Genomic DNA, 57,671 nt, shown 5'->3' on the forward strand with positions numbered 1-57,671 from the left:
CATCAGCATTGTTTTGCCAGTCCCTCGCTCCGCTAATCGGGTTGCACACCAAATTCGGTCAGACGCGCTTTGTCCATTTGGTGGGTTACGATGGCTATTGCCACCGGGTTATCATTGATCAGCCAGACAAACGAGTCTTTAGCTGATACCGGAATAACGGTCATAGATAAAGCTCTCCATTGCGGTTTTCGGGAGCTACAGGGGGAAGATATGCTCCCTGTTTTCTCAGACAGTGAAGCTGATTTCTACAGAGCGGGCACTGCGATCGCCCTCACCATGGTAAACAGCTTCAATATTGTTACCGTCCGGATCCAGAACAAAAGCGGCATAGTATCCGGGATGGTAGGTTCGTTCGGCGGGGGCGCCGTTATCATGTCCGCCATGATTTAGTGCTGCGCGGTAAAATGCGTCCACCGATTCACGGTCTGTGGCCTGAAAGGCCAGATGGTGTCGTCCTGTAGGCACCCCTCCAGCCCCCGAACTTTTTACCGATGAAATGACCAGTTCGTCAGCCCAGATATAATCGTCATCTGTGATAACCAGGGGGATCTTAAGTTCCGCCAGCACAGCAGTGTAAAATGCTTTGCTTGCGTCAAAGTTGTTTACCACGAGCTGGATATGGTCGATAAGTCTGCCACGATGAAGCGTATAGTTTTCCACGGCTCATTTCCTTATTCACACTCTGTCAGTCAGGCCTGTATCTGTGAAATTGAACAAAGGTACAACCCTACGTATAACTTATATTGCTGAAAAAATACGTTAATATTTGTGCTCTGTACCCGACAGGTATCAGAAAATCATTCCAGATTGAGTCTTTGGACAGGAATTACTATTCTGCTATTCGCTTAAGATCAGGCTCTCAATTGCCAGTTGTAAAATAAATAGCAGAGATGAGATGAGAGCAAGCCATTTTAGGGGGCGCAGTTTACGTTCAGGTATAGAGAGCGTATGGAGTATGGCATGACGCTTCATTTTATTGAGTGGCATGCTACCTCCTTGAAAAAGAGCCGCCTGCGCAGGCGGCTAAGCAATGAAAACAAGAGTTATTCCACAAACCAGGTCACTGTGAGCAAGGCCAGTTGTCATGGGGCTAACATAACGGTTGGGACGGTAGGAAAAAAGGCCACGGGTGGCCAAAAGTTTTCCATTTCGAGTCGACAGCTTCCTCCAGGAGTGCTGTTCGTTTGTTAGCCAGAACAGCTTAACGGATAAAAGCAGTATCTCCATGTTAAATGAGTGGTTGTTTAGCGTTTATTTAAACAATGCCGATCAAATAATACGTACTCAAATAATAAACCGAGCAGGACTATCCAGTCCTGCTAAATGACAGGCGTTCATGAGAACTGGAGAAATAATTCCTTCTGATGTGCCACAATGCAATCACACCCCGGTCAGGGGATTCCCGGGTTTAAGTAGCGTGATTAACCGGCACTGTATCTGAAAGTTATCACTTAACGAATAACGGCGTTCTTTTTTCAGCGTACTGAAGAACGATTTGAACACCGCATTATCCCAGCAGTTACTACGTCGGCTCATACTGGAGGCCAGGTTATTGGTCCAATAGAACCGCCGCCAGTCGCCACTGTCGTACTGGCTGCCCTGGTCTGAGTGCACGATAACCTCGTCGTCAGGTTTATGTCGCCAGACTGCAATCAGCAGCGCATCCAGTGCCAGCGAGTGGTTCACTTGCTTAATTATGCCTGATACATTGCATTGACAGCTCCGTCTGTAACGTTACACTAAACCGTTGTAGTTGATAATTCCTGAGAAGATGGCGATGCCGGGTATGAGTGTCTTCCGCCATTCATCGATTGCCGCAAAGGAGATGTATGGCGAATATTCGTGATGTCGCAAAGCATGCTGGCGTTTCCGTCAGTACGGTATCCAATGTGCTCAACGGTCGGACCGATCAAATGCGGGCTGAAACCCTGGCGCGTATCCAGCAGAGCATGCAGACGCTGAATTACTTTCCAAACCGGGTGGCGCAACAGCTCAAGACCGGTCAGGCCAAAATGATTGGTCTGCTGGTGCCGTCCATTGTGAATCCCAGCTTTGCTGCCCTGGCCCGTGAAGTCGATCTGGCCGCCAAAAAGCGCCAACTGCGGGTGCTGATTGGAAATACCTACCGACAAATTGAAGAAGAAGAAGCCTTTCTGGACGACATGTTTTCCCACGGCGTCCGGGGGATTATCGTTGCCGCCTGCGATATTGAAAAAGCGCATTTTGCGCAAGCGGCAGAGCAGGGCATGGTGATGGTGAACTATGATGGCCGTATGCCTGTGCGTGCTCAGTCGGGTCATTTTGCGCTGGACAGTGTATCAATGGATAACATTGAGGCCGGGCGAATGGCAGCAGAACACCTGATTGCACAGGGGTGCCGTCGCCTCGCGTTTGCCACGGTGGAAGGGATGACCCCCAGCCGTGCGCACAAAATTGAGGGCTTTCTCCGCGCGGTGCAAGACCACGGGCTTTATCGGGAAGGGATGATCGTTGAAGGCCAGGCCATGGCGGCCTATGGCGACACAGAAATGACAGAACTCGGGCGGGCGCTGGCGTTAAAAATCAGCCAGCAGCCGGTGTTCCCGGATGGTATTGTCGCGATCAACGATGCGTTGGGCATTGGGCTGATGGCTGGTCTGCATCAGGCCGGGATCCATGTGCCGGAACAGATCTCTATTGTGGGCATCGACAATATTCCGCTCTCCGGACTGGTTTTCCCTGGCCTGACGTCCATCATGCCGCCGCTTCGGGAGATGGCAGAAGTGATGGTGGAGCGGTTGATCGAGCGGACTGAAAATCCGGCCATTCCGCCAGCGGAGTTTCTGTTCCCTCCGTCGCTGGTTTCCCGACAATCGGTACAGTAGCGGCGAGGCACGAGAAGAACGATACGTTCTTCTCGCTCTGTCATACCAGCGTTGGGGCTACGGTCAGCAGAATATTGGCGAAGCGGCGGGTTTCGCCGGAGGCGATGACCAGGAGCGTGTCAGACGATTTGGCCAGCGAATAAAACGCGTTACGTTCAACATGTTCAACTTCGATCGCCTCAGAAAGCATGCCACGGTATTCACGCTCGACCGTATTATCAAAATCCGCCGGGCTTGCCATTAACGTGGCTTTTTCCACATTAATATAGCCAAGGATTTTCTCCAGAATGACGACACTCCCGATCATCCCTGGAGTGAAATTAAGCCAGATAATCCGTGCCTGCGCAGAAGTATTGGTTAGAAAAGAGTAATTGGCATCGGTGATTAAAATATTCGCCTTGTGTCCGCACTGTGCCAGCGCCTGTAATAAATCAGGATGAATAATATCTGACTTGATCATATGTCATACCTTTTAAAACTGGCGGGCATTATCGCCCGCCGCATTTTTATGCCCGGTAAATACCGCCGTTAATATCGATGGTGGCACCGGAAACGAAGCCATCATATTCAGAAGCGAGGAAACAGATGACCCTTGCCACATCTTCCGGGGTGCCCGCGCGTCCCAGAGGAATGGCCTGGATTGTCTGCTCGGCAGAGGCCTGTGTGGTATGCTGATTATGAAAACGCGTGCCGAGAATCAGTCCCGGCGCAACGGCATTGACGCGGATGCCGTGTTCACCGAGCTCCGCGGCAAGCGAGCGAGTCCAGGTTAGCACCGCGCCTTTGGTGGTGGAGTAGACCAGAGAACCTGCATGGCCGCCAGAGCGCCCGGCCAGGGAGGCCAGGTTAACAATACTGGCGCCGTCTGGCGCGGCCTTCAACCACGGTAATGCCTGCTGAGTGACATTCAGCATCGTCGTCATATTGACGTCGATCACCGTGCGCCAGAAATGTGGCTCAATCTCACCCAGCCATTTGCGGGCAATAATGCCGCCAACGTTATTGATCAGAATATCGATACCGCCGAGGAATTCCGCTGCCTGTACCACACAGCGGGCTGCGTCTTCTTCATCGGTTAAATCGGCGAAACCACAGGCCGCGCGACAGCCTTGCTGTTCGGCGAGCGCCATTAATTCCCGTGGGCCTTCTTCGCCACTGAAATAATGAATATAAATATCGCATCCCGCCTCAATCAGTTTTTTCGCGCTCTCTTTACCAATGCCTTGTTCTGCACCTGTAATAAACGCTTTTTTACCCGTTAATAATCCCATTTCATACTCCCATTATTCATATTTAAACGGCATCAGGTAATGACGTGACATCGTTTTACCGTTTTTTGTGCGTGGATATCCCTGCCACCTGAGCGTGGCAAATACAGGACTTCATTATCAGTAGCCGGCCAGTCCGGGCAGCCAGGTGGTTAATGGTGGCGCCATGGCGACAATAATGATGCCGACAAAAACCACCGCCAGATATTTCGCCATCGGTTTGATGACGTGCTTCATCTCCACGCCACAAATGGCGCAGGTGGTATAGAGACCCAGGCCGATCGGCGGTGAGAACAGACCAAAGCCCATCGCCATGATCATCACAATGCCAAAGTGCAGCGGGTTAAAGCCAAGCTGAATGGCTATTGGCACCAGAATCGGGGCGAAAATGATCAGCGCAGGCGCACCTTCGAGAACCGCGCCAAAGATGATCAGAATAACAATGGTCAATATCAGGAACAGCCAGGCCCCTTGCTCCATGCCAATGCCAACCAGCAGTTCAGCGATCTGTTGTGGGATCATTTGAATGGTCAGGGCATAAGAAAGGCTGGTCGCACAGGCCACGATGAACAGCAGGACGCCGGACATTGCCGCAATATCAACGAACATTTTCACTGTGGCTTTCAGCGTCAGCTCACCAAACGCCAGGCGACCCACCACAATGGCGTAGATCACTGCGAAGGCGGAAATTTCCGTGGAGGTGGCGATCCCCATCATGACCCCGCGGCCAATCATGAAGATCATGACCAGACCGACAGCGGCACCGAGGTAAAGCTGAGTCCGCGGACGTAATACCGGATAGGCTTCGCTGACGTTAATTTTCCCGCCGAAACGGTTGGCGGCGACCATTAACAGCACCAACAGGCAAGCTGCAGGGATGAGGCCTGCTATAAACAACGCGCCGATGGAAATATTGGCGACAAAGCCCATCACGATCAGGTTCACGCAGGGTGGAATGGTTTCCGCCATTACCGCGGAGGCGGCAAATACCCCGGCGGCTTCTTCGCTGTCCTGCTTCGCGCGACGTACCGCAGGCATTAACACTCCGCCGACGGCTGCCACATCCGCCAGTTTGGAACCGGAGATGCCTGAGAAAAAGGCCATCGACAGTACGGTGGTCATGTTCAGACCGCCGCGAAAGCGTCCCATACCACGCACAATCAGTTCGACCAGACGCGTGGACATGCCGTTGATTTCCATTGCCGCACCGGCGAGCAAGAAGAACGGAATCGCCAACAGAACAAAGTGGTCAACGCCCGCAGCTACCTGCTGTGAGAAAAAGACAAACGGCAGGGAAGGGTCGCAGATAAAAAAGACCATTGCCGACATGCCGAGCGTGAAGGCGATTGGCACACCGGCCAGAATGCCAAGCACGAAGCAAATCAGCATCAGGCCCGCCGCCGCGCTGGCCGGATCGGCCATCAGCGACAATTTCAGATAACCCAGCGTCGCCAGCACAATGATCCCTGCGCCGCTAAGCAACACCACTTTTGTGCGTTCATGCAGCGCATGTTCCAGCGCAGCCACCATCATCACCACGGAACCGATTAATACCGGAATCACGTAAATGGTCTGCGGCAGGCCCGTCTCGGTGGTTTGCAGTCGCGCGGCCTGCACCAGATCATAACTGGAAACGACCAGTCCAACGGAGACCAGAAACAGGATCCAGCGGCTGGCATGAACAACGTAAGGGCGAACGCTTTCAGGCAGGAAGCGTAAGAACAGATCGACGCCAATGTGTCCGCCTCGGCCGGTTGAGGTGGCGACGCCAAAAAAGACCAGCGCAATCATCAACGCTCGCGCCACCTCTTCCGCCCAGTGGATTGGTGAATGCAGGGCGTAGCGCCAGATCACCGAAGCAAATACCACCAGCACGTTGATAAACAGCACCAGCGCTCCGGCCCAGGACGTTAACGTGGTCAGAAATCGACTCAGCCGCCCCAACAGCGTCAACAAAGACTTTTCATCCTTTGTTTTCATCGGGATATCAGCCATGATGAACTCCTTTCATGGTTTGTGTGGGCAACATCACCGGCCCGCTACACTTAGCAGGCCGACGATGATCGGCTTATGGTTTGTCGCTCGGCGCGGCGGCGCTGATCTCGTCCACCATCGGTTTCAGATCCGGGTATTTATCCAGGAAGGCTTTCCAGACAGGCTGTACGGCCTGTGCGAAGAACGCGCGATCGGTTTCCCGGAAAGTGACGCCTTTCGCCTCCAGGTTTTTAATCGCTTCCAGTTCTTTCTGGCTGGCCTGCTGGCGTTCGTATTCCGTGGCCTCTTTCGCTGCGGCCAGCACGTCGGCACGTAATGACTCTGGGATCTGCTCGAAGCTCTTCTTGTTCATGGCAATCATCAGCGGGTTATAGCTATGGCGGGTCAGCGTGCCATTTTTGATGATTTCATAATATTTGCTGGCATAGATGGTGGGCGCATCATGCTCGACACCATCGATCACGCCCATTTGCAGGCTGGAATAGACTTCCCCGCCCGGCATGGGAATGGCCACCGCCCCCATGTGATTCAGCGTGGCGATAAAGTTAGGCACCGGCAGTACGCGGATTTTCAGATTCTTTAAATCCTCCGGCTTTTCAATTGCCTTTTTGGTGTACACGTTGCGCGCGCCAAGGTTATAGCCATAGCCCAGCACCATTACGTTTGCTTTATCCATCATCAGTTTAGAAAGCTGCTCACCGGCTTTGCCGTCCAGCGCTTTCCCGACCTGGTCATAGTCTTTAAACAGATACCCCAGATCCAGCACACCGACTTCCGGCACCAGCGTGGCCCAGATTGAGGTCCCTGAAATCATCATGTTAATGGCGCCGATACGGACCTGCTGTGTTGCATCGGCTTCTTTTCCCAGCATAGCGTTGGCAAAGTAATTAAGCTTAATCTGTCCTTTTAACTTCTCGTTTTTATTAAGGTTTTCCTGGAAGCGGTTGAACCAAATATAGTGCGCAGAGGAGTCATCTCCTGGCAGAGACGAGTAAACACGAAAATTGATGGCTGCCTGTGCTGAAGCGCTCAGCACACTGCCTGCAATCAGGGCGCTACTGAGGCAAGCGAGTGCCAGAAAACGTCTGGCTGAACGAAACGGGGTTGTTTTCATCATGATTATCCTTTCTCACAGTGTAGAGGTCGTGATAACGCCATCTGGCAAGGTGGACGCAGCCAGTTGGTTTAACGAAAAAGTCGCTGATTCTGTTTTCTGTAACGTTTTAGTGTAACGTTACAGACGCTATCCGACTCACTGTGCAAATGCAATATGCTTCCTTTCATCAAGATGAGTGATATGTGAATTTTGTGGCGGGTATCGCTAATTTCCGGGCGCGTGTTACAAAACCGAAACGGGGTGTTCGCTGTTTAGTCACTGTTTAGTGAGGCAGGCTCCAGAAACCGGTACGTCGTTGGTGCCCGGGAGCGCAGACAGCAGTCTGTGTAAACCGATTCGCGTCTGTCAGGTGATAACTTTTACGCATAGCTGCTTAGAAAATGGCATTTTTTACATAAGCATCAAGGTGATAGTGTCAATTGAAATGACAGAGAAAGCGCGGTGCAGATGATGAAACATACCATTGGGATTCTGGGCGGCATGGGGCCCGCAGCAACGGCGGACATGCTGGAAAAATTTGTTGAATTGCGCAGCGCCAACTGCGATCAGCAACATATCCCGCTCATCGTTAGCTCAATTCCGGACATTCCCGATCGTACAGCCTGTCTGCTTTCTGGCGGCCCCTCCCCCTTGCACTATCTGGAGCGTTATCTGCATATGCTGGAAGATGCAGGGGCTGAGTGTATCGTCATACCCTGTAACACCGCACACTACTGGTTTGATGATTTACGGGCAGTGGCAAAGGCGGAAATGATCAGCATTCTGGATGCCACGCTGAGTGAAATTCCTCCCGGCGTGACTCGCGTCGGCCTGCTGGCAACAAACGCCACGCTTGCGACAGGGTTATACCAGAAAAAAATGACTGCGCAGGGGCTCTCACTGGTTCAGCCGGAAGAGGCGGGGCAGGCGCAGGTGATGCAGGCAATTTACGCATTGAAAAGCGGAGATAAAGCCACCGCGCAAAGGTTGCTGTTTCCACAAATTGAGCGACTGATTTCCCATGGCGCGCAGATCATTATTATGGGCTGCACTGAGATCCCGTTAATTGTGGCCGGGCATGAGAGCAATTTTGGGTGCCGGTTTATTGACTCAACCGCGTCTCTGGTACACGCCGCCATTCGCTGGTATGAGTCATGGCCAGATACGCAGATGGATGAGCCTGTGCAGCAGGTTGCCTGCGTTTAAATTGCGCTCAGGGGACAGTATGCAGATGGTGCAGTTCTTTCCAGAACCGCTCCGCCAGGGGCGTCATCCGCGTATCCATCCGGTAAGCATACGCCTGAATAGGAATAATCAGCTCGTCCTGGTTCAGCACAATGAGCTGTCGATTACGAATCTCCTGACGAATCGCATACTCCGGGAGCCAGGCGATTCCACAACCGTCCAGCGCAACCTGTTTAAGCAATTCGCTCATCGAAGAGACAAAAAATGTACTGAAACTCAGCTCGGTATAGCGGGTTAACGTTCGGTTGATAAGCCGCCCCATATAGGAGTTCTGGCTATAGTTGAGCAACGGGAACGCGGGTTGGTCGAGTGTGTATCGCGGTTTTCCGTTTTCATCGCTTGCACAGACGGGAAACAGTTGTGACTCAAACAGGTGAATATTGGCAAACGGAGGCTGGAGCAGGTTTTCGTCATAATAAGAGAAGATAAAGTCGCTTTGCCCCTCCCGCAACATATCGACCGCCTGATCGACATCGATCGCCTCAACCGACCAGGTAAACTGGGTTGGCATCTGGCTGACGATACCGGGTAACAGCCCTAGTGAAAGGGAGTGCGCAGCGGCAATCTTAATTTTACGCAGTGTGAAATCGCTGCCGCCACGGAGTTCAGCCAGGTTACTTTCCAGCTGTTGTAGCAGATGACGTATCTGAGAGTGAAAGATTTTTCCCTGCTCGGAGAGTTGCAGCGGCGAGACCTGACGATTGAACAATTCAACCCCGACCGCGTTTTCCAGGGCGCGAATACGACGGCTGAAGGCGGGTTGCGAGACATTTCGAATAATCGCGGCCTGGGAGAAGTTTCGGCACTTTTCCAGCGTCAGAAAGTCATAAAGCCATTTCGTTTCAATGTTATACAAACCTGCACCACTCACATCCATTTATCATCACCTGTCAGCCGTCTGTCTGCGCCATTTTACGGGCATTCACACGGCTGACAACCGATTGCGCTTACTCGAAAGACCCCTTCACGCAGGCTTTCCCGTCAACCACCATGCGTTTGCCGTGAGCATAAACCTGCTCAATACACAATTCCGGCGTCATTACCAGCAGGTCGGCATCCTTACCGGGGGCGATTTCGCCTTTAGTGGATAGGTTAAGAAAGGTAGCCACACTGGTCGTCAGCGGACGCAGTGCGTCGGTCAGGGTAAATCCGTAATCGTTGATTAGCGATTGTACAGTTTCAAGCAAGCTCTCGAAGCCCGCCACGCCAATTCCGGTGAGTTTTCCGGCATCATCAAACAACGGCTGACTACCATTACCATCAGAACTGACCGTTATCCGGGCAAGCGGTACACCGGCTTTGACTGCGCGAGCAACCCCCTCAGCCGGTGCAACCGGATCGGGGATACCGCTGGTGATGTCGATGGTGCCGCCCTTGAGCGCAAAGGCCAGTGCTTCTTCGAACAACGCCTCATTGCGGTTTACGTGGGTGGGAAGCAGCTTACTCATCGGCACATCGCTATTTTCGAGAATGTCGTACAGCGGTTTGAGCCCCTTTTTACTGTCGCCCATATGGAACACGCTCACACCCGGTTTGCCGCCCAGCAGGCCACCCACACGAGACTCCGCTGCCATGTTTGCCAGTTGATAATCGCCAGGCGCGGCAGAGCGGTGGTCAGAGACGGCGCATTTTACGCCGATAACGCGATCGATCAGCGCCACATCTTTTTCGACGGAACCGGTGATCGTCGGTGAAGGGACATGATAAGCGCCCGTTAGCATCCAGGCGGTGATCCCTTCTTCATTCAGCGCCCGGGTTTTTGCCAGCAGTGATTCCGGATGACGGGTTACGGAGTCGGTGCCGAGCAAACCAATGACGGTCGTGACCCCGGCTTCGGTCAGTCTGCTCAGTCTGACTTCTGGCGTGCGGGTCGTGGGGCCCGCTTCGCCACCGCCGCCAATCAGGTGTACATGCTGATCGATAAAGCCAGGACACAGGATCCGTCCCTGGAGATTGATAACCTTACAATCCGGCACAATGTGAGGCGAGATATCGCGTGCAACGGCAATAATCTTGCCGTTGGCGAGAAACACGTCGCAAATCCCCTGATCTTCAGGGGTATAAAGATGCGCACCTTGCAGTAACGTAAAATCTGCGAAGGATAAATCAGGCATGATAATTCCCTTTTTAAACAATAAGCTGCATAACCCAGATCGACAGTAATGCGTTGATGGCACATACCGCAATGATGTGGGGGTAATATTTGGCGTTCACTTCGGCGGTACCGAGGCAGCGACCCACGTTTTGTACCGGGTTACCCATCAGGTATATCGCCGGGAGCAGAACCGTGACGTCGTGCCCATTTAATGCTCCCGCAGTGAGCAGACTGGCGGAAACGCCTACCGCGCCGCCCATACTCATCAGCGACGCTAACAGCACGGTGGCGGCTTCACCAGGAAGTCCCCAAAGTGCCATGACGGGCTGACAAATGTGTCCAACCCAGTCAAGTAAACCGGTGATTTTCAGCGCCTGAATAATGACGAACGCCATCACCACGTTTGGCAGCAAGTTAGTGGTGGCAATTGTAAAGCCGCGGCGGGCACCGTCGATAAACATGTCCATGACATTTTTGCGTACCTGAGTGGTCATGCTTGTGCTCCTTGCGTTGGGTTACGGCGTTCTTCAAAGTTGATCCAGATACGTAGCAGGTTGGCGCCGACAAATTTAAACACCAGAATCACGGCCAGCGGGACGATAACAGACGTTCCCAGAAACGCGAAGACGGCAACGCCAGAGGAAAAATAGTTGGTAATAATCGCGCTGCCGCTGGTCTGGTATGCGGCAAAAATGACTTTATCGCGCTCGGTGATTTCACCATCCTGCGCCAGTTCTTTCGTCATACCTGCAGCCGCATCGGTATTTTGTAAGTTAGCGATAAGCGCCAGCGAGCAGATGCCCGGAATGCCCAACAGCGGCTTCAGGATCGGCGTCATCAGTTGTTGCGCCGCACGCAATCCGCCAAGACCGTCGGTGATAGAAATAATGCCCAGTGACAAAATGACTGACGGCGCAAGTTCGAGCGCGAAAAGAAAACCATCTTTTGCGCCCGTACCGCCCGCGCCCCGGAAGGTGACGGTCGTTTGTGCCGCGCCATTCGCGATCTGACCAAACGAACCGTTCAGCACGCTAAAATCAAAAACACGCCACCAACCTTCCGTTCCGGAAAATACGCCGGAAAAGAAAATGATGGTCAGAAAAAATGCCAGATATCCCTTAAGTCCGACCTTTTCTGTTGCAAGCGGCAGCGCCGCCTGTTCCCCTTGTTGCGCCATAGCGAACCCCGTTATTTTTTTGATAATGTGTGTTTGTTGCGACAGGCCAGAAGTGGCCCGAACTCAATGACCTTACCAGTCATAGGGATATGGGGAAAATGCCAGAATGTTTCGCGCTATGCGTTTCTTGCATAGGGTGACAGAAATATCAGGATTAAAACGACCCGCCAATTTCTGCCTCGTTTTAACATTGCCAGATAATTTCTTTTCCATTTTTGTAAGGATAGTGGATTCAACGGCATGGTTTTAAACATTCAGAACATCGCTTCATGATGTGCAATAGCCTCAGTCATCACGATCGCATATGAGTGAGTATCCAGTGAAATATATACAGCCAGGGTGGGGGAAGTGATGAGAACAGTGAAGTACTCCGCACGACAAAGGTTAATGTAGAGGATAATCTACCGTATCGTTTACGCTATTATTAATGACATAGCGTGTTTAGAACATCACGATCTTTGGGGGAATTATGAGTGGAATGCGTTCCCGCACGGCAATTATCGTGGACGACCATCCTCTGGCGCGTATGGCTATTCGTGGTGTACTGGAGAAAGATCGCGTTACGGTTCTCGGAGAGTATGAGGACGGGGCGATTGCGCTGAAGAGTTTGCTAAAAACGACTGCGGATATTGTGGTTATTGACGTTGAGATCCCCGGCGTCAATGGGGTAGAGCTGGTGGAGAAACTCAGAGCGAATCACTATCACGGCGTGTTAGTGGTCGTCTCAGCGAAAAACGATCGTTACTTCAGCAAGCGCTGTGCACAGGCGGGAGCGAACGCGTTTATCAGTAAAAAGCAGAACATGGATAATATCCTGGCGGCCATTAATGCCGCACAGAATGGGTATACCTATTTTCCATTTTTCTCCGAAGAAGCCTCCGAAATCCTCACCGATGCGCAGCGTCTGGAATCCCTTTCGACACAAGAGATGAAAGTCATGGGGCATGTGCTTAACGGTCTGGACAATTCGCAAATTGGTGAGGCGATGCATATTAGTGGTAAAACCGTCAGTACTTATAAAACGCGGCTCATGGAAAAACTCGGCTGTAAATCATTAATCGAACTGCTCTCGTTTGCTCATCAGAATAAGCTGACATGATGATAAATAAATGGCTGATGGCGGTGCTCATTATTTTATCCATCGGCGGGCGTGCTGTTTACGCACAACTAAGACTTCCCGTTGAGCTGGAACTATCAGGATTCAATTATATATCGCCTGTACCGGTTTATTTGAGTGAGGATGACAAACGCTGGTTACAGCAGAAAAAAAGTCTCAGAGTCGCCGTTTATGAGCCCGTTCAGCCGCCGCTTGTTATGACAACGCTGACTGGACGTTATCGGGGAATGAATGCTGATTATCTGGCATTGATTCAACATTCCCTTAATACACGAATAAGTGTGATGGCGTATCCGGATCAGGCTGACGCTGTTGAGGCGTTAAAAAAGGGAGAGGTCGATATGGTATTGACCGGGCTGGAGAGTCAATCCTGGCGTGAAGCAAGTGTTCAGGTTTCTCTGCCACTGATTCATTCCTGGCCCAATTTAGTCACCTCTCTTGGCAACGTTATGGCGCCATTGCAGAGCGCACAACGTACGGGGGTAGCGATTGTTAATCACTATCCAGATGTCGATTTTATCCGCCAGTCCTTTCCCGATGCCGAGATCGATAACTATGGCAGTTACCAGGAAGCGCTGAATTCTGTTAATAATGGGCGCAATGCCTGGTTTTTCGGCGATTCACTCACGACCAGCACCTGGCTTTCCCAGGAGTTCAGTCTTGCGCTGACAACGGTGAAGTATTGGCCTGCGCCACAGAGAAAGAGCTACTTTTTATTTTTGCCCGCACAGCAACGGCTGCGGGAAATTGTGAACAATACCCTTAGCGCAATTGATGAAAACATCCATGGGCAAATTGCCCAGTCGATGATTGATAAAGGCAATCTCTCCTTCCTGATTGAACCTCTGGACCTGACGCCACGCGAAAAGCAGTGGTTAAATAATCACAAAACACTCCGTGTGATTATCAATCCCTGGTTTGCCCCTTACACGATGGTTGATGGAAGCCAGCAAACGCGGGGTATTGTTGGCGATGTCCTTAATTTGATTGGCTTACAAACGGGTATTCAGTTTGAGACGGTGGTCGTCAAATCGAATAAAGAGATGATCGCTGAAATGAAAAAAGGTAACTGGCATATTGTGCAGGCCGCAACCTATGATCTCAGCCGAGAAAATTATCTCTCTTTTACGCATCCATTTATCACCACACAGTTCGTGGCCGTGATCAGAAAAGAGGAAAGTAAAGAGCATGCGCTGCGGCCCGGTAACCATGTTGCAATCAGCGCCGATCACACTTTACTGGCCACACTGAAGGCGAAGTATTCAGGCATTGTGTGGGAAGAGGTGGAAAATTCCAGCGTGGCATTGAATCTGGTCGCAACAGGAAAAGTGGATGCCGCCATTTCGAATCAGCTGACCGCGCGATATCTGAGCGAGCATTACTATCCCGATCAGCTTTCCTGGATACCGCTTACCGGAGAAGAACCCGCGGCAATTAGTTTCGCGGTGCCCCGCTCTGAGCCGGAGTTACGGCAAATTCTGGATAAAGCGTTAGATGATATTCCGCAAAAAGAGGTCCTGCAGATCGTCAGTAAATGGATTCGTCTGCCGGATGTCAAAATAGATACCTGGGAATTATATAACAGGCCTTTTTATCTGGTGGCTACCTTAGCGTCGTTACTGGTACTCAGCACCTTGTTATGGGCAGTCTATCTGGTGCGGGAAGTTCGTATCAGAAAACGTTCTCAACGCTTACTGCAAGAGGAACGAAACCGGGCTCTCAGGGCCAATGAAGAGAAGCGGGAATTTCTTTCTCACATGAGCCATGAGATACGAACCCCGGTAAGTGCCATTATGGGATTTCTTGAACTCCTGCAATTTTCTCCTGCGAAGTTTAGCCCGGAAGATAAAGCATCAGTGGACCAGGCGGCTCAGGCCTCACGTTCGTTATTAAAACTTATTGGCGAGATCCTCGATCTGGAGAAGATCGAATCGGGCTTATTAGAGACCGTTCCCCAGTGGAAATATCCGGACAGCCTGATACAAGACAACATTGCATTATTCAGCGCGCTGGCGGCGCAAAAAGGGATCGCGCTACGTTACGATTCTCGTTTAGAGGCACGCGAGGCGATGCGACTGGATCCCCAATTACTGGGGCAGGTTCTCACCAATATTATCGGTAACGCGGTGAAATTTACCGAACGTGGTGATGTGCGAATTTCTGCGGTCAAGCATGAGCAAACGCTGGTGATCTCGGTGCGTGATTCTGGGCCGGGAATGAGCGAAGAAGAACAACGTCGTTTATTCACCGCCTTTAGCCAGGGAATAGCGGGAGAACATCACCGCGGTTCGGGGCTCGGATTAGCCATTAGTCGGGGATTAATGAGGCAAATGGGAGGGACAATCGAACTGCAAAGTGAGGTGAATCGGGGGACGACCGTTACGTTGAGCCTGCCAGTCCAGACGTCGTTTGATATCACGCCTACCGTTGCGGACGTTGACGCGCCTCTGCCAGTATTGCAAGGAACAACACTCCGGGTATTAATCGCGGATGACCTTCCTTTCAGCCGATTACTTTTGAAACGTCAGCTTATGACGCTGGGTATCATCGCTGATGAAGCCGACAATGGCGAGATTGCATTGCATTATCTTCAGCAAGGAAATTATGACTTGTTGATTACCGATCTCAATATGCCAGTGATGGATGGTATTGAGCTTGCCCGCCAGATCAGAAAAAGTAATACAACGCTTGTTATCTGGGGGCTCACGGCAACGGCGCAGGAACACGAGCGCGAACGTTGTCTGTCGGCGGGCATGAATGCTTGTCTTTTCAAACCCATCACGTTGTCACAACTCTCTCATTTACTCTCCGGTGTCAGTGATACCCACGACACGGCATTTGATCTCGAAAGACTGGCGATGCTGGCGCAAGGGAATCGGGCATTGATGCTTCGCGCATTAAAAGATGCGCAGGAAGAAAATCGCTGTGATTTAACGGCGGCTTATAACGCCAGTGAGTCTGGTGATTATCGTCTGGTTAAACATCATATTCATCGCATTAACGGGACTGCTCAGTTATTGGGGGTTGAGACTTTAATGAAGGCTTCACAGTCTCTGGAGGATAAACTCCCGGACGCAATGACTGTCACCGAACTGCCTGCTGAGCTTGAGTATATCCAGACACTACTGGACGAGCTGGAGCAGGCAATCGAGAAATTCACACCTTAATTTTCCTTCCTACATGTGTAGGCGGTGCCTGACAGAATAATAAGGCATCGCTGATGTTGCTCCTGTGTTAACCAGGTAAAATAAGCCCTGTTCCAACAGAATAAAATTAGTTAATTAAACCTGGTATATTTCCTAAGAAAAATCCATGTTTTGGTTTATTACAAGTTTCAACTATCAAACACGCCCGGATCATTAAACCAAACCTATCCATATAGCTAGTGTTTAATTCTGTTTTTTGTTGCATATTCTGGGTTTTTGTTTTGATAAAAATAGCCAGGTGTGGATCGTTGTTCTTTTGAAAGTAAAAAGATAGTAGAAACGATCGTTTTTATGTTTTCTTACGAAATCCACGACTTTTGTGATGTCATGCTGAATTATTTTCTGTAAATTTTACAGCGAAACATGTGGCGACTTACAGACGTTAAAACAGCAAGCAGGAAGTGTCGAAAAGGGAAGTTCTATGAAATTGTCAGACTCCGTTTTTTCTGATGATTATTTTTTTATTGTCGGCATAAGTGCGTTGTTAACGCCGGAGTTAATTGATGAAAATTACACTATAGTCGATGTCGATGAGTCGCTCCTTCAACGGAGTACAGAGTATTTGTTTCCTGGCAGGAAGATCATTGCATTTATCACCAATGATCTCGACTACTACGCGTTATGCCATTTGAGAGATATAACTTTCATTGATAAGAGACGCCGGATAAATGAAATCCTCTCATGCCTGTTTGTCAATGACTCCAGGTATGCTTATCGGGTGAAATACACGCTTTCATTCCGGGAAAGTGAAGTTCTTGATTGTATACAAAAAGGAATGGAGGCGAATGAGATTGGTGAGTTATTGGGCATGTCGATGAAGACATTCTATGCACACCGTCGCAGTCTGATATTTAAACTTCAACTCGGTAATCGTGTATCTCTGTATCGAAATATCGCGCGAATAAGAATGTGCAAACCCTGTGTTCATGAGCCTGACCTTACATAAATTATTGCGTTAATGTCGGGAAACGAGAATATGCAGAGGAGGTGAGTGCAGAAATAATTGTTTTTAACATCAACGCTTTTAATTAAATATTAACTTAACTATCAGGATTTTACGATATGAAAAAATTAGCACTGATTTCTGCGATTTTATCGCTGTCTGCTCTACAGGCGACATATGCAGCCGATGGCGTAATTAACTTTAACGGAACCATTACGGGAACGGCGTGTGTGGTGGATCCTTCCGCGATTTCACAACCCGTTGAGCTTGGAACCGTTTCAACGGCGGCATTTTCTGGTGGAAGTGGTGCAACAGCTGCCGCTAAGCGCTTCAACATTGTGCTGAAATCCTGTCCGGCAAGTGTAACCAGCGCCAGTGTTCGATTTGACGGTACCACCAATACGACTAACCCTTCGATTCTGGCGTTGACCACAGGTCAGACTGCGACAAATGTTGGCGTCGCTATTTATGAACAGGACAGCGCGACATTGATCCCGGTCGGTACTTCTTCGGCTAGCGTGGCATTGCAGGAAGACATCGACAATACGTTGACCTATTTCGCGAAATATATGGCCACAGGCGTTGTCGGAGCAGGGTCGGCCAAGTCGTCAACCTCTTTCACCGTAACTTATCAGTAAAAGCAGGGCCACTCGTGGCCCTGAGTAATTAAGCAGGAATTCTCATGTTTCAGCAATTATATAACACGGTTGCTATAGGGATGATATTTATCTCAACAGCGGCAATTAGTGGTGTTGAAATAGGCGGTACTCGTCTTATTTATAATGGTAATGCCAGTCAGGCTGCAATCAGTGTTAAAAATCCGGACAATAAACCGTATTTAATTCAGTCATGGGTGAGTAAAAGTGAAAATGGTGATGAGAGTGGTAGCGAATTCACTACTACACCACCTTTGTTTAAATTAAATCCAAATGCGCAGAACTCTGTTCGCGTCATGTTGGCTGAAAATAACTTACCAACCGACAGAGAAAGCGTTTACTGGCTGAATATCAAAGCGATTCCCTCATCCTCACCGGATGCGAAAAATGAATTGTTGATCGCGGTAAAAAGCAAAATGAAGCTGTTTTATCGTCCCACCGGGTTAAAAGGCGATCCGTCATTGGCATACCAGCAGTTAATTTTTTCACGTGAGGGTGGGAAATTAACTGTAAATAATCCAACGCCTTATAGCGTGTCGCTCAATGAAATAAAGGTGAACGGCAAGACGATCACTAAGCCTCCAATGGTATTACCATTTCAAACCGTCACGCTACCCCTATCGGGGATAAACGGCGGTGACGTATCGTGGCGTGCGATTAATGATTTTGGAGGCGTCACGACTGAACAAAAAGTTAAAATGTAGGTTAAATGCTTATGCTCCAGTTCAATACGGTTTCAGGTTTTGCAACGTTAACGAAATTATCAGTCATGGTCTATCTGTTTACACAAGCATCAACCGTGTTGGCTGAGGATTATTTTTCACCCGATCTCATTGAAACCCGAGGGAATATTCCACGTGATATTGATATCTCCCGTTTCAGCAAAACTGACGGACAGGTTCCCGGTATTTATCACGTTGATGTCTATCTGAACGGAAATTATATTGAATCTCGTGATATCAGCTTTCTGGGTAAAGAGAGTGAATTGGCACCATCCTTAACCTACGCCGATTTCGTAAAATGGGGTGTGAAGCGTAACGCACAGCCTGACTGGATGAGTATGGAGGATTCCGCGACCATCGATAATATTGGTGCGTTACTCCCCGGGAGCCAACTCAATTTTCAGTTTGATGGGATGCGTCTGGATATTTCGGTGCCACAAGAATATATGCAGCGCGATCCACGCGGCTCCGTTGCACCGGAACAGTGGGACGATGGACTGAATATGCTGTTCCTGAATTATAACTTCTCTGCTGCCAACAGCCATGGCAAGGGAGATTCGCGTAATGACAGCTATCTAAACCTTCGTAGTGGGGTTAACGTCGGTCCCTGGCGGTTGCGTAATTACTCGACATATAACAATAACGAAGGGGACGGGCGCTGGAATACCCTCAGTACGTCACTGGAGCGTGATATTAAAGTGCTGAAAAGCCAGTTCAGTATGGGGGATGGTTATACGCAGTCTGGTGTATTCGACAGTGTTCACTTCCGTGGCGCGCAAATTTATTCGGATGACACCATGTTGCCGGAAAGCGTTCGGGGGTTTGCGCCTGTAGTCCGTGGCATTGCGCAAAGTAACGCACAAGTCACCATTCGTCAGGGCGGGAATATCATCTGGCAGTCTTATGTTCCGCCAGGCCCGTTTGTGATTGATGATCTCTATCCTACGGCCGCCAGCGGTGATCTTACCGTGGTGGTGCGTGAGGCAGATGGTTCGGTGCATCAGTTTATTCAGCCATTTTCGGCTGTGCCGATCATGCAGCGGGAGGGCCAGTTTAAATATGCTCTGGCAGTGGGAAAATATCGAGCATCAAACAGTACAGATAAAGAACCGGATTTTCTTCAGGCCACAATGAGCTATGGGTTGCCGTGGGACACCACGATATATGGTGGCACGCTGGCGTCGGGGGATTACCAGGCCGGAGCTATTGGTATCGGCAAAGGATTGGGCGATTTCGGTTCGTTCTCTTTTGACACCACCTTTGCTCATACGCAGATGCCAGGCAAAACGGAAGGCGGTATTTCGCTTCGCGCGCAGTATGCCAAAGATTTTTCATCAACGGGCACCTCGCTGAGTCTGATGGGATATCGGTATTCCTCTTCCGGCTTTCATGATTTTCAGGAAGCGAATGGTGATATCAATAAATACCGGATGGCGAGCGATAACGTTCTGGAAGGCAATGACTGGCGTTATCAGCGTAACAAACGCAGTAAGGCGCAAGTGACATTGAACCAGCAGCTTGGCGATTTCGGGAATATCAACCTTTCGGCCTGGCACCAGGACTATTGGGGCGGTGATACCGAGCGTAACGTCAGCCTGGGTTACAACACCAGTATTAACAATATTAATTATGGCCTGAACTATAGCTATTCCCGTGGTCCCTGGCACAACGACAACGATCATATCGTCTCTTTTACGATGCAGATTCCGTTCTCACGTTTCTTGCCAAACAGTTGGATGACGCTATCGACAAACGCGAATAAAAAAGGCGACGCCACTTCACAGGTTGGGCTGTCCGGTTCCGCGCTGGAAGACAGAAATCTGAGCTGGAACGTACAGCAGGGATACAACAGTAAGGGGGCAGATGTGACGGGCAGTGCGTCGGCGAATTATAAGGGCCGTCATGGTGAATATCAGCTTGGTTATAACTACTCTCGCGATAATCGTCAGGTCTCGGTTGGCGCAATGGGGGGACTGGTGGTTCATCCGTATGGCGTCTCCGCGACTCAACCTCTTGGCGAGACAATGGCGTTGGTGAAGGCCGAGAATGCCGCTGATGTGAAAGTGGCGAATAACAGCGGCATTTACACAGACAGTAAAGGTTTTGCCGTTGTGCCGTACGTTGCGCCATATCGACAGAACAGTCTGACGCTAAATACCGACAGGTTGAACAACAATACGGATGTGTTGAATGACACGCAGACCGTCGTACCAACAAAAGGCGCGCTGACGCTGGCCGATTTCCCGACCGTTACCGGCTACCGAATCCTGCTGCAATTGACGGGCAAAACGATTCCGTTTGGGGCGACGGCAACAATTAACCATCGCGACAATACGCCAGAAGGGATTGTTGACGATCGTCAGCGAGTCTGGTTTAGCGGCGCACCGGAAAAAGGCTCCGTGGTGGTGAACTGGGCTGGGGAAAGTTGTCTGGCAAATTATCAGATTGCGCAGGCTTCTGACAAAACGCATAACGTCACCGCGGAGTGCAGGTAAGTGGAGAGTAAGATGAATCGAATTATAGTGAGTTTATTGTGGGTGGCTCTGGGACTGTTTTCACGGACTGCGCTGGCGTGGGATTGTTCGACGGTCACGCCATCAACAACCTTATCGCCGCAGAATATCACTATCTCCAGGGATTTGCCGGTGGGGGCCGTTATTGGTACGCAGATAATGACGCCGACAGTGAATGCGTTCAGTTGTTTTGATTCAGCGGACGGGGTTATTTCCAATCAAACATTTGGCGTAAAGGCGATAGGTACCTTCGATTCGATGGTCAATGGGGTACGGGTCTATAAAACCAACGTTGACGGTATTGGCTATGCGATTTCCGGCTCGACGGCAAAGTGTGCCGGAGGGAATGCCGCCGTAACGGGGGCGAATACGATTCGGGGCGATATTAACACCGCCAGGCTTTGTCAAAATACCACGGGAATGATAAGTCCCGGATTGAATGGTGCGGTCACGGTGACATTTTATAAAACGGCTACGGAGACCGGTTCTGGTACGATATCGGCAAGAATGGTGGGGTCGTTGATATTGCTGAATAACTCGCTGCTCTGGCAATCCCCAGAAGCCGCAGTCAATATCAATGCGTTCACGGTGACCACGCCAGCCTGCAAACTGACCACGGCATCCATCCCTGTCGATATGAAAGAGGTTGATAAAAACGCCTTTAATGGCAAAGGAACGACGCCGGGAGAGACATATACCCAGTCATTCAATTTGCCGATGACCTGCAATGCCGGAACCGCCGTCAGCGTCAGGATGGAAGGCGATATTAATGACGCAACGAAAGGCGTCATCAATACGACCAGCGGGAGTAACGCCGCCACAGGGGTCGGGATCCAACTGCTTTATAACAACCAGCCAATGAGGTTGGGCTCCGATGTGGCGGCTGGGACATCGAGCACAGGGGGCGGTTTCACGGTCCCGCTTAAGGCGCGTTACTACCAGACGGGCGATCACATCACCACAGGGACGGCGAATGGCGTACTGTCTTTTACGATGACATACCAGTAGTTGCCGAATAACTAACATATGGATGAATAGCAGAACAGATTAACCTCAACCTGTTCTGCTGTTCATCACGACATATTTAATGCGGCTACGTTGGTGATGTCGTGGGGGATAGAGAAAGCCGCCAACGGCAGGTCTGTTCTGTCTTCGCCATTACAAAATCATCTGTGCCAGTAAAAAGCCAAATGGTACCGAGAAGATAATCGATAAACATCCCGGCAGGAAGAAGGGGTGATTAACGATCTTTGAGCCATTCCAGCGCGAACTGAGAAATGAACCCGTATCATCAGTGGCTATCGCAAACGCGGTTGTCGGGTAAATATTCGTGATATAAAGTGCGCTGACCGCGACAAAGCTGGCTAATATTGCCTCCGGGCTAATTCCGATGGAGGCGGCGATAGGCATCAGCAATGCGCTGGTTGCCCCCTGGCTAAACAGCATGGCGCTGGTACAGAAAAATACCGCCGCCAGTAAGAACGGCCAGGCGCGTAATATGTCGCTGGCTTCCATTTTGATCTCATCGATATGGGCACCAATCAGCGTGCTGCTCAGCCAGACAATCCCTAATACCACCACCAGTGATTCCGCGCCGGATTTAAATATCGGTGAGTTCTTCAGCTCTTTCATGTCCAGCTTGCAGGTGAAAATAATGATCGTGGACACGACAAACATCGTAATAATGATTAAGTCGCGGGAATTAATGGTATGCCCAATCAGGGATTTAAACAGCAGCATACAGACCACGAAGACCACTCCCACCAGGAATATGGCGACTGAGGATTTTGCTCCGGCGGGAATAGGGCGGCTGGCCTGTTTATTCAGCACAATTTTATTTTCCTGCATGATTTTTTGACACACAGGATCGTCGGCCAGTTTGGCACCTTGTCTGCTGGCAATGAACGCCGCGATCAGCATGGCAAATAACGCGGTGGGCAGGATAATCAGCATTGCGTCGCCGAAGCTCACGCCCATCACCTCAACGGTGCCGTACATAATCGCCGTGGCGGCAGAGATCGGGGAGGCGGTAATCCCGAGTTGCGAAGCCACAACCGCAGAGCTTAACGGCTGGCTGGGTCGGATACCGTTGTCTTTCGCCACTTCCTGAATCACGTTCATCACCGACATGGCGGTATAACCAGTACCGGACAGTACCGTCAGAATAAACGTTACGGTGGGGGCAAGAATATTAAGATAGCCGGGATTATGGCGCAGTAATTTTTCGGTCAGGGTGACGAGATAATCCATTCCGCCGGCCTGTTGCATGGCTGAGAGCGCCACAATGGTAGACAGAATAATCAGCATCACGTCGACAGGTGGAGAACCTGCCGGAACGCCAAAAATAAATACCGAAATCGCTAATCCGATCCCGCCGGCAAACCCGACGCCAATTCCGCCCCAGCGGGCGGCAAGCATGATGGTTCCCAGTAATAAAACGACATGTAATATCACCATATAATTAACCTGCTCTTTGTTATATTTTATTTATCGGCAACGAGAGGGTGAGGTAATGAATAGGGAATATTCATTACCTGCAGTTAACGCTTATTTCTCGATAACAGATGATTACGACATATTCATTTCTGTTTGATAACGTTTAATCGCTGCCGTACTCTTTTGCGGATCGGTCATATTCATCGGATCAAGCAGATAATCCGCCTGTTCCGGTGTCAGCAGTTTTTCTGCCAGCACGACCTGCTTTACGCTGCACTGCTGTTGATACGCGGTTTTTGCAATTCGCGATCCCACCTGATAGCCAAACAGGGTTGCCACGACGGTGGCCAGCGCCGTACTTTCCTCTGCGTAGCGAGCACTCACTTCTTCATTTATCGCGATATCTTTCAGACATTTATCGATGAACAGCGGTATCCCCCGGCTCAGTAACGAGCAGGATTCGAAGAGCGCCTTTAGCAACACCGGTTCCCACACGTTCAGGTCAAGCTCGCCGCCCTCAACCGCCATGGTTACCGTGACGTCATTACCGATAACCTGATACGCAATTTGATTCATCAGTTCGGGCATGACCGGGTTAATTTTGCCCGGCATGATGGACGAACCCGGTTGCACGGCAGGGACAATAATTTCATTAAAACCGGCGCGCGGCCCTGAACCCTGAATACGAAAATCGGTCGCCATTTTAGAGAGAAAGGCGGCGATTTTCTTGAGCTGTGCGGAGAATTCAATATAGAAGTCACCGTGTTGCAGACCATCGAAAAAATCCGCTTCCGGGCGATATGGCTCGCCAGTGAGGGTCTTCAGCCATTGATACACCGCCGGAAGATATCCCTCATGGGTGGACAACCCCGTACCAATCGCCGTCGCTCCCAGGGGTAAATACAGCGCCTCCTCGTTGACCTCGGCCAGTTTTTCCCTAAGCCGGTTGACCTGTGTGCGATAGGCGCCAAACTGTTGGCCAAACGTCATTGGCACCGCATCCTGTAAGCAGGTGCGGCCTAATTTCACTTTGTCGGCAAACTCACGGCTTTTATCCGCCAGTACGGCTTCCAGTTTTTCCAGTTGCACCAGCAAATGCTTGATATTCATGCGACTGGTCATTTTCATCGCCGCAGGAATGACGTCGTTGGTCGACTGTCCCATATTAACGTGCGTATTTGGGTGAATCGCATCATATCCCCGTACGCCGGTGAGCAGTTCATTCGCGCGGTTAGCCACCACTTCATTCATGTTCATATTGGTCGAGGTGCCGCCGCCGCCCTGAAAAATATCAATCGGGAAATGGGCGTCAAAATCGCCGTTCATCACCTCCTGCGACGCCGTCACGATGACGGCGGCTTTCTGCTGATCCAACGCGCCAATTTGCGCGTTGGCCTGAGCAGCCGCCTGTTTTATCGCGGCGATTGACCACAGGAAATGCGGAATGTCCCCGGCCGTTTTCCCCGAAACTGAAAAATTCAGTACCGCCCGTTGCGTTTGAATACCGTAGTAGGCTTCCTCCGGCACCATTAACGTTCCTAATAGATCCTTTTCTTCACGCATCGTTATGTCTCTTCCTGTATTAAGGTGTATCGCTACCTTAATTGGCTGGCAGTACAGATAATTTGAAGTGGCTCAAAGAAAAAAAAGCATTGAAAAGATAAATACTCATTATTAAAAAATGTAATAGTAGAGGTGGGAATGAAGGATATTAACTTCGATTTTAAGCAGTTACAGGCGTTTTTAGCAGTCATTGAGACGGGGTCATTTACCGCTGCGGCAAAGAAACTCAACCTGACTCAATCCTCGATTTCTCAGCAGATCGCGAATCTGGAAAATGGCTTAAAGACTGAAGTGATTAACCGTTCACAGCGACCCATTCAGATGACGATAGCCGGGCAGGCGCTGTACCCGCTGGGAAAAAAGATTATCGATAGCGGTGTTTATCTGCAGGAACATATCAACGCGATCAGTCACGGGCATATTTCACATTTGAAAATCGGCTTTGTGGATTCGATCGGTAAATCTATCGGCCTGGATATCCTGACCTTTCTACAACCGCAGGTGAAACATATTTTTCAGGTTACCGGTACAGCATCGGGGCTGCTTTCCGCGCTGAATACGGGCAGCATTAACCTGGCCATCACGATGCTGCATACCGAGATGCCGCCTAATGTCAGAATGTACCCGCTGATTGAAGAGGAGTTTCTGTGCGTTTGTCCCAAAGCCTGGCCGGAAACGCGGCTGGAAGAGTTGTGTAAAAACAGGGACTACATCGCCTATACCCGCAATACGCCGACCGGCATCCAGACGCTCAACTGGCTGAAATGGAATAACCTGTCTCCGTCTATCCAGTTTGAAATGGATAATGCTGATGACATTCTGAAATTAATTTCCTGCGGCTACGGATGGACGCTGACCACGCCGCTGTTTATTACCACACTTCCCGCCTTTACTGACTCGCTGAAGATCATCCGGATCAACAATCGCAAAGAACGCCGCAAAATTGTCCTGCTCTGTAAGGATGATGAACTGTCTGAGTTCTATAAAAACCTGGCGATTGAGGTCCAGTCAATACTGGAAACGAAACTGGAACAGGGGTTCTACAGTAAGCTCAATGCGGATGTGCCGTCATGATCCCTAACCAGGCATGATTCGGTCTTCAGCGAAGTATTGCCCGGTACTTACCGCTAAAGTAGCGGAAATGCTAACCCAGGAGATTGTTATGATAGCGGTGATTTTTGAAGCGGATGCAGTACCGACTCAGCAGGAGCGATATTTACAGCTTGCCGCTGAACTCAGGAACGAACTTGTTAATATTGAGGGCTTCATTTCGATTGAGCGTTTCAAAAGCCTGAGTACGGAAGGGAAGATTTTATCGCTTTCCTGGTGGGAGAGTGAAGACGCCGTCGCGGTGTGGAAGAGCAACATGAAACACCGGGCAGCGCAAAGGGAAGGCCGGGAGTCGATATTCTCTTTTTACCGCATCCGCGTTGTGCACGTTCTGCGAGATTATTCATCGGAAGGATAAAATTCGACCATCTTACGGAAGCGTAACTTCCGCTGATCTCACGCAATCTTTGCAAACAGGACTATTTTCTTACAAGAGAGAAATAAGGATGGAGGTAGAGGGACAGAAAGAGAAAATGGCGCGTGATGTAAAAGGATGTGATCGAGCGAGGAACAGCATTGAGCTTAATAGTTAACTCAACCTTAAATATTACCCCTTGAAAATACAAGGGGCAATATAATAAGGTAAAATATTTGATATTTGTCGTGTTTTAATAGTTTTTTATTGATTAAGTGCTTATTGCATTCTGTACCCGGGAGTCTAAATGTTAGATAATCTCGGGTGGATTTATCCCTGGTGTTACGTTGGTCTTTGACCGCCTGACTAGTATGTGCCGCGAGCGCTATTAGTCAGGTATTTTTTAAGTATAAGGAAGACCCGACCTGAAAAAAAGCTGTCCTAAAAGACAGGGGATAATAATTTCGGAATGTTATTATCAGGAATGAATAAATGAACTCTTTTGTTGAGTTTTTTTTGCTTGATCGCGATGAGTTGCCGTCAGGTTTTGCCACTGAACTCTACCGCCTGAGAAACCGAACATTTCGTGAGCGGCTCAACTGGAAAGTAGAATGTACTGATGGCCTGGAAAAGGATCAATTTGATAACGAAAACACGACTTACCTGTTAGGGATGCATGAGGGAGAAATCCTGTGCGGCGCCCGATTTATCGATGCCACGCAACCGACGATGATCAGCGAAATATTCCATGAGTACTTCGATAATATTACGCTCCCTACGGATATTCCCTGCTGTGAAGTGAGCCGCCTGTTTTTAGATAAAGAGAGACGTGATTCCGGAAACCTTCGCGGGATGCCCGCCAGTAAGGCACTGTTTCTGGCAATGATCGTCTATTGCATGAAGAAACAGTATCGGGGCATGTTCGCCGTTGCCAGTCGCGGTATGTATGCCATTTTCCGGCATGCGAACTGGAAAATTGACGTGATTCAGAAAGGACTTTCTGAGAAAGGTGAAACTATCTACTATATTTTTATGCCGGCAAGTGAAAGCGCAATTGAGAGCATCATCAGCAAAGATAAGGCCAGCCACTGGCTCCGCGAGATACTTCAACAACTTCGGCGTCTGTAATCCCGCACGGAGTTCAGTTATCCAGTAATCTGAGCTCCATTCCAAGTTTTACCGCATGCCTGGCGTTGTTTACGCCCAGCTTTTTCATTGCATTGCTCATATGAAATTTCACGGTTCGCTCTGCAATTGACAATATAACCGAGACTTCGGCATAGGTTTTACCCGCACTGACCCACTTCAAAATTTGTCGTTCGCGCGGTGACAAAAAAACGTTCTTTTTCTGATGCACTTTACTGTAGAGATTAAGGGTCTTTTGATGTAACTGAATGAGAAAATGCATGAAATGCGCGCGGCAGGCTTCCATCTCAATCCCCGAATCCTTCTGGCTGATGATGGACAATACGACAAGATTATTCAGATAGTCATGCAGGGGAAACGTCTGACCCTGATAAATATTGTGTTCAGAACTTTCACTGAAAATGCGCGTCAGGTTATAACCGTTCGCCAGCAGCACCTTGTTCTCCCAGAAAAAATCTTCAACACTGCTTAAAGCCCTAATAATAACAGGGTCAATAAACTGGTATTTTCTTTCAAGATAGATGTTAAACCACTCAGGATTATTATTGATAATCTGCATTTGCGAGGGATCTTTCTTGTTCATAATCGCATATGCGTAGATCGTATTTTTGTAGTCCTTAATGAACGCATTCAGTTCATTCTGGATTAACGCATTGATCCCTTCATCGTTGTAATACATATCCTTCACGCCAGTTGCTGCCTCTGAGATGAGTGTTTGAAAGAGTATAGCCTGCCTCGTTACCTGACAAAATGGACTTAACCCACAACAGTCGATATTTCCTGCCCTTATGTCAAATTGTGTATAAAAACGCCAGGACTGAGGTTCACGGCATGACCGTCAAGTTGGCCCCGAAGGTTCGTTGAGCCGGGCGGCACAATCGGATGCCAGACATCACGAACAGAGGAGCGTAAAGATAGAGTGTGGGCCAATGTCAGGCCATTGCGCCACCCGTACTGTCGGTGGCGGAAATTGAACCAGGGTCACAAATATGAATATTGTCCAGCGGCGTGTTTAATCAATGCCGGTTACGGCTGCGGAATAAAAACTGAATAATTACAGAGTATTATTTACCCACGCGATGCGCAGGCGCGGGGGATTATAGGTTTTTACTATAGGTTCAGGATGCAAACAATTGTCGTCCCGAGTCTCTCTTTTTTAACAATAAGGAGGCCATACAAAATACAAGGACAATAAAATGGAACGTCTGACGGTCTCTGACAAACTCTGCTACGCGATGGGGGGAGGATTTGCCTCCAACCTCAGTTTTTACGCGATGCTGGTTTTCTTTATTACCTATGCTTCTGATGTCTATGGTGTGAATCCGGCCACGGTGGGCGCCATCACGCTTGCCGCACGGGGGATTGATGCGTTTATCGATCCGGTGATGGGCGCGATGGGTGACAGAACCCGGACGCGACTAGGTAAATACCGCTTCTGGATAATCACATCGGCGCCGGTACTGGGTTTTACAACCTGGATGGTTTTCGCCTCCCCGGATTTCTCCACGACGGGCAGAATAGTTTATATCGCCTGCGTTTATATGCTCTACTCCCTTGTCTCTACCGTGTCGAATATCCCGTACCACTCATTAACGGCCTACATTACAGACAAGGTCAATGAACGCAGTAATATTGTGTTATTCAAGCAATTTACCGGGATTATCGCCCAGTTTATCGTCAGCGCGGGCGGCATTTATATTTTATCTGCATTCAGCCAGACCCGGGATGCGACGGGCAATGTGGTGGTTGATTTTCATAGCTATCACTACCTCGGCATTTTATTTGGGGTCGTGACCACGCTGGGATTCTGGATTTGCGCTTACGGCGCCCGCAGACAGGATAACTGGCAACGTATTGTGCACGATGAAAAGGGATTACAGACCGACCCGTCGGGCGAACAGCAGAATATTGTGGTGGCCGTTTTCAAACAGCTGTCGCTGGCTTTTCGTAGTCGTTCACTGGGATGCCTGGCGTTGGCCTCTTCGGCGAACACGCTGTCCTTAGCGATTACCGCCGGGGTGACCGTTCAGTTTTATACGTGGGTTTTACACAATACAAAGCTGGTTGCGACGGGAGCATTACTGAATATGCTGTTTGGCGCATCAATATATCTGCTGGTTAAGTGGTTAGTGTCTCGCTATGGAAATAAAACGGCATTTGTGATCATCTTTTATTGCCATGGTTCCCTCGCTGATACTCTGGCTCACCTTCTCGCCTGAAAATGTCACCTGTACTTTGATATTACTCGCCTGCGTGATGGCGTTTTGTCAGGGCGGGTCGCTGATTACCTGGATGATGGTCACTGATTGCGCGGATGAATTACGCTGGAAAACGAAAAAGAATGCCGCCGGAATTGCCTCCTCCACATTAACGTTCTCCAACAAATTTGGTTCTGCGCTGGGTGCCTTTGTGCTGGGCGGCGTCCTTGATCTTATTGGTTATCTACCCGGCGCGCAGGCGCAAACGGCGGGAACATTACATGGATTGCTTATTTTGATGGTCCTGACGCCGGTTTGCGGGCAACTCCTGTCACTGTTTTCGATGATTTTTTATACCCTGAACAAAAAAAATCATCAGGCGATCTGCATGAAACTGCTCGGGGATGGAGAGTAATATGAAAGTTGTTATGCTGATGTTTGATACCCTGCGTCGTAATAAGCTCCCGGCTTATCAGGCCGACGCATTTCCTCTGCCTAATTTTAAACGACTGGAGGGGAAAACCGTTCGTTTTGATAATTTCTATGTTGGCTCAATGCCCTGCATGCCAGCCCGACGCGATTTGCATACCGGACGGTTGAATTTCCTGCATCGCAGTTGGGGGCCGCTGGAACCCTTTGATGACTCTATTTTTGAAATCATTAAAAAGCACGGCGTCTATTGCCATTTAATTACCGACCATCAGCACTACTGGGAAGATGGCGGGGCGACCTACCATAATCGCTACAGCAGTTATGAGTTTATGCGCGGACAGGAGGGGGATCTCTGGAAAGCGAAGATTGGCTTCGATGGCGCCCGTGAACTGGATTCATGGAAAAACGCCGAACCGCTGCGCCGTAATATGATCGAGCACGATCAGATTAACCGCAGTTATATGCGTGAAGAGAAAGATTTCCCGCAGGCGCGCTGTTATCAGGCCGGGCTGGCTTTCCTGGCGGAAAACTATCAGCAGGATAACTGGTTATTGCAAATAGAGAGTTTTGATCCACATGAGCCCTTTTATGTGCCGGATCGTTTCAAGCGCATGGTCGATCCTGAACTGGTCAATAACCCTGACGACTGGCCGGAATACAGTTCGACAGAGAGGATCAATAATCCGCAGAAAGTGGTGAACGGTGAAAAGCATTATCAGGCGCTGATGTTGATGTGCGATGAATATCTTGGCCAGGTGCTGGACTTTTTCGACGCACATCATCTGTGGCAGGACACAATGCTTATTGTGAATACCGACCACGGCTTTATGTTTGGTGAAAAAAAGTGGTCGGGGAAAAGTGTTATGCCGGTGTATAACGAGATTGCGCATGTCCCCTTCTTTATTTGGGATCCCAGAAGTCGACGAGCTGGCGAGTCGCGAACCCAACTGGCGCAGATGCACGATCTGGCGGTGACGTTGCTGGAGGCGTTTGGCATTGAGAAAACGCACAACATGACAGGCAAGGCATTGTCTCCGGTCATAGCGCGACAAATGCCGATTAAATCAGAGGCTATTTTTGGCTATTTCGGCGCGCATGTGTCGATCACCGATGGTCGCTATGTCTATATGAGAGGGAGCCAGTCGCCGGAAAATACCCCGCTATACGAGTACACGCTGATGCCGATGCGCATGCGCAGGATGTTTAATCTCGCTGAATTGCAGGAAGCCACTCTGCATCCTGGTTTTGTCTTCACCCACCAGACGCCGGTGCTGAAAATCCCGGGTTCCGCCGGTTTTTACAGTTCTTATGCGCACGGCAATTTGCTGTTCGATTTAGCTCACGATGCGAAGCAGGAGCATCCGCTCTGCGATCCTGAATGTGAAGCGCTGTTTATCCGCAAACTGTCGCAGGCAATGCGTGAGGCGCAGGCTCCGGAAGATGAATGGCGGCGTCTGGGGATCCCCGTCGACGACGCGCGTATTGACGCGGAGTTCGTGCGACAGGAACATGAAATGCGCAAACGGGTGATGCAGCAGTATTTAGGCTCTCTTGCCTGCCTTGATATGCATCCGGATACCCGGGCATTGCTCCTTGAGATAGCGGCCTGCCCCGGAGGGGATAAATTCCTTCAGGATCTGGCAACGATCTCCGGACAGCGCAGCATCACAAAGCAGGCGGTGAAAGCGCTGTATGACAGCGGTGATTATGAGTCGGCACTATACGGACTGTTCAATAAACCATACTGAGTCTGCATGCCTCACTCATCCGGGAGCCCGATTTTGCCGGGGCTCCCGTCTATTTTCATCGCTACGCATCAGGCAGGCATTATCAATCCCGGAAACCGTGGTGAGGCGAATGTATTTACACAAATTAATTTTTCAGTTCAAAGTGCTGGTGGATAAAAAGACCTTTACCTCGGCGGCGGAAAGTCTGTTTATCTCTCAACCGACCCTAACCCAAAATATGCAACGACTCGAGTCGGAGTTGGGGATCCCTTTGTTGTTCCGTGAGGGGAAAAAGATTTCCTTAACGGTTTATGGCGAAAGCCTGTATCAGCATGCCTGCCTGCTGGATCGCAATTACCAGCAGGCTTTACTCAGTATTGATGCGATAAAGCATAGCCACAGACAGCAACTGGTGATCGAGTGCGGGCACGCGTGGAGTCATGGCGTCTTATTTCATCTGATGAAGGACTATGTGAGGCTGTATCCGCAAATCCGGATGGTGATCAAAAACAGTAATACAGCACTGGGGCAACAGCATTTACTGAAAGGCGAATGCGATCTTGCGTTAGGGGCGATACCCGCTGCGGAAAACAGAATTGCGGCAATAAATTACCTTCCCATCTTCACGACCCGGTTTGTCCTGTATTGCGCGAGCGATCATCCGCTTGCGTATGTGCCGCAGATTAGCGAAGCGCAGCTTAATCACTGTGAGTGGGTCATTCTTAAGCATGAATCGGAAAACGAAGAGTTTAACGATCCTTTGCTTTGTCCTATTTCGCCAGAAAAGGTCAGATTTGAAGTCTGTTCGGTATCGAATGCTATTGCGCTGGCGAAACAGACGCAATGCATTCTGGCGCTTTCCATACATCTGGAAGCCGAAGCGCGTCACCGTGGTCTGCGTCGCCTCAATCTGGCGAAGAACATTCCCTCTTTTGATACCGGCATCATGTACATAGACGATGTGCTGAAGTATGACCATAAGAAAAAATTTATTGAGACCATCATTTCGTCAAAAAGCATGTTTGATCAGAATGATATGTAGCGGTCCACAAACCGTTCAAGCATATTCCCGCCTACCGGCGGGGAGATGAGATATCCCTGAAAGCGATCGATACCTAATGCTTTCAATATTGTAAATTTCTCTTCACTGTCGACCCCTTCGGCAACGCAGCGACTACCGGTCAGCATACAGTAATAGTTCAGGCTTTTTATCAGCGCCAGCGCGTGTGGATCGCGTTGCATCTCATTGATAATACACATATCCAGCTTATATTCGTTAAACTGGATCTGCCTGACCGGAAACATCACGCTACCTTGTGAGAAACAGTCATCGAGCATAATCCGAAAGCCGAGCCGTTTTAATTTGTCGATGTTCGCGGCGGTTTTTCCCCTTTGACTGAACTCGATGGTCTCAGCAAATTCCAGCACCAGTCTGTCCGTTTGCTGTGGCGACACCAGTTGCTGTTTCGCCGCTTCCAGCATTCGTGGAAGGCATTCATGGCTGGCGAGGGCGGCAGGGATATTAAGTGAGAAATAAAACTCCCCGGGATGCTGGTTGATTTTCTGTATCGCTTCCTGCAAAACAAATGCGGTCAGCACCTGCCAGGCGTATTCAGCACGTATTTGTGGCAAAAATGCGCCGGGTTGCAGGACCGTACCCTCGCGCCGCCAGCGTGAGAGTATTTCCATCCCTTGTAAACGGTGGTGGCTATCCACAATCGGTTGAAACACCGGAAAGAGTTGCCGGCAACGGATGGCATGGACGAATTCACGTTCGAAGGCGGATAACGCATCGCTACCGCTTCTGTTCAGCCGCGTTTCTGGGTTGCCGGGAAAGTGTGTCGCCAGTTGCGGGAAATGTTCCGCCATCTTTTTAAGTCCTGAAGTTCTCTGATTATAAAGGGTTTTTTGGCTTATGCCTCGCTGTTGCGCCCGTTCAGGGATGTTGTATCCGTGCAGCAAATCCACAATGGCGTTGAGCTCTGGTTTGCTGAGGCCGATTGTCGGCTTGCCATAAATCAACGTCTGGTTATCTGCGCATTGGCCCAAAGGAGGGACATCCTGCAACCCGTGCCCGCGCAATAGCGCGGCAATGCAGCGTGTCGGTAAATCCGAGGCGACGGCCCGGATTTCTGTCAGCAGACGGCGACGCGTCACAAGATGCTCCAGCGTGTGCCACAACCAACGGTCAGGACAGCGGCTGAGGATAAGCATCGGTAGGGGGACGGCGGCCTGTTCCAGCAGAAGCGCCGCCTGCTGCAACGTGGTGAGCAGCCAAAGGGGATCGTCAGGAAGAAACACCACGATCCGGCGTGCTGACGCCAGTGCAGGAAGCGTTGAGATATCCAGCGACGGCGAGTTAAACAGCACCAGACGCTGGCGGTCTGGCGTCATCATCCTCGCGAGACCTTCGGCGGCACAGGGACAGGGGGACAAAATGTAGTCCATCCCCGGCTTTCCCACATCACTGATAAACAAACGTCACCCCAATGATTGACTGAACATTGCCTGCCGTCACTTGTCCGCTGGTTCGCGCGTAGTTAGCCGTTAAGCCGAGGCTCACGGCAGAGGTGCCGACCGTGCCTAATGACACGGTGCTGTTGGCGGGGACGATGGTACCGTTGCGCGTGAGCTGAACACCGATGCCCTTCGCGGGCGAAGACGACGCGGTATTGGTAAAGATCGAATTGGCGGAATCTGCGGTGGTGCCGGAGAGGTAATACGTCAGATTTTGGCTCTGCGCGCAGTAGACCGTCAGCGGAACGGGGGCGGAGCCCGGATAGTCCGGCAGCGTAACCGTGACGTTGCGGGAGGAGACATCGCAGCCGCCAGTCGGAATGACCACACTATTGTTCGCATAAATGCTCCAGACGAACTGAAAGTCATCGCTGTTTTTGTTGTTGGTCTGGCGGAGAATGAGTTTAGCAATAAGCGTTCCTGCACTGATTGCGACGCCGCCCGCAGAGCTGATTGGCGTCAGATACAGGACGGTCGGCCACGGCTTATCGACTCTCGAGTCATAGATCATCCGTGCGGTTTCGCTGGTGGTCGGAAACGGGTAGCTGGAGCCGTTGTATCTTACGGAGCCGGAAAAACTCGATAACACGCCGCCGTAAGCGGACCCCTGCTGAAGGGTGACATAGTCGGTAATGGTTTCGGGATAATCGTTATGACAAAAAATCTGCGTTGAGAGGTCGACCACCAGGTTTTGCCCGACGTTAACCGCAGGCGAGAGATCAACGTAGACGTTCGCGCTACCGCCACCAATGGGAATGGTCGCGCCGCTGGCGGTTTTGCACGCAAAGGACCAGGCATTGATTGACCAGCCCATCAGCAACAGTGTCGTCAACAGGGTTACGACTCTTTTCATCAACATACTCTCCTGGTCATGCATAGGTATAGGTCACGTTAATCACCGCCTGGATCGTTCCCTGGGTTGCGCCGCCGTTGACCGACAACGCCCTGACCTGCAAAGGAAAACGGGCGGATTGCGAGGTGTCATCCACCACCACTGATTTTGTCGCGCCGGTGTTCAGTCTGTTACCGCTGTCATCCTGGAGTTCAAGCTGGATATTTCCGGCAGTCCCCTGGTTTTTGTAGTAGCCCGTGCTGTCGGCGGTACCGCTGAAGCTGGCGGTGACGCGCGAGGTGCCCACCGGACAATTGCTTAGCTCAAGCGCCACGCTGTGCCACGCGGAGGAGGAACCGGCATTGACCAGACTGAAGGTGTAGAGATCGCCCAGTTCGACGGTGGCAGTGGTGGTCGACACTGTGCACGGCTTGGCGACCACTTTCCCGTTCACGGTAATGGTCACGTCAGCCGCCTGCACAACAGCAGAAGCGGCAAGGATGACTGTCAGTAGCCACCGGGGTTGAAACCATTTCATCAAAGCCTCCGCTTACTGAAATTCAAGAGTGAATGTCGCTGTTGCATTGACGTGTCCCGGCGTGACGGGGAGCTGCGTTGCCATCAGGCGGGCATAAAAGTTAAGCGTATTGGTCTGACCGGGCGTCAGGGTCGTCCACGGAAGGGTGGCGGACCCGGCATTCAGCGGCAGTGTCGTTTGCTGGCCGTTGAGGATCTCGATTCCCATTCCTGCCGCCGCCGATGTTCCGCTGTCGAGTTTCAATAAGCGGGTGTTATCGTTGTCGGCAATACCGATAAAACCGACTTTTACCGCCGTGACCGACGTGCCGCAGGGAGAAAGCACAATACGAAACGGGACGACAGGCGTGGTGGCGCCGATATGGCTGAACTGTTTAGCGGCGTTATCCAGCAAATCGACGGTAAAATCTTTCGATTCGCCCGCTACGGCGCAGGCGTTATCCCTGACGTATCCGCTGATCGTGATTGTGCTGTCGGCGGCGAACGCACTGGCGCTGACCAGCGAGAAGACGGCACCCAGCAGATAAAGACGTTTGTTCATCATCTTGTCCTTAGCGGCATTGCGCCGTGAGCTGGCTGAGCAACTGTTGTTGGTTTTCTGCGGATAAGCGGTAATCCGCCACACAGCTGGTGTTTGCGCCGTCACCCCATTTCACCCGAACCTTGCCTGCCAGCGGCATACCGCTCAGATAGACCTGACCGTTATCGGCGACGATGCTGCTGCTTTGGCTGCTGTCGGCGGTTACCATTGCGCCGAACGGCACCGGCTTGCCGTTATGGATGAGCGTCATCAGCAGTTTCATCCCGACGTGGGCGTTAAATTCCGCCCGGACGATCGCGCCGTGCGTGGGGACGACGTTGACCACTGCCTCATCCAGATCAACGTTATCGGCGAGCGTATTGGTATCCAGCGCCACCCGGTTTTCCCGGTACTCGGTGGCGTAAGGCAGCACCGCATAGCCACGCCAGTCAGTGCGTACTCCGGTCTGGTTTTCCACTTTCGTGCCCTCAGCGCCGGGAGCCTTAATCAGCACAACTGTGTCATTGAGTGGTTGACTCAGCGTGACGCCATTAGCATGTGCCAGCACGCCGCCGCTCATCCCGTAATAGAACTGTTTGAGTCCGTCGCTACGGCTGTAACCGACGTTGGCATTGCCAGAACCGCCGCGATAGTTCAGCGTGGCATAGCCAGTGCTGCTGCTGTTACCTTCACCACCGCCCGCATAGCCGGTTTGCACGCTGTAGCTGAGGTTATTGTCTTCCAGCACGGTGCCATACAGCCCCGCCAGGTTGGTCATTCGACCGTTGAGGTCATTCGACATGCTGTAGCTGGCGCTGGCGTGTCGCCAGACGGACTGACTGTCCGAGCGCAGCCAGTGGCTGAAAGGAATATTGACGTTAATAGCCAGCATCTGGTCGCGACCATCCTGCCAGGCGTTTTTGGTCAGGCTGTAGCTCAGCGTCCAGTTGATATCGCCGATGGCGGTATTCAGACCGGCCTGCAATTGTTCATCAGCGCTGTCGGTGCCCCAGTAAGTCTGGTGACTTCCGCTCAGATAGAGCGTGGCGGTGCGGCCTAACTGCTGGGTCAGGCTCACCTGCACTTTGCCGCGCTTGTTATAGGCGAGGTTGTAGTAGTCCGTGAATTTCGGCTGAACCTGAATCACGCCATCCTGAGTTTCGACGTCATGGCCGCTCATCCGACGGTAAGTGGTATCGGCAAAGCTAAAATATCCGCGTGTGGAGTAGCGATAGCCCACCAGTTGGATATTCGTGCCAACGTCGCTGAGTGATTTGTTATAGAGGAAACGTACCGACTGTCCCTGATGTTTGCTGTCATCGGGCAGAGTGGCATTGGCCTGAGTGATGTCCACCGACAGCGCCCCCAGCACCCCCATGTTTTTCCCCACCCCCAGATTGAAGGCGCGGTAGCGGTCTGCCAGTTGTGTACCGCCGTACAAGGTCCAGCCAGCCGGGAGGCCGTGGAGTAAAGTGCTCTGAAAAAAGGTCGGTTCTTCCTGCTGATCGTTACCGCTACGGTACTCTCCGGCGGTGACGGCATAGCGGGTATGGCCCTCACGTTGCAACACCGGGACCGAGGAGTAGGGAACGGTGAAGTTCTGGCTGCTCCCGTCGGCTTCCTTGATGGTAACCTGCAGATCGCCGCCGTTACCCGCGGCATACAGGTCGCTAATGCTGAAGGGGCCAGGCGGTACCGTGCTGTGATAGATCTCATAGCCATTCTGTTTGATGGAGACCTGTGCCGTCCCGCGCGCAATCCCATGGATCACCGGGGCAAAGCCTTTCTGGCTGTCCGGCAGCATATTGTCATCAGATGCGAGCTGCGCGCCGCGGAAGTTAATACCGTCAAAGACATCGCCGTTGGTATAGCTGTCGCCGAGTGTCAGGCGTGAGCGCAACGGCGTGATGTCTCTTTCCAGCCAGGTATTAACGTGCTGCCATTTGTTTTCAGTGCTCGAGGCACTCCCGCCGCTGCTGTAGCTCCAGGTGGTATTGTCGCGCAGACGCCACGCGCCCAGATTAAGGCCACTTTGCAGGTTTAAGTAGGCGTAGTTGCTGCTGCCGCCGACGTCGTTCTGGACATTGTTGCCGGTGAAGTTGTAATTCAGTAGTCCGGCGGTAATCCCATGATCCCAGCGTTCCGGCGGGATATAACCGCGAGCCTGATTTCCCATAAAGGCCTGAGGAATCGTCAAATGCAACCGCTGCTGACCCACATCTAAACGGGTGGTGGCGTCAGGGATCATTTCCGTTAACGGGACACAGGCATCCGCTGCCAACACGTTCATTCCACTGACGGCAGCGGTGTTCAGCCCCATTGCGGCGAGCTGTTCACGCGTCAGGCACGGGGTCAGTTCGCGGTGGTTGTCGCTGGCATGAAAAGTGACGTCGCGGGTGGTCATAAACCCCTCGTTCAGATAAATATCGACGCGATACGTGCCGGGGGGGAGCTCATGTCCCTTTTCAAAACCGGAAAGATCCGCGACGGCAGCCGGATCGTCCGCCAGAAAGCGCGGGTTAAAATAGAGTTCTGCCTGCACGGAAAATGTGTGTGAGGCAAGCAAAAAGGCAAAGGGGATCTGCGCCATTGCGCCTGACAAAAGTGGTGCATAACGCCGCCTGTGGACGAGTCCAGGTTTCAGATATGACATAGTCCCTCCGGTTCAAAATCGCCCGGCTGTCAGTTCTTTTTTTATTCAGGGATCACGCGGATTCCCTGTTCGTTATCGCAGTGCGCCTTTCATGCGCGGCGTGAGTGCGCCATAGTCATTAATGGTTTTATAAGTAATCTCGCTGCCCGCATCGGCTGGCAACTTCACGCGGGCCTCGCCCAGGGGAGGCACGAGGGCATTTTCCAGTACCCGGGTGCCGGCATTGAGTTCGGTCACCGTCAGGTAGTACGGCGTTGGGTTGATCAATGTGAGCGAGCCTGCGCTGCGGCGGAAAGTGAGTTTTTCTGCGGCCTGATCTGGCGGCAGCGCGAGACCGGCTGGACGGTAATACAGCTTGATACGGCTGATAATGGCCAGTTGCAGGGTGTTATCGCTGAGCCTGGATTTGTCCATCGACGGAATGGCTTTGACATTCATCCAGAACAGACTCTCGCGGTCCTGTGGTAACTGATTGTTGGTTGCATCAAGGATGCGTAAGGTGTTCTCCTTTTTTCCCTGCATGGCAAACAGCGGTGGTGTGACCACAAAACGTCCGTCTTTGACGCCCTCGGCATTTTCTACCCAGGACTGGATCAGATACGTGCTGCTGTCATCATTATTGGTGACCGCCAGTTGCACCTGTTTTTGACCCGCCGGATAAATCACCCGTGTTGCCCCCAGCGCAACGCCAGCTTCAGCCGGTGTGAATAATCCCATGACGGCTATCATCAGCATCCCGCCCAGCAGGTTGCGCATCATGGTGCGTGTTTTTTTCATGTTTATCCTTGCTGTATTCACCGTCGTTTCCTGTATTTGCTATCTCTGCGGGGTTGTTACTGGTAGGTCAAAGAGAACCAGGCTTGTGCATTCGCGACCCCACCGGTGACCTGACGTCCGGTAGAACGGTATTTCGCAACGAAATGCAGTGTGGTTGGCCCGGAGTAAAGCCGTGTCCAGCTCGTCGGTGGGCCGTTAAGTGGGAGTTGGCTACCCTCTTTATCAAATAACGCTATCCCGATACCGCTGGCGATCCCCGGACCTTCTCCTACGGAGAGAACGTCAGGGTTTTTACCATCCGCGACGCCATGAAATGCCACGCCGACGCGTTGACTTACGGCGGTACTGCACTCCTGAAGGTGAATATCGAAAGAAACCGGATTGATATCCTCCCCTGGCGCATGAAATCGATTGCTGCTGATCTGCCCCATTTGCACGGTCATCTGGCGATCGCCAGCTTCAACGCGGCAAGATTCGGCAATAATGACTCCCTGGAAACGCATGTTTCCGCCAGGTAACGTCACGTTCCACTTGTTGCCGGCCAGCGCGCAGGCGGGAAGTAAAAGCATCAGCAGACCTGATTTCATCCTTTGCATCGTTATCACCTCAGTCCCATTGCGGATAACAGGCCTTCCTGGCCCCAGGCGCATCCTTGCGTGATGAATTACTCGTATTGAACTTTGAAGGTGGCGTCTGCGTTAGCGGTACCGGCAGTTGCGGCGCCCGTGGCGTAGTAACGTGCCTGGAACGGGATGATATTCGTGCCATCGTTCAGGGTTGTTGCTGCGCTAAAGGTTGCGCCGTCCAGCGCCAGTGGGGTGCCTTTGTTGTCGAGGATCTGGACGCCAACGTTAGTGGCGCTACCGGCAGCAGAGCCCTGCAGTGCCAGTACGGTGTTGTTGGTGGTATCAACGGCCGTGCCAGAAAACGCGACAGAGGCTTTGGTTGACACGCTGGTATCACAATCATCAAGCTGAATGTTGAAACCGACCGCAGAACTGGTGCTGCCCGCAGTAGCCAGTTTTGCCGAACGAACCTGACCAAGCTGAACGGTTTGTTCGACTGAACCGGCGTCGACGGCGCAGGCTGCGTTAACGACTTCTCCTTTAAAATGCACTGTACCGCCGTTTACCGTGGTGGTATCGGCCAGAGCCGCCGCGGAGGTCAGGGACAGGGCTGACATAGCAGCGATAGCCAGTGTTTTAATTTTCATGCTGTTTTCCTTTAAACAATGTCGATATCACGAACCGAAATGGCCAGTCGTTGTGCCTTCCAGGCATTCCATATTTCAGCCGAATGGGGCGACTGCCGGTTCTGCACAGTTTTTACCCAATGAATGAGTCAATTGGGGCCATTTTGACTCGTTGGTATAAACGGCTTTAAATGGCATATTATTTCTTTCTTATTGGTTTTTTGTTTCTTATGGTTGCAATTTTTTGATATAAAAAACTGAAAATAGTTTTATGTAGATGACTGATATGGTGCAGGAGTCAGGTGGAGAAATGTTGAAAGCGCGTAAACGGCGGTGGTAAATGTGAAAAAATGTTGGAGGTAATACTATTCTAATCAATGAGATAAAGAGTGTTTATCGATAATTCCTAACTTGTTAGTTGCAAAGCTTTACTAATTCTTTTTATGATATAAACAGTTTGGCCCCAATTGACCTGTTCAGGTAAAGCCTTTCCTTTTTATATCAATCCGTTAGCTTATTTCTTTTTCTCCTGCGAAATGACCTCTAACAGGCTGCTTCTCTCCCATAATCCGGCGAAACGTGCGGCGTTGCTGGCGGTATAACGGACGGTATGGCGAATATTTCGATGGCCAAGATAATCCTGAATCAGTCGCGTATCGGCCCCCCGTTCGGCAAGTTCATAACCGCAGGCGTGACGGAGCATATGGGGGTGAGTATGGGTAACGGTTCCAGCATCAACCCCCGCAGCCCGAATAATGCGATATGCCTGCTGGCGAGAAAGCGGTGTCCCCCGGCGGGAGATAAACACGGCGTCAGTGCGGCCTGCGCCTCTCCAGCCTGCGCGTTCCTGACTCCAGCGTTCAACGGCCTCACGCTCATCAAAACGCAGTGGATGAATGGTGGAAAACCCGTTTTTCAGTCGACGGACATTGATTCGTCCCTCGTTGAGATCGAGGTCGCGATAATGCAAATCGAGGAGTTCACTGATGCGCATGCCGTGACGGAACGCCAGCAAAATAAGACAATAATCTCGCTCTCCGGTTGCGCCATGTCGGGCAGCCTGCATCATGGCTTGTACTTCTTTGCCAGTAAGATAACGACGTCGATTCACAATGCATTACTCCTGAAATATGTTTTTGTTAATGAACACCTGTAGAAAACATCATGCGATTAAAAAATAATCCACGATGTTAAAGGCATATTATATTTGAGGGATTAATCACCGTTGGTGATTACATCACTTTTACATACGTAGCTATTATTACCACGTGATAAGTCTTATTTTTATTGATTTTATCAGGTGCGACAATAGCGGCTGTTGTAGACAAAGTCAGGTGTATAAATTTAAACGAAAAATAGTTACAGAGGTGAGAAGGTGGCGAAGGTTTGTTTGACGAAAAGGTCATGTTGAAAAAAAAGTATCCTGATTCATTACATGGATATAATAAAACTGTTTAATTCTGCTGCAAATAAGGATGGAAGTGAACAATAAGCATAATAAATATATGGTTAAATATTATTAATGCTTTGTTTATCGTGGTTTTAACACCATCCATGGTGTTGTATCTGTCACAGTGAAATAGCATTATGCTGTTTGAGTTTAGCGTCATCCCAGATACCGTAAAATCGACCAGCGTTACTGGCGGTGTACCAGACGGTATGGCGAATGTTACGGTGTCCCAGGTAATCCTGGATGAGACGGGTGTCGATCCCCATATTGGCTAATGCAAAACCGCATGAGTGACGAAGCATATGCGGATGAATTTCAAGCGGGAGCCCAGCGTGATCGCCCGAGGCTGAAATGATTTGATAAAACTGTTGGCGAGAAAGAGGGTTTCCTTTTCTTGATAAAAATAACCACTCACTGTTGGCATGAGGATAGTCGGCTCGTATAGTCAGCCAGTTTTTTAACGCCTGAATTTCTTCTCTTAATAATGGATGTGTTGTCGAAAAACCTTTTTTCAGGCGGTGAATGTAAATACATCGAGATTTAATATCAATATCTGATATTTGCAGGCGACAGATTTCACTGGCACGAAATCCATGAATAAAACACAATAAGGTCAGACAGTAATTGCGGGCAGCGTGTGGTCCCGTGTTTGCTGCTTTGAGAAGTGACTCTATTTCATTTTGAGTCAGGAAATTCCTCTTCTTATTATCGGCGTTATTTTTCATTAGGTTCCCTTTTGATTGCAGGTGCGCAAGCGTTCTGCTGATTTCCATTAATCCAATGGTCTTATCCGGTTTTAACTCATGATTTATTTGTACTGCACGGTAGGCGCTAATCGTATGCAACGTTGCTTCGCTACAGAAGGACGTGAGCGGATAATGAAAATGGCTGTATGTTGTTTCGTCATAACGTCGTGACATTATCGACTGGGTGCCTCCTCTGGTCTTGTGTTTTTGCTTATCTTACTGAATCAATAAACGTTATTGCTGTTCTACGATCGAGCCCATTCCGGAATACCCCGAATGATGAGCAAAAGGCTTTGCTAAGGACGAAAAACGACATGGCAACCTCGCTAGCATTCACTGTAGAACTACAACAATGAGTAAACAATACTGCAAAAAACACGGTGAGAATAGCAATAATAAGTCATATAACCGCTTTAGAGGCGGGATCTGGTATTTAGCCGTGAGCAGATTGATTCCCGTTAACCCGCAGAAATTGCATTAGTACGGGTATATTTGGCGGATGAGGGCGTGTGGCTGAAATTAGCCTGTCTTTATGTGATGAAATGTTTTGCGACAAATAAAATGCGAGCGAGGGAATAATAACGCCTGAAACTACTCTTATTCATCTAAGGCGTTTATGCGTATCGTTCTGGTAATTACTGGAAATCACCTGGTCAGTACTTTCATCTGGCCGATCTCACATAGTGTATTGAGCCCCTTTGCATTATGCTGTTTCGACATTGAGTGAATGAAGATTTACGGATTAAGTAATTCCAAAAGGAAATTATATGAAGTCTATCGGTATTTTTTGCGGTTCATCTGAAGGCCATTCTTCGGTTTATATGCAGGCCGCGCGCGAAGCCGGAACCTATCTGGCTCAGGCCGGGCTGGGCATTGTTTATGGCGGTGGCCGGGTCGGATTGATGGGGGCCGTGGCGGATTCCGCCCTGCAACACGGCGGGCACGTGACGGGGGTGATGCCCGTGTCTTTGGTTGAACGTGAAATTGCGCATACCGGGCTGACTGATTTGCAGGTCGTTGAGAACATGCACCAGCGTAAAGATCGCATGGCGGCATTGTCTTCTGCTTTCATCGCCTTACCCGGCGGGGCAGGCACGTTGGAAGAGATTTTTGAGCAGTGGACGTGGGGACAATTAGGCATCCACCACAAGCCCTGTGCGTTTTATAACATGAACAATTTTTATCAACCGCTGCAGGTCATGGTACAGAAAATGGCCGATGAAGGTTTTATGAAGCAGAGTTACGTGGATATGCTGTTTTTCTCCGATTCGTTGCCGGAAATTGTTGAGTATTTTTCGACATATACGCCGCCGACCTCCAAGTGGACCGTGATCCAGAAATAAGATGACTCATTGTGCTCCTGAAGAGCAGAGGATGACACCTGTCACTGACATGCCCCCGCCCAGGCTATGGCCTTCCGGGGGCATTTTTACGCCGGATTCATATCGATGGTTAAAAGGGAGCCTTCCCCCCAGGAATATTCTTAATTTCACTTAGGCCAGATGCCCGTCGGGCAAAAAAAAGCCCAGAAAATGATCTCTTTTCTCTCTATATGTTGCCATTATGTTTATTTTAACCGTTGCCCCAGGGGATGTTGATACAGTTAATAAAAAAATGGCCGCGAATATTAATGTAGACTTTTATCTTACGGTGTTGCAGAAAATTCAGTGGTATTGCAATTGGTAACATAGAAAAATATTATTTTAATCACGGCTAACATGGCAGCGATGCAAGTCTTTATTAAAAGGTCATGTTTTGTCTTTGCCGCATTACCACAGCAAGTAAAGCCTCGTATTATCACGACGGGATTGTGAATATTATCAGCAGGAGCATGCGAAGGGAGAAACGCCAGAACAATTTTTGTATTGGCGAAAGTAAACATTAATAATACGTTTAAATGAGCGAAATAATGAAGAGTCAAATTCGTATAGCCGCGTTTCTGGTCAGCGCAATGGCGTCTGGTGTCGCGCTGTCAGCGGTTTCTGGGGTGCAGGGGACCGGTGGTACAGTGGAATTTTCCGGTGAGATTGTCGACAGTTCCTGTAATGTCACTACGGGGTCAAAACATCCCAGCGTGGATTTAGGTCGATGGGCAAAAACCTTTTTTACTGGTACAGGGGTGGAAACCACGAAAACGCCTTTTACCATCAGCGTAGATAATTGTCCGGCGTCGGTGAAAACGGTGGCCGTGTTATTTACGGGGGCGACAGATGCGAATAATCCCGCACTGCTGGCATTGAATTCCAGCTCCATCGCAACAGGTGTCGGTATCAAATTATATAACGCCGGTAGCTCGCCTACGCCAATTACGCTGGGCTCAGTGTCTGCCGCTGCGAATGTGGTATCAAATAAAGCCGACCTGAAATTTATGGCCGATTATGTTTCCACGACCACGAATGTGACGGCGGGCAGCGCTAACGGCACTGCTGACTTCCTGATGGTATACAACTGATCGACACTCTGAGCAGGCTTCCGGTCTGCTCAACTCTTTTTTCTTCTTTTCCTGATGGTCACACTTCATGAAACAGTTTATCGCCGCAATGACGGCATCGTTAATTCTGCTGAGCGCTACCGCGCAGGCAGGCATTGTCATGGGTGGAACCCGTGTTGTTTATCAGGAAGGGAAGCGCGAAGCCACCATGACGGTGACGAATGCCGACACGCAGACGCCGTATCTGGTGCAATCATGGGTGGAAAACGCGAACGCAGAGGATAAGCGGCCAGTGCCGTTCGTGGTCACGCCGCCGCTGTTTCGTCTTGAGCCGGAACAGCAAAACGTCCTGCGTATTACGTTTACGGGGGGCGCATTGCCTGCCGATCGGGAGTCCATGTTCTGGCTGAACATTAAAAGTATCGCCCCGACGCAAAAAGAGGACGCCAATAAACTGCAGATTAACGTGAAGTCTCGCTTCAAACTTTTTTATCGCCCGCAGGGGCTGAAAGGCGAGGCAAAAGACGCCTGGACGCAGTTGACCTTTACCGTGCAAGGAAACCAACTGGTGGCGAACAACCCGACGCCGTATCACATCTCCTTGTTCTCCCTGACCGTGGGCGGCAAAGCGCTTGCCGAGCCGGGGATGATCGCCCCGTTGAGCACGCGTCGCTGGACGACCAACGGCAGCGGCCCGGTGACATGGCGGGCAATCAATGATTTTGGCGGCGTGACCGACTCCGCGCAACAGTGATGTCAGGCAACCTTCCCGTGAAAAAGAGAACCGTCCTGTTATCGGCGGACAGCGCGACGCTGCTGCTGACGATCATCCCTGGCGTTTTACTGCTGTTTTGCGATCAGCGTCAGGCGTGGGCGGATGACTATTTTGATCCTGCCGCGCTGGAATTACGCGATCCGCAACAGAAACTGGCGGACCTGCGCTATTTTGCCAAAGCGGGCGGACAGCAGCCCGGAACGTACCCGGTCAGTGTCTGGCTCAACGAACAGGAGGTCGCACAGCAGAATGTGACGTTTGTCGAGGAGAATGGGCAACTGAAACCGCTGCTCACCCCTTCGCAACTGGCGGAATACGGGGTTAACGTCAGCGCGTTTACCGCCTTCAGTCAGTTGCCTGATGGAGGCACTTTCACCGATATCGAACGCTACATTCCCGATGCCCGCAGCCAGTTTGATTTCTCCACTCAGCGTCTGAATCTGAGCATTCCGCAGGCGGCGATGAACGTGCAAAGCCACGGTTATGTCGATCCCGCGCGTTGGGATGACGGCATTCCGGCCGCCTTCGTCGATTACACTTTTTCCGGCTCGCAGACCCGGCAGTCAACGGATGACGGGCGTTCCAGTTATCTGAACCTGCGCAGTGGCGTTAACCTCGGCGCATGGCGCCTGCGTAACATCTCGTCGATGCAGTACGATAAAACCCGACGCTGGGACTCGCAAAGTACTTACCTGCAGCGCGATATTGTCTCACTGAAAAGTCAGCTGCGGATGGGGGATACCTACACCCGTGGCGACGTCTTTGACAGCGTGCAATTTCGCGGTGTGCAGCTGATGTCTGATGACGAAATGCAACCGGACAGCATGAACGGCTTTGCTCCGATTGTGCGCGGCGTGGCGCACAGTAATGCGAAAGTAACCATCGCGCAGCACGGCTATGTGATTTATGAAACCTACGTGTCGCCGGGGGCATTTGCCATTCAGGATCTCTATCCCACCGCCCAGAGCGGCGACCTGGAGGTCACTGTTAAAGAGAGCGATGGTTCTGAGCGGCGCTGGACACAGCCGTTTGCTGCGGTGCCATTTATGCTGCGTGAAGGACGCGCCAGATTCAGCCTGAGCGCCGGGCGCTATCACTCGACCTCGCAACGCAGTCGTTCGCCGACGTTTATGCAGGGAACGCTTTTTTATGGTCTGCCCGCTGAGTTCACCTTCTATGGCGGTTCGCAGCTGGCTGAAGATTATCATGCCGTCGCGGCAGGGCTGGGGCGTGGTTTTGGCCTGCTGGGCGCGCTGGGGTTGGATACGACCTGGGCGGCGACCACGACGCCTTCAGGTAAGCGTTATACCGGTCATTCGCTGCGCACGCAGTACCAGAAAAGCGTTGCGCAAACGGGGACCTCGTTCAGTCTGGCCAGCTATCGTTACTCTTCCAGCGGATATTACGATTTTAGCGAAGCCGCGATGCTGGAAAGCCGCTACGGTCAGACATGGAGCAAACGCAGTCGCGAAGAGATTTCCGTTAATCAGGCGCTGGGAGGGGTGGGTACGCTTTCGCTTTCAGCGTATTCGCAGGACTACTGGCATAACGCGGATCGCGATCAAACCCTGCACGCCGGATTTTACAGTACCTGGAAGCGTGTTGCCTGGAGCGTCGGCTATTTCTACACCAAAACGACAGGACACAGCGCGCCGGATCGCTCATGGTCATTGAACGTTACGCTGCCGCTGGGCGGCGCGTGGTCAGACAGCACCGTAAGCTACAACACCTCTTCCGATAATCACGGCTACACCTCGCAACAGGTGGGGATATACGGTGCGCTGCCGCAGAATCAAAACCTCTACTATTCGGTACAGCAGGGGATTGCAAATCAGGGGCAGGGTAGCAACAGCAGCGCATCGCTGGACTATCACGGTGGATATGGGACGACGCAACTGGGGTATCGCCGCGATCGCGACAGCAGCCAGATGACCTGGGGGGCGTCTGGCGCTCTGGTGGTACATCCGCACGGCATCACGCTCGGACAGAACGTCGGTGACAGCTTCGCCATTGTTCGCGCGCCGGGCGCGGCGAACGTCGCGATTCAGAACGCAAACAATGTTCATACCGACTGGCGTGGTTATGCCGTGGTGCCCACGCTTACGCCCTATCACAAAAACGTGATCGCGCTGGATGCCCAAACGTTACCGGATGATGCGGATGTCGAATTGCAGGGGGCGACGGTGATCCCTGGCGGCGGCGCAGTGGTGGAAGCACATTACCAGACGCATATCGGCAACCGCGTACTGTTCACGCTTCGCCGCAATCAGGATGTGGTGCCTTTTGGTGCCAGCGCCCGGCTGGTCGGTGATGGCGGTACCGCCAGCGCGATGGTGGCCGAACGCGGGCAGGTCTACCTGAGCGGGGTGCCGACGGCAGGCACTCTTGCGGTGAAATGGGACGGCGCGGGCGTGAGCCGCCAGTGCGTACTGCATTTCCGGATAGCGGATGCACAGGACCGGAACCCGGTGAAAGAGGTGGCGGGACAATGTTTATGAATCATGAGGAACTGACGATGTCAGGGGTTTTTCGTCTTATTTGCGGGTTAATGCTGCTGGTAGCGAGCCTGTTTAGCCAGTACGTTCAGGCCGAAACCTGTCAGGGTAATACCGGACAAATGACCCTGAACTTTCAAAACATCAAATATCTGCCGACGCTGCGGGTCAATACTCAGATGAGCAGTATTATGCCGGTGAACGGTGGGGGGATTCGCTTTACCTGCGATCGGCAAGGGACGACATCGTCGTGGAAAAAAATCGTCTATCAGCAGATGAATACCCAGGGTGGGCAGATCATTGACGGACATGCGGTGTTCAATTCGGCCTTACCCGGGATCGGCTACTCACTCAGTTTCCAGTGCGACGGGGGGCCGATCCATTTCCTGGAGTCAGTGGGCAGTCGGTCGGTTACGGTTTGCGACAGCACAGAGAGCCCGTCGATGCTGACGCAACGGGAAGTGGAGGTGAAAGCGTGGGTGACCTTCTATAAAACCGCTGATATTCAACTGGTAAGTAATAACCATGCTTTCGCCAACACGCTGGCAAATGTCGGGAACCTGTCGATGACGTACCCGAATGCGGGGGGAAATGGCGATCAGGTCAGCAGGCCGGTGATTCTCGATCTTGCGGCGATGAACGTGGACATCGGCAGTCGCGGTAGCTGTAGCGTCACCCGCGCCAGTATTTTTGTCGATCTGGGCAAAGCGAACCGGAGCGATTTCAAAGGTCCGGGTACCTCTGGCGGTTCGGCGGTGCCGTTTAGCATCCCCGTGTATTGCGCTACGCCCACGGATATCCGTATTGGCTTCTTCGCGACCCCGGCGACGACCGGGGCGACAGATACGCTGGATATTACGCACTTTCCCGGTGGTGCGGACGGCGTCGGGATCCGGATCCGCTATGGTGATAATGGCGGTAACGGGCCGGTAAAGGGAACATCGGTGACGCTGAATGAGCCCGCAAATCTGCCAGTGGTACAGAAAGTTCCCGCTTCCAGCGCCGCAACGGCAGTGCCGGTCAATTTTATGGCACAGATGGTGCAGACAGGATCGACGGTCACCGCGGGACGGGCAAATGGCACTGCCACCTTTGTGCTGGAATATAACTAAGAAGCTATAAAAGCGATCGCTCTGAAAAGCGTGCGGTAAGGGGTGAAAAATATTTACGTAGTGAATATAAAAACGTAGTTTCTTTATGGCTACCCAGGCGCCCGTCGTGGGCAAGAACGGCAAGGAAGCAGGAGAACGGATGAAATTTATCGCCACCATTACCGGACAACACATTGATTACGGTGATATTCGACCGGAGCATATTGTGATTGAAGATATTGCGGTCGCCCTTTCGCACCTCTGTCGCTTTGCCGGACATGTGCCTGAATTTTACAGTGTCGCCCAACACGGGGTTCTGTGCAGCCAGTTAACGCCACCTGAGTTCGCGCTTGAAGCGCTGCTGCACGATGCCGCTGAGGCCTATTGTCTGGATCTTCCCTCACCGTTAAAGCGCTTGCTTCCCGCGTACAAAGAGATTGAAGCACGGCTGGATAACGCCATTCGTCAGCGTTTCGATCTTCCTCTCACCCCGAGCAAGGTGATTAAACAGGTGGACCTGATGATGCTGGCAACCGAGCGGCGCGATCTCAATCTGGATCCCGGTAATGACTGGCCGATGCTGGCAGGGATCTCGCCCACGACGCGGTTGACCGTCACGCCACTGATGCCACGAGAGGCACGCGCGCTTTTTTTATCCCGCTTTCAGGAACTGACAACCGGTTAAAGATGGTATGCCGTCACGGTTCGGCGCGTGCCGGTCAGTGAATCGAACACCTCGACATCTGACGCCAGAATCGGCATGCCTGACGCGCGGAGTCGCTGAATATCGGCGGCAATACGCTGGATCCCCAGCCAGAACAGTCCATCCAGGGCGTTAACCTGCAAACCACTCTCCAGTGCCAGGCGAAGCCGTTCCTCGGGATGCTTTGTCTGACTGGCAACCTGCTGATAGGGCGCCGTGGTAATGGTTTCCTCATCCATACGGCGGATACGCGACGACAGACGATAGCGAAAGGCATCGGGGACGCGACTGAGATCGGCATTGATGCTGTAAACCTGGCCACGGCGTTTATCATTAATCAGCACATTTTTCTGGGTGAGGGCAAATTCTTTCCGCAGCTTGTCGATCAGTTGCGGAGTACGGGTGAGGAGCAAACGGAAGGGCAGTTCAAAGCTGGTTACGTAATCGACATTAAGCAGCGCAATACGCAGTCGTTCTTCAACACCGGCATTCTCTTGTTGGCACTCCGCCAGAACCTCTTTCCATTGGCTGGCAATGCGCGGCGACTCGTTGATTTCAGTGAAATGATATTTTTCAATCAGGTAATCGATACGCCTGGTCATTTTTTTCCATCCCATCCGCCCGTTCGCTAATGGCACAACATAACATAGAGAAAGAGACAGAATACAGAGACAAACGAATAATTGTCTACTTAAGAGTGTTTAAGAAATTTAATTAAAATGCACATTATCAATAAGTTATAAATGTCACACCAGTTAAGACTATTTAATTGTATTATTCGTAAGCTTATCAATATAATTTTTTACATGTCTCGCTAAAGCTGGATATAGAAGAACGGAAACGACCTGTGAGTTAAATTATTAATACGGAAATAAAGCGATGGCGATATATATTATAAGTAATGATAACTATTTGCAGGAGGGTATTGTCTTATTGGCAAAAGAGGCCAACCTGGAAATCGTGAAAGAAACCATGCCTCATTTACCTGTTGAAAGACTCACATTCGACGATACCGTGATTTTACATCTTAATTTGTTCAACAAATGTTGTGCTAAAGAAATCTCCAGACTCAACAAAAAATGTAAGTTGCTGGTTATACTGGACTCAGAGCGGAGTGCATTGGTCCTGGATGCCGATGTGATTGTCAGCGCACAGCAGTCTCTGCTATCGCTGATGATGATCATTACGCGTCTGGTCGGTATGGAAAAACGCCAGGCTATCAGGAATCATGTTCTCAATCGTGTTGAAAAAAGGATTATTTGTGAATCGCTGTTGGGTAAAGATATTAACCTGATTGCCGAATCATTGGCGCTACCGCCGAAACGGGTATACACCTATCGCAACCTTGCGTGTAAGAAATTAGGTGGGCACCGGGTTCACGATCTACTGCTGATCAAAGAGAATTTACTCGAAGAGAGTATGTTTCTTTAAAACGCGTCAGCCCTGTTGAGCACAGAGCTGACGGTTTTCTCCCGTTTATCGGGCGCAATAGAGCAGAGGGCGTTTCCCGATGGTGAACAGGAACCCGTGAACACCCTGATTAAGAATGGAGTAACTCACATCTTTATCGGGGTAAACGTAGAAATCAGGCAGAATATCGGCTAGCAGATCATCCGGCAACGTTTCGATAATTTCGAACTTGTTGATTCTGCTTGAGTGTAAGTGATACGAATCCTGATTTTCTGTCCAGTTATAGGCCACATCTCGTCTGATGCGCCCTTTCAGTTTGTTATCTTCAATATAGGTTCCGCTGACGGCTACGATGCCGTTCTGGTTTTTCAGCGAATACATGTAGTTCAGCGTGATATTTGCGCGGGCGTTTTTATGAAACACCACCAGCGACATCGAACATTCCTGTTTATCGTAATGTTTTGACATTAAAAAATTGTATAACGCGCTGATGAGCACACCCGCGAGTAAAAATATGGCACTCATCGTTATGACTGTTCTTTTACTCACTTCCTACTCCACGAAAAGAGAGTGTAATACAACCTGGAATGGCTGATTTCAGGTAGTTCTGGCGGCAGACAAGAACCGCTAAGCCTGGCGATGTTTGTGATAGCGGGAAGTACACCCAGGGGTACTTTTCGCAATCGAGTCCAGAACCCAGAATCAGCGCCTTAAAGTGTGCAAAGCTGTTTTTGTTATCGTGGCTGTCATCTTTGGTATAGAAACGACAGCCTTTGTCTTGCTCGACGAAGGTGTAATCAGCGAAGAATGGCTTCGTATCGCTAAAGTGCCAGAAATAGTTCATGCCGATAGCGCCAATAAAAAATGCCGCTACCATGGCGAGAATGCCAACGAAGAGCGGCAATCTGCTGCTCTTACTTACCGTCATCGCACTGGCAGGAGGGGCGATTTCTTCTGGCGTAAGCGCGGGATCCGCCTCAGTGCGGTACTCCACATCCAGTTCATCTTCACCCTGCAGAGAATCAGGGGCCACTTCAGCCTCCTGAACCGCAGCAACGCGAGTAATTTTAACGCTTTTGTCGATTTGGAAACCTTTGCGCGGGACTGTGGCGACGAGGATCCGGTCAGTCTCGCCAACGGCGCGTAAGCCTCGACGGACAATAGAAATATTCTGATAAAGGGTGTTGGCAGGCACCAGCATGCCTTCATCTTCCCATACCTTTTTAAAAAATTCCTGCTGAGTGACGACGTCCGGTGAAGCGTCAAGCAGCAAAAGCAGACAACGACTGGCAGGCGTTGTCAAAACCACGTTAATTTCTGGGTTAGTGACAGAAATTAACTTTTTACTGTCTGGTCTGAATTCAATATTATCGTTAATAATCCAGTACATATGGGTTCACGGTGTTCGAAAGTTATAAACAGTAGAGACTTAATTGTAGAAAATTCTGAACATACTATTACGTATAGTATAAATGAGTTCAGTAAGTCGTTTAATTTATGAAACTAATGTTTTTGTTCTGAAGTTTCACATAAGTGCATATAAAACAAAGCAATTTATTAACAAGGTCGGTGGATTCTGCCGCAATGAATAATCAGCTACTGTAATCATTTAAACATCCCAATGCCGCATTCCGGAAAAATTATGGCCTGATTATCAACAAAGTGGCGTTGAAATCTGTTTCAACGTCGTGATTTAAGATTCGGTATCAGACAGGTGTACTTTTCTGTAACTCACTATTTTTAATGAGTATTCTTGAATAAAAACAGATTTTTTTAATGAGTCATTTGAAAGATTTATTATGCCGACCTGATGTTAAATAGTCAATTAGAGCGAATAACCTTAAATATCATTAAATGCATAATATAAAATCTTAAATGCCACTATAATTGGTTTTTTATGCTTAAACATAAGGAACAGATGAGTATTTACTCATCTAACATTAAAGTGGTGGCGGGTGATATTCACGCGCTATGCTTAAGGGATAAACAAAAAATGAGGCAATGTCATGGATAAGCAACTTGAGGATGCGGGTTATCGCGTCTATACCGGTGAGAAAATCGATGTCTACTTCAATACAGCAATTTGTCAGCACTCTGGGAATTGTGTACGCGGTAGCGCCAGACTTTTCAATCTGAAACGTAAGCCGTGGATTATGCCTGATGAAGTGGATATCTCAACGGTGATCAACGTTATCGATACCTGCCCAAGCGGGGCGCTACAATATCGTCGTAAATAAGCGAGGGGAAAATGGAAATACTGGAAGGTCACAATAAATTCTATGTCAATAATGATCAGGGGAATCAGGTCGCTGAAATTGTTTTTGTTCCAACCGGTGAGCATTTAAGCATTATTGAGCATACCGATGTCGATGCCAGCCTGAAAGGTCAGGGGGTCGGAAAACAGCTGGTGGCGAAAGTCGTGGAGAAAATGCGCCGCGAAAAACGCAAAGTTATTCCTCTTTGCCCGTTTGCCAAACACGAGTTTGATAAAACTCGCGAGTATGACGATATTCGGGCCTGAAATATGCCGGGCAAGGCGCGTAAGCCGTCCGCTACGGGAGACGCGAGACGGCTTTATTGTAATGCCACAGGGTACCCTGGTCGTTAATGACGTCATAGCGGACCGATGAACATGGTGCTCCTTGTCCCTGTAGCGGGACCGATACCGTCGTCAGCGGCGCAATCATGATGCCGCTTGCACTGCCGGACTCACAGCTTATTCCGGCCAGCGTGATATGCCACGGGGTGGGGTTGGTTAACTGCAACTGATTTTGCGCCCCGGCGTATATCACGTGCAGCTTCTCCGCATCGCTTTCCTTAAGCGCACCGACGCCTTTCGGGCGAATGAACACCTTCATACGGATGCGTAACGGCAGAACCACTTTCTGCGCCACCTGGGCGTCGGTCTGCGTCATGGGCGGGATCTGATACACGTTCAGCCAGTAAAGCGCTTCGCGATCGCGCGGCAGTACCGAGGTGTCGGTCAGTTGCAGCGTAATGCTGCGCAGTTCGCCGGGCTGCATTTTAAATACCGGCGGTAGTACGATGACGGGCGTCGTCTCCTCATTGGGCTGGCTCGAGGGATTACCCGTATCGGTCCAGACCTGAACCAGGGCTGGCTGCTGCGGGGAATTGATCAGCGCCAGCGAAGCGCTTTTGTCACCAGCATTGAAAATTACCCGGGTCACTTCGCTATTCACCACCGCATGAGCGGAGAACGGCAGAACGTTCAACAGCAACGCGCTACTGAAAACTAACCACCACCTGAAGTTGTGCATAAACCGATCCTGCTGTTATGGCTTCGCCCGGAATGGCTTCCAGCGAGGCGGTGAATTCCCCGTTATACAATTCGGTCGAACCGCTTGTTGAAGTTTTACTGGTTAAATCGGCATAGCCGTACCATCCTCCGGCGTTGCCCGTGGCGGTTGACGTCAGATTTGGCAGCAGGTTGATAGCGCTACCGCCCAGTTTTTCGCTGTAGATGCGAATGCCCACGCCGGACGCCACGCCGCTGACGCCATAGTGGTTATCGAGCAGCCAGGTCCAGGCTCCCGATCCGGTCTTAAGCCCTAACTGATTTGCCGCATTCGCCGCCGTCTGGTTATTCACCAGAAAACCCATCGCCACGTTCGCTTTGCTGGTTGTCGAGACCGCGGTGCCGGAAATCGCGCCGGTTTCGCATTCGACGGTAATGTTAAACGGAGTCTGCGCTGTGCCGCCGCCGCTCAGCTCACCGACGCTGATCGGCGGCAGACGGACAATAGCGGGATAGTCATCGATTCGACAGGCGGCGCCGCGCACAAAGTAACTCTGGCTGGTGAGCGTCCAGCCGCCAGGCCACTGCATGGCGCCCCAGCCGTCGTAGTTGGTTCTGCTGTCAGCACCGTCAAACAGCCCGGAGCTCATGCCGCCGCCGTGGAAGGCGATATAGCCAGCCGGCCCGGCGTAGGTATAACCATAGCGGTTTGAACCGTTCACCCCTTTTGATGCGTCATCAACCCGAAACAGCTCAACGAAAACATCGCTGAAGGCGCTGCCCGGGATGTAAATGTAGGTCCCATCATTGAACATCTCGTTTTCAGGGATGAGGCGTGTTTGCCAGTAGCGCGAATAGTATTGCCCGGTTTTCAGGTTTGTCAGTCTGAGCGCCACGTTTTTGACGTAGGTGTAGTAAGCGCCTTCAATCCCGGCAACCGCTTCTCTGCCGCCCCAGGCATCATCGCCGTTGGTGGCGTAATACTCATACACCTTGCCGATTTCGGCGACGTCGCAGCGAAAATAGATCTGATTGGCGTTGACGCCCTGGGTGCGACCATTAGGCACAAAGCTGGCCGTCGAACTGGCGAGCAGTGTGCCTTCCGTTTGAAATCCGGCGCCGCTGCTTAAGGTGATAACGCCAGGCAACCCCAGTTTGCCTTTGACTTCGCTATCGCCAACGCCTCCCCAGCTGGCGCCGATGTAACCGGCATCTTTCGCTGTCTGAGACAGATCGTTGGCAGAGGTTACCCTTTTACAGGCAGACCATGCCGGCTGTGCCAGTACGACGCCAACTAACAGCAGCGGGAAAAAAGAAGATAATTTCATAAGCCATCACTCCTGGCGGCAAGGTAGCGTAAGTTGGTACAGCGGCGCGTCGCGCGTCGTTGGCAATTGATACCAGACCTGGCACTGCTGGGCGGCGGTTTTACCCCACTTAACGAACAGCACGCCGGACTGAGCGGCGAGTCGGGCGTAGATTTGCCCGCCCTGGCCCATGATGCCCACGGCTTCGCCATTGCTGTCCGTGACGTCCGCGCCCATCGGTGGCTGGCTGCCATCAGGCAGAGTGGTGTTAATCAACGTTGCTTTCCCGTGAGTGGTCTTGAACGTTACGCGAGAAATTGCGCCCGCATAGGGGACCAGCCGCTTGCTGCCGCCCTGAAGTTCGACGTCATCGGCCATATTCTGGCTGTCGAGACTAATGGTGTTATAGCGGTAGGGCGTTAATGACGGGAGGATCGCGTAGCCGAAACGGTCCACCGTCGCGCCCTGCCCATTACGAATCTCGGCTCCGCGTGCACCGGGAGCCTCCACCAGTGCGAAGGTGTCGCTGGTATACGGACCGGCGGTAATCCCACCGCGATGGGCTACCAGTGTACCGGACATCCCCAGTCCATACTGCTGATAACTGTCGCCCCGGGAGGCATAAGCGCGAAAGGCGCCGACGGAGGTGCGATGTTCAATATTTCCGCCCCAGGTCGAGCTGTCGCCACTGTCGTTGTTGTGCTCAATGCCGCTGTAGAGCGCCCACGAGGTAGAACTCTTTTCACCCGTCGTCCCGCTCATCCCAACCGTGGCCGTCCGGCTGTCGCGACTGCGGTTCATGTCGAGGTTGATTTGCGAGCGGCTGGAACCAAAGTCGAATGGAATCGAAATCCCCAGCGATACGGTGTTTTCCGTGTATTTTCGCTGGTTTTCGTTATCAAAATCGCGATCGTTGACGCTGCTGAAGTAGCGGCTGGAGTAGGTACTCCGCTGGCGTGCGGCGCTGATATTGAAGCTGATGTCACGCCAGCTATTACTGTAACCGAGTTGCAACTGGGTGATGCGTGAGGCGTTGTTATAGTAATCCGAGGTGCTGCCGGTAAAGCTCAGCATGCCCCAGTCACCCATCGGCTGGCTGACGGTCGCCGAGAAGT

The 57,671-nt window shown here is 50.9% G+C and carries 53 protein-coding genes and 2 pseudogenes (1 of these 55 only partly in view); 25 read left to right on the forward strand and 30 right to left on the reverse strand.

The features are described from left to right. Window positions 1-32: 32 nt before the first annotated feature. The 3 genes and pseudogenes from JTI98_RS21310 to JTI98_RS08715 all read right to left on the reverse strand — a co-directional run. Window positions 33-164: a hypothetical protein gene (locus JTI98_RS21310; RefSeq protein WP_256436463.1), complete on the reverse strand. Its 132-nt coding sequence runs from the start codon at window positions 162-164 to the stop codon at window positions 33-35. 61 nt (window positions 165-225) lie between these two features. After that, window positions 226-660, reverse strand: coding sequence for a VOC family protein (locus JTI98_RS08710; protein ID WP_058587084.1), 435 nt, complete (start codon window positions 658-660; stop codon window positions 226-228). A gap of 804 nt (window positions 661-1,464) precedes the next feature. Beyond that, window positions 1,465-1,686: pseudogene (locus tag JTI98_RS08715) on the reverse strand (DDE-type integrase/transposase/recombinase); the annotation flags it as partial. A 143-nt stretch (window positions 1,687-1,829) separates the two neighbouring features. Between JTI98_RS08715 and JTI98_RS08720 the strand changes: the two are divergent. Next, window positions 1,830-2,864 carry a LacI family DNA-binding transcriptional regulator gene (locus JTI98_RS08720; protein ID WP_044264343.1) on the forward strand — a complete coding sequence of 345 codons (1,035 nt, stop codon included), beginning with the start codon at window positions 1,830-1,832 and terminating at the stop codon, window positions 2,862-2,864. A gap of 40 nt (window positions 2,865-2,904) precedes the next feature. Here the strand turns inward: JTI98_RS08720 and JTI98_RS08725 are convergent, their stop codons facing one another. The 4 genes from JTI98_RS08725 to JTI98_RS08740 all read right to left on the reverse strand — a co-directional run bounded on the left by JTI98_RS08725 (window position 2,905) and on the right by JTI98_RS08740 (window position 7,244). Then, a complete protein-coding gene (locus JTI98_RS08725) occupies window positions 2,905-3,324 on the reverse strand; it encodes an RbsD/FucU family protein (protein ID WP_044254078.1) in 420 nt (139 codons plus the stop codon). A 46-nt stretch (window positions 3,325-3,370) separates the two neighbouring features. Continuing rightward, a complete protein-coding gene (locus JTI98_RS08730) occupies window positions 3,371-4,135 on the reverse strand; it encodes an SDR family NAD(P)-dependent oxidoreductase (RefSeq protein WP_044327379.1) in 765 nt (254 codons plus the stop codon). Window positions 4,136-4,252: 117 nt separating this feature from the next. Then, window positions 4,253-6,127, reverse strand: coding sequence for a TRAP transporter large permease subunit (locus JTI98_RS08735; RefSeq protein WP_052729062.1), 1,875 nt, complete (start codon window positions 6,125-6,127; stop codon window positions 4,253-4,255). Window positions 6,128-6,200: 73 nt separating this feature from the next. Next, window positions 6,201-7,244: a TRAP transporter substrate-binding protein gene (locus JTI98_RS08740; RefSeq protein ID WP_052522439.1), complete on the reverse strand. Its 1,044-nt coding sequence runs from the start codon at window positions 7,242-7,244 to the stop codon at window positions 6,201-6,203. Between the two features lie 450 nt (window positions 7,245-7,694). On the opposite strand from JTI98_RS08740, the gene JTI98_RS08745 reads away from it, so the two are divergent. Beyond that, window positions 7,695-8,429, forward strand: a complete 735-nt coding sequence (locus tag JTI98_RS08745; protein ID WP_044327486.1) for an aspartate/glutamate racemase family protein — start codon at window positions 7,695-7,697, stop codon at window positions 8,427-8,429. A gap of 7 nt (window positions 8,430-8,436) precedes the next feature. Here JTI98_RS08745 and hypT read toward each other — a convergent pair whose 3' ends face one another. The 4 genes from hypT to JTI98_RS08765 form a co-directional block, all read right to left on the reverse strand. After that, window positions 8,437-9,345 carry a hypochlorite stress DNA-binding transcriptional regulator HypT gene (gene hypT / locus JTI98_RS08750; RefSeq protein WP_042999408.1) on the reverse strand — a complete coding sequence of 303 codons (909 nt, stop codon included), beginning with the start codon at window positions 9,343-9,345 and terminating at the stop codon, window positions 8,437-8,439. A gap of 70 nt (window positions 9,346-9,415) precedes the next feature. Next, window positions 9,416-10,582 carry a beta-aspartyl-peptidase gene (gene iadA / locus JTI98_RS08755; protein WP_216082136.1) on the reverse strand — a complete coding sequence of 389 codons (1,167 nt, stop codon included), beginning with the start codon at window positions 10,580-10,582 and terminating at the stop codon, window positions 9,416-9,418. A gap of 13 nt (window positions 10,583-10,595) precedes the next feature. Continuing rightward, a complete protein-coding gene (locus tag JTI98_RS08760) occupies window positions 10,596-11,057 on the reverse strand; it encodes a YjiG family protein (protein ID WP_042999410.1) in 462 nt (153 codons plus the stop codon). After that, window positions 11,054-11,740, reverse strand: a complete 687-nt coding sequence (locus JTI98_RS08765; RefSeq protein WP_042999411.1) for a nucleoside recognition domain-containing protein — start codon at window positions 11,738-11,740, stop codon at window positions 11,054-11,056. Before JTI98_RS08765 ends, JTI98_RS08760 begins: the two co-directional genes overlap by 4 nt. A 469-nt stretch (window positions 11,741-12,209) precedes the next feature. On the opposite strand from JTI98_RS08765, the gene evgA reads away from it, so the two are divergent. The 7 genes from evgA (at window position 12,210) to JTI98_RS08800 (ending at window position 21,905) form a co-directional block, all read left to right on the forward strand. After that, window positions 12,210-12,839: an acid-sensing system DNA-binding response regulator EvgA gene (gene evgA / locus JTI98_RS08770; RefSeq protein ID WP_042999412.1), complete on the forward strand. Its 630-nt coding sequence runs from the start codon at window positions 12,210-12,212 to the stop codon at window positions 12,837-12,839. After that, entirely contained in the window at window positions 12,836-16,024 is a 3,189-nt protein-coding gene (locus JTI98_RS08775) for a transporter substrate-binding domain-containing protein (RefSeq protein WP_252869627.1), read from the forward strand. Before evgA ends, JTI98_RS08775 begins: the two co-directional genes overlap by 4 nt. Window positions 16,025-16,484: 460 nt before the next feature. Next, entirely contained in the window at window positions 16,485-17,009 is a 525-nt protein-coding gene (locus tag JTI98_RS08780) for a LuxR C-terminal-related transcriptional regulator (protein ID WP_044254092.1), read from the forward strand. Window positions 17,010-17,125: 116 nt separating this feature from the next. Further along, window positions 17,126-17,644, forward strand: coding sequence for a fimbrial protein (locus tag JTI98_RS08785; protein WP_042999413.1), 519 nt, complete (start codon window positions 17,126-17,128; stop codon window positions 17,642-17,644). A gap of 44 nt (window positions 17,645-17,688) precedes the next feature. Continuing rightward, window positions 17,689-18,366 (forward strand): molecular chaperone, encoded by a 678-nt coding sequence (locus JTI98_RS08790; RefSeq protein WP_042999414.1) that lies wholly within the window; start codon window positions 17,689-17,691, stop codon window positions 18,364-18,366. Window positions 18,367-18,431: 65 nt separating this feature from the next. Beyond that, window positions 18,432-20,879: a fimbria/pilus outer membrane usher protein gene (locus tag JTI98_RS08795; RefSeq protein WP_252869628.1), complete on the forward strand. Its 2,448-nt coding sequence runs from the start codon at window positions 18,432-18,434 to the stop codon at window positions 20,877-20,879. A gap of 12 nt (window positions 20,880-20,891) precedes the next feature. Beyond that, complete coding sequence (locus tag JTI98_RS08800) at window positions 20,892-21,905, forward strand: fimbrial protein (protein ID WP_216082138.1); 1,014 nt, start codon at window positions 20,892-20,894, stop codon at window positions 21,903-21,905. Between the two features lie 150 nt (window positions 21,906-22,055). Here the strand turns inward: JTI98_RS08800 and JTI98_RS08805 are convergent, their stop codons facing one another. After that, entirely contained in the window at window positions 22,056-23,354 is a 1,299-nt protein-coding gene (locus JTI98_RS08805) for an anaerobic C4-dicarboxylate transporter (protein ID WP_044254098.1), read from the reverse strand. Window positions 23,355-23,465: 111 nt separating this feature from the next. Then, a complete protein-coding gene (locus JTI98_RS08810) occupies window positions 23,466-24,896 on the reverse strand; it encodes an aspartate ammonia-lyase (RefSeq protein WP_216082139.1) in 1,431 nt (476 codons plus the stop codon). Window positions 24,897-25,034: 138 nt separating this feature from the next. On the opposite strand from JTI98_RS08810, the gene JTI98_RS08815 reads away from it, so the two are divergent. The 3 genes from JTI98_RS08815 (at window position 25,035) to JTI98_RS08825 (ending at window position 27,489) form a co-directional block, all read left to right on the forward strand. Continuing rightward, complete coding sequence (locus JTI98_RS08815) at window positions 25,035-25,970, forward strand: LysR family transcriptional regulator (RefSeq protein ID WP_042999418.1); 936 nt, start codon at window positions 25,035-25,037, stop codon at window positions 25,968-25,970. Between the two features lie 88 nt (window positions 25,971-26,058). Then, a complete protein-coding gene (locus JTI98_RS08820) occupies window positions 26,059-26,364 on the forward strand; it encodes an antibiotic biosynthesis monooxygenase (RefSeq protein ID WP_216082140.1) in 306 nt (101 codons plus the stop codon). Between the two features lie 489 nt (window positions 26,365-26,853). Beyond that, on the forward strand, window positions 26,854-27,489 hold the full coding sequence (locus JTI98_RS08825; protein WP_058587078.1) for an acyl-homoserine-lactone synthase: 636 nt from the start codon (window positions 26,854-26,856) through the stop codon (window positions 27,487-27,489). A gap of 13 nt (window positions 27,490-27,502) precedes the next feature. Here the strand turns inward: JTI98_RS08825 and JTI98_RS08830 are convergent, their stop codons facing one another. Continuing rightward, window positions 27,503-28,186: a LuxR family transcriptional regulator gene (locus JTI98_RS08830; RefSeq protein ID WP_192926969.1), complete on the reverse strand. Its 684-nt coding sequence runs from the start codon at window positions 28,184-28,186 to the stop codon at window positions 27,503-27,505. 517 nt (window positions 28,187-28,703) lie between these two features. Between JTI98_RS08830 and JTI98_RS08835 the strand changes: the two genes are divergently transcribed. The 4 genes from JTI98_RS08835 to JTI98_RS08850 all read left to right on the forward strand — a co-directional run bounded on the left by JTI98_RS08835 (window position 28,704) and on the right by JTI98_RS08850 (window position 32,906). Beyond that, window positions 28,704-29,726 (forward strand): MFS transporter, encoded by a 1,023-nt coding sequence (locus tag JTI98_RS08835; protein WP_216082141.1) that lies wholly within the window; start codon window positions 28,704-28,706, stop codon window positions 29,724-29,726. Then, entirely contained in the window at window positions 29,686-30,120 is a 435-nt protein-coding gene (locus JTI98_RS08840; protein WP_216082142.1) for an MFS transporter, read from the forward strand. The genes JTI98_RS08835 and JTI98_RS08840 overlap by 41 nt, the downstream gene beginning before the upstream one ends. Before the next feature lies 1 nt (window position 30,121). After that, window positions 30,122-31,885: a sulfatase gene (locus JTI98_RS08845; RefSeq protein ID WP_216082143.1), complete on the forward strand. Its 1,764-nt coding sequence runs from the start codon at window positions 30,122-30,124 to the stop codon at window positions 31,883-31,885. A gap of 109 nt (window positions 31,886-31,994) precedes the next feature. Next, window positions 31,995-32,906 carry a LysR family transcriptional regulator gene (locus JTI98_RS08850; RefSeq protein ID WP_042999425.1) on the forward strand — a complete coding sequence of 304 codons (912 nt, stop codon included), beginning with the start codon at window positions 31,995-31,997 and terminating at the stop codon, window positions 32,904-32,906. Here JTI98_RS08850 and JTI98_RS08855 read toward each other — a convergent pair. The 10 genes and pseudogenes from JTI98_RS08855 to JTI98_RS08900 all read right to left on the reverse strand — a co-directional run bounded on the left by JTI98_RS08855 (window position 32,891) and on the right by JTI98_RS08900 (window position 43,067). Next, window positions 32,891-34,312, reverse strand: a complete 1,422-nt coding sequence (locus tag JTI98_RS08855) for an EAL domain-containing protein (protein ID WP_044254113.1) — start codon at window positions 34,310-34,312, stop codon at window positions 32,891-32,893. The two genes, JTI98_RS08850 and JTI98_RS08855, sit on opposite strands and share 16 nt — an antisense overlap. Before the next feature lie 16 nt (window positions 34,313-34,328). Then, complete coding sequence (locus JTI98_RS08860; RefSeq protein ID WP_042999427.1) at window positions 34,329-35,234, reverse strand: fimbrial protein; 906 nt, start codon at window positions 35,232-35,234, stop codon at window positions 34,329-34,331. A 16-nt stretch (window positions 35,235-35,250) separates the two neighbouring features. Beyond that, window positions 35,251-35,751: a fimbrial protein gene (locus JTI98_RS08865; protein WP_216082144.1), complete on the reverse strand. Its 501-nt coding sequence runs from the start codon at window positions 35,749-35,751 to the stop codon at window positions 35,251-35,253. Window positions 35,752-35,763: 12 nt separating this feature from the next. Further along, window positions 35,764-36,291, reverse strand: a complete 528-nt coding sequence (locus JTI98_RS08870) for a fimbrial protein (RefSeq protein ID WP_058587072.1) — start codon at window positions 36,289-36,291, stop codon at window positions 35,764-35,766. 10 nt (window positions 36,292-36,301) lie between these two features. Then, a complete protein-coding gene (locus JTI98_RS08875; protein ID WP_216082145.1) occupies window positions 36,302-38,923 on the reverse strand; it encodes a fimbrial biogenesis usher protein in 2,622 nt (873 codons plus the stop codon). 72 nt (window positions 38,924-38,995) lie between these two features. After that, window positions 38,996-39,700 carry a fimbria/pilus periplasmic chaperone gene (locus tag JTI98_RS08880; RefSeq protein ID WP_370684866.1) on the reverse strand — a complete coding sequence of 235 codons (705 nt, stop codon included), beginning with the start codon at window positions 39,698-39,700 and terminating at the stop codon, window positions 38,996-38,998. 56 nt (window positions 39,701-39,756) lie between these two features. Next, window positions 39,757-40,296, reverse strand: coding sequence for a fimbrial protein (locus JTI98_RS08885; RefSeq protein ID WP_216082146.1), 540 nt, complete (start codon window positions 40,294-40,296; stop codon window positions 39,757-39,759). Between the two features lie 68 nt (window positions 40,297-40,364). After that, window positions 40,365-40,913, reverse strand: a complete 549-nt coding sequence (gene fimA / locus JTI98_RS08890) for a type 1 fimbrial major subunit FimA (RefSeq protein ID WP_216082147.1) — start codon at window positions 40,911-40,913, stop codon at window positions 40,365-40,367. Window positions 40,914-41,393: 480 nt separating this feature from the next. Further along, window positions 41,394-42,003: pseudogene (locus JTI98_RS08895) on the reverse strand (tyrosine-type DNA invertase). A gap of 458 nt (window positions 42,004-42,461) precedes the next feature. Next, the gene (locus JTI98_RS08900) at window positions 42,462-43,067 is read right to left on the reverse strand and encodes a tyrosine-type DNA invertase (RefSeq protein WP_058587069.1); all 606 of its coding nucleotides are present in this window, start codon (window positions 43,065-43,067) and stop codon (window positions 42,462-42,464) included. Between the two features lie 788 nt (window positions 43,068-43,855). Here JTI98_RS08900 and JTI98_RS08905 point away from each other — a divergent pair. The 6 genes from JTI98_RS08905 to JTI98_RS08930 all read left to right on the forward strand — a co-directional run bounded on the left by JTI98_RS08905 (window position 43,856) and on the right by JTI98_RS08930 (window position 50,565). Further along, window positions 43,856-44,431 carry a TIGR00730 family Rossman fold protein gene (locus JTI98_RS08905; protein ID WP_216082148.1) on the forward strand — a complete coding sequence of 192 codons (576 nt, stop codon included), beginning with the start codon at window positions 43,856-43,858 and terminating at the stop codon, window positions 44,429-44,431. Between the two features lie 566 nt (window positions 44,432-44,997). Next, on the forward strand, window positions 44,998-45,540 hold the full coding sequence (locus JTI98_RS08910; RefSeq protein ID WP_216082149.1) for a fimbrial protein: 543 nt from the start codon (window positions 44,998-45,000) through the stop codon (window positions 45,538-45,540). Window positions 45,541-45,607: 67 nt separating this feature from the next. After that, window positions 45,608-46,273: a molecular chaperone gene (locus JTI98_RS08915; RefSeq protein WP_216082150.1), complete on the forward strand. Its 666-nt coding sequence runs from the start codon at window positions 45,608-45,610 to the stop codon at window positions 46,271-46,273. Window positions 46,274-46,332: 59 nt separating this feature from the next. Continuing rightward, complete coding sequence (locus tag JTI98_RS08920) at window positions 46,333-48,792, forward strand: fimbria/pilus outer membrane usher protein (RefSeq protein ID WP_252869635.1); 2,460 nt, start codon at window positions 46,333-46,335, stop codon at window positions 48,790-48,792. A 17-nt stretch (window positions 48,793-48,809) separates the two neighbouring features. Next, a complete protein-coding gene (locus JTI98_RS08925) occupies window positions 48,810-49,901 on the forward strand; it encodes a fimbrial protein (protein WP_125340055.1) in 1,092 nt (363 codons plus the stop codon). Between the two features lie 139 nt (window positions 49,902-50,040). Next, window positions 50,041-50,565 (forward strand): hypothetical protein, encoded by a 525-nt coding sequence (locus JTI98_RS08930; protein ID WP_042999440.1) that lies wholly within the window; start codon window positions 50,041-50,043, stop codon window positions 50,563-50,565. Here the strand turns inward: JTI98_RS08930 and JTI98_RS08935 are convergent. Then, on the reverse strand, window positions 50,562-51,185 hold the full coding sequence (locus JTI98_RS08935; RefSeq protein WP_042999441.1) for a hypothetical protein: 624 nt from the start codon (window positions 51,183-51,185) through the stop codon (window positions 50,562-50,564). The two genes, JTI98_RS08930 and JTI98_RS08935, sit on opposite strands and share 4 nt — an antisense overlap. A gap of 277 nt (window positions 51,186-51,462) precedes the next feature. On the opposite strand from JTI98_RS08935, the gene JTI98_RS08940 reads away from it, so the two are divergent. Beyond that, entirely contained in the window at window positions 51,463-52,014 is a 552-nt protein-coding gene (locus JTI98_RS08940; RefSeq protein ID WP_042999442.1) for a hypothetical protein, read from the forward strand. A 45-nt stretch (window positions 52,015-52,059) separates the two neighbouring features. On the opposite strand, the gene JTI98_RS08945 is transcribed toward JTI98_RS08940, so the two are convergent. Together JTI98_RS08945 and JTI98_RS08950 are read right to left on the reverse strand one after the other, a co-directional pair. Continuing rightward, a complete protein-coding gene (locus tag JTI98_RS08945; protein ID WP_224267557.1) occupies window positions 52,060-52,428 on the reverse strand; it encodes a hypothetical protein in 369 nt (122 codons plus the stop codon). 106 nt (window positions 52,429-52,534) lie between these two features. Next, a complete protein-coding gene (locus tag JTI98_RS08950; protein ID WP_216082152.1) occupies window positions 52,535-53,383 on the reverse strand; it encodes a transcriptional regulator in 849 nt (282 codons plus the stop codon). Window positions 53,384-53,999: 616 nt separating this feature from the next. Between JTI98_RS08950 and yjdI the strand changes: the two genes are divergently transcribed. Next, window positions 54,000-54,230, forward strand: a complete 231-nt coding sequence (gene yjdI / locus JTI98_RS08955) for a 4Fe-4S mono-cluster protein YjdI (RefSeq protein WP_058587065.1) — start codon at window positions 54,000-54,002, stop codon at window positions 54,228-54,230. A gap of 11 nt (window positions 54,231-54,241) precedes the next feature. Further along, complete coding sequence (locus tag JTI98_RS08960) at window positions 54,242-54,514, forward strand: GNAT family N-acetyltransferase (RefSeq protein ID WP_042999446.1); 273 nt, start codon at window positions 54,242-54,244, stop codon at window positions 54,512-54,514. A gap of 31 nt (window positions 54,515-54,545) precedes the next feature. Here JTI98_RS08960 and JTI98_RS08965 read toward each other — a convergent pair whose 3' ends face one another. The 3 genes in view from JTI98_RS08965 to JTI98_RS08975 are tightly spaced (at most 6 nt apart) and all read right to left on the reverse strand, a layout consistent with a single transcriptional unit that may run on beyond the window. After that, complete coding sequence (locus JTI98_RS08965) at window positions 54,546-55,271, reverse strand: fimbria/pilus periplasmic chaperone (RefSeq protein ID WP_044327785.1); 726 nt, start codon at window positions 55,269-55,271, stop codon at window positions 54,546-54,548. Then, a complete protein-coding gene (gene stbD, locus JTI98_RS08970; RefSeq protein ID WP_196010413.1) occupies window positions 55,237-56,577 on the reverse strand; it encodes a fimbrial usher protein StbD in 1,341 nt (446 codons plus the stop codon). Before stbD ends, JTI98_RS08965 begins: the two co-directional genes overlap by 35 nt. Window positions 56,578-56,583: 6 nt before the next feature. Next, a protein-coding gene (locus JTI98_RS08975) for a fimbrial outer membrane usher protein (protein WP_216082153.1) crosses the window boundary here: on the reverse strand, window positions 56,584-57,671 show its end. 1,468 nt of this gene lie beyond the right edge of the window; the window shows 1,088 of its 2,556 coding nt (coding positions 1,469-2,556); its start codon lies beyond the right edge, outside the window — the gene reads right to left on this strand; the stop codon is at window positions 56,584-56,586.

The organism is Citrobacter sp. MGH 55 (assembly GCF_016906145.1).
Taxonomy (GTDB): domain Bacteria; phylum Pseudomonadota; class Gammaproteobacteria; order Enterobacterales; family Enterobacteriaceae; genus Citrobacter_A; species Citrobacter_A amalonaticus.

What these genes read in the sequence shown, in the direction of transcription:
- JTI98_RS21310 (WP_256436463.1), bottom strand. Translation starts at nt 164, where the DNA reads ATGACCGTTATTCCGGTATCAGCTAAAGACTCGTTTGTCTGGCTGATC.
- JTI98_RS08720 (WP_044264343.1), top strand. Translation starts at nt 1,830, where the DNA reads ATGGCGAATATTCGTGATGTCGCAAAGCATGCTGGCGTTTCCGTCAGT.
- JTI98_RS08725 (WP_044254078.1), bottom strand. Translation starts at nt 3,324, where the DNA reads ATGATCAAGTCAGATATTATTCATCCTGATTTATTACAGGCGCTGGCA.
- JTI98_RS08730 (WP_044327379.1), bottom strand. Translation starts at nt 4,135, where the DNA reads ATGGGATTATTAACGGGTAAAAAAGCGTTTATTACAGGTGCAGAACAA.
- JTI98_RS08735 (WP_052729062.1), bottom strand. Translation starts at nt 6,127, where the DNA reads ATGGCTGATATCCCGATGAAAACAAAGGATGAAAAGTCTTTGTTGACG.
- JTI98_RS08740 (WP_052522439.1), bottom strand. Translation starts at nt 7,244, where the DNA reads ATGATGAAAACAACCCCGTTTCGTTCAGCCAGACGTTTTCTGGCACTC.
- JTI98_RS08745 (WP_044327486.1), top strand. Translation starts at nt 7,695, where the DNA reads ATGAAACATACCATTGGGATTCTGGGCGGCATGGGGCCCGCAGCAACG.
- hypT (WP_042999408.1), bottom strand. Translation starts at nt 9,345, where the DNA reads ATGGATGTGAGTGGTGCAGGTTTGTATAACATTGAAACGAAATGGCTT.
- iadA (WP_216082136.1), bottom strand. Translation starts at nt 10,582, where the DNA reads ATGCCTGATTTATCCTTCGCAGATTTTACGTTACTGCAAGGTGCGCAT.
- JTI98_RS08760 (WP_042999410.1), bottom strand. Translation starts at nt 11,057, where the DNA reads ATGACCACTCAGGTACGCAAAAATGTCATGGACATGTTTATCGACGGT.
- JTI98_RS08765 (WP_042999411.1), bottom strand. Translation starts at nt 11,740, where the DNA reads ATGGCGCAACAAGGGGAACAGGCGGCGCTGCCGCTTGCAACAGAAAAG.
- evgA (WP_042999412.1), top strand. Translation starts at nt 12,210, where the DNA reads ATGAGTGGAATGCGTTCCCGCACGGCAATTATCGTGGACGACCATCCT.
- JTI98_RS08775 (WP_252869627.1), top strand. Translation starts at nt 12,836, where the DNA reads ATGATGATAAATAAATGGCTGATGGCGGTGCTCATTATTTTATCCATC.
- JTI98_RS08780 (WP_044254092.1), top strand. Translation starts at nt 16,485, where the DNA reads ATGAAATTGTCAGACTCCGTTTTTTCTGATGATTATTTTTTTATTGTC.
- JTI98_RS08785 (WP_042999413.1), top strand. Translation starts at nt 17,126, where the DNA reads ATGAAAAAATTAGCACTGATTTCTGCGATTTTATCGCTGTCTGCTCTA.
- JTI98_RS08790 (WP_042999414.1), top strand. Translation starts at nt 17,689, where the DNA reads ATGTTTCAGCAATTATATAACACGGTTGCTATAGGGATGATATTTATC.
- JTI98_RS08795 (WP_252869628.1), top strand. Translation starts at nt 18,432, where the DNA reads ATGGTCTATCTGTTTACACAAGCATCAACCGTGTTGGCTGAGGATTAT.
- JTI98_RS08800 (WP_216082138.1), top strand. Translation starts at nt 20,892, where the DNA reads ATGAATCGAATTATAGTGAGTTTATTGTGGGTGGCTCTGGGACTGTTT.
- JTI98_RS08805 (WP_044254098.1), bottom strand. Translation starts at nt 23,354, where the DNA reads ATGGTGATATTACATGTCGTTTTATTACTGGGAACCATCATGCTTGCC.
- JTI98_RS08810 (WP_216082139.1), bottom strand. Translation starts at nt 24,896, where the DNA reads ATGCGTGAAGAAAAGGATCTATTAGGAACGTTAATGGTGCCGGAGGAA.
- JTI98_RS08815 (WP_042999418.1), top strand. Translation starts at nt 25,035, where the DNA reads ATGAAGGATATTAACTTCGATTTTAAGCAGTTACAGGCGTTTTTAGCA.
- JTI98_RS08820 (WP_216082140.1), top strand. Translation starts at nt 26,059, where the DNA reads ATGATAGCGGTGATTTTTGAAGCGGATGCAGTACCGACTCAGCAGGAG.
- JTI98_RS08825 (WP_058587078.1), top strand. Translation starts at nt 26,854, where the DNA reads ATGAACTCTTTTGTTGAGTTTTTTTTGCTTGATCGCGATGAGTTGCCG.
- JTI98_RS08830 (WP_192926969.1), bottom strand. Translation starts at nt 28,186, where the DNA reads ATGTATTACAACGATGAAGGGATCAATGCGTTAATCCAGAATGAACTG.
- JTI98_RS08835 (WP_216082141.1), top strand. Translation starts at nt 28,704, where the DNA reads ATGGAACGTCTGACGGTCTCTGACAAACTCTGCTACGCGATGGGGGGA.
- JTI98_RS08840 (WP_216082142.1), top strand. Translation starts at nt 29,686, where the DNA reads ATGGTTCCCTCGCTGATACTCTGGCTCACCTTCTCGCCTGAAAATGTC.
- JTI98_RS08845 (WP_216082143.1), top strand. Translation starts at nt 30,122, where the DNA reads ATGAAAGTTGTTATGCTGATGTTTGATACCCTGCGTCGTAATAAGCTC.
- JTI98_RS08850 (WP_042999425.1), top strand. Translation starts at nt 31,995, where the DNA reads ATGTATTTACACAAATTAATTTTTCAGTTCAAAGTGCTGGTGGATAAA.
- JTI98_RS08855 (WP_044254113.1), bottom strand. Translation starts at nt 34,312, where the DNA reads ATGGACTACATTTTGTCCCCCTGTCCCTGTGCCGCCGAAGGTCTCGCG.
- JTI98_RS08860 (WP_042999427.1), bottom strand. Translation starts at nt 35,234, where the DNA reads ATGAAAAGAGTCGTAACCCTGTTGACGACACTGTTGCTGATGGGCTGG.
- JTI98_RS08865 (WP_216082144.1), bottom strand. Translation starts at nt 35,751, where the DNA reads ATGAAATGGTTTCAACCCCGGTGGCTACTGACAGTCATCCTTGCCGCT.
- JTI98_RS08870 (WP_058587072.1), bottom strand. Translation starts at nt 36,291, where the DNA reads ATGAACAAACGTCTTTATCTGCTGGGTGCCGTCTTCTCGCTGGTCAGC.
- JTI98_RS08875 (WP_216082145.1), bottom strand. Translation starts at nt 38,923, where the DNA reads ATGTCATATCTGAAACCTGGACTCGTCCACAGGCGGCGTTATGCACCA.
- JTI98_RS08880 (WP_370684866.1), bottom strand. Translation starts at nt 39,700, where the DNA reads ATGAAAAAAACACGCACCATGATGCGCAACCTGCTGGGCGGGATGCTG.
- JTI98_RS08885 (WP_216082146.1), bottom strand. Translation starts at nt 40,296, where the DNA reads ATGCAAAGGATGAAATCAGGTCTGCTGATGCTTTTACTTCCCGCCTGC.
- fimA (WP_216082147.1), bottom strand. Translation starts at nt 40,913, where the DNA reads ATGAAAATTAAAACACTGGCTATCGCTGCTATGTCAGCCCTGTCCCTG.
- JTI98_RS08900 (WP_058587069.1), bottom strand. Translation starts at nt 43,067, where the DNA reads ATGAAAAATAACGCCGATAATAAGAAGAGGAATTTCCTGACTCAAAAT.
- JTI98_RS08905 (WP_216082148.1), top strand. Translation starts at nt 43,856, where the DNA reads ATGAAGTCTATCGGTATTTTTTGCGGTTCATCTGAAGGCCATTCTTCG.
- JTI98_RS08910 (WP_216082149.1), top strand. Translation starts at nt 44,998, where the DNA reads ATGAAGAGTCAAATTCGTATAGCCGCGTTTCTGGTCAGCGCAATGGCG.
- JTI98_RS08915 (WP_216082150.1), top strand. Translation starts at nt 45,608, where the DNA reads ATGAAACAGTTTATCGCCGCAATGACGGCATCGTTAATTCTGCTGAGC.
- JTI98_RS08925 (WP_125340055.1), top strand. Translation starts at nt 48,810, where the DNA reads ATGTCAGGGGTTTTTCGTCTTATTTGCGGGTTAATGCTGCTGGTAGCG.
- JTI98_RS08930 (WP_042999440.1), top strand. Translation starts at nt 50,041, where the DNA reads ATGAAATTTATCGCCACCATTACCGGACAACACATTGATTACGGTGAT.
- JTI98_RS08935 (WP_042999441.1), bottom strand. Translation starts at nt 51,185, where the DNA reads ATGACCAGGCGTATCGATTACCTGATTGAAAAATATCATTTCACTGAA.
- JTI98_RS08940 (WP_042999442.1), top strand. Translation starts at nt 51,463, where the DNA reads ATGGCGATATATATTATAAGTAATGATAACTATTTGCAGGAGGGTATT.
- JTI98_RS08945 (WP_224267557.1), bottom strand. Translation starts at nt 52,428, where the DNA reads ATGTCGCTGGTGGTGTTTCATAAAAACGCCCGCGCAAATATCACGCTG.
- JTI98_RS08950 (WP_216082152.1), bottom strand. Translation starts at nt 53,383, where the DNA reads ATGTACTGGATTATTAACGATAATATTGAATTCAGACCAGACAGTAAA.
- yjdI (WP_058587065.1), top strand. Translation starts at nt 54,000, where the DNA reads ATGGATAAGCAACTTGAGGATGCGGGTTATCGCGTCTATACCGGTGAG.
- JTI98_RS08960 (WP_042999446.1), top strand. Translation starts at nt 54,242, where the DNA reads ATGGAAATACTGGAAGGTCACAATAAATTCTATGTCAATAATGATCAG.
- JTI98_RS08965 (WP_044327785.1), bottom strand. Translation starts at nt 55,271, where the DNA reads ATGCACAACTTCAGGTGGTGGTTAGTTTTCAGTAGCGCGTTGCTGTTG.
- stbD (WP_196010413.1), bottom strand. Translation starts at nt 56,577, where the DNA reads ATGAAATTATCTTCTTTTTTCCCGCTGCTGTTAGTTGGCGTCGTACTG.